This window comes from Arthrobacter sp. TmT3-37 (genome assembly GCF_054510835.1).
On sequence record NZ_JBTNDU010000001.1, the window covers coordinates 228,466 to 284,322 of the forward strand.

Genomic DNA, 55,857 nt, shown 5'->3' on the forward strand with positions numbered 1-55,857 from the left:
ATCCTCCCGCTGATCATCGCCTTCCTCGCACTCCAGCGTTTCTGGAGCAGCGGGCTCGGCGCCGGCAGCGTCAAGTAGCACCACTCCCCGACCAGCACTCCCCGACCAGCACTCCTGGTGCGCCGGCGTCCGCCCCGCACCGCACTGCTCAATCAACCGATAGGAAAGACAATGCGCGCGCATTACGGAAAAGTCACCGCGGCCTTTGCCATGATCTCTGCGCTGGCTCTCTCCGGCTGTTCAGCCGGCGGAGACAGCTCCGAGGCAGGGGCCGAAGCCGTCCCCTGCGAGGCCTCCGAAGGACCCGTCGAACTGAGCTTCACCACCTGGGTCCCGGGCATGGACCAGGTGGCCGAGCTCTGGAACACCGAGAACCCTGACATCCAGGTGAAGGTGCAGACCGGCCCCAACGGCAACTCCGGTACCTACCAGAACTTCTTCAACCAGATCCAGGCGGGCAACGCACCGGACCTCGGCCAGATCGAGTACGACGCCCTGCCCAACTTCCGCGTACAGGACGGTCTCGAGAACATCGCCGAGTGCGAGGGCATCGCCGACGCCCAGGACCAGTTCGTGGACTGGACCTGGGGCCAGGTGACCTTCGGTGAGGAGGGCTCGGTCTACGCGGTCCCGCAGGACAGCGGCCCGATGGCCATGTACTACCGCGCGGACCTCTTCGAGCAGGCCGGCATCGCGGTTCCCACCACGTGGGAGGAGTACGCGGCGGCGGCGGAGCAGATCAAGGCGCAGGGCTCCTACATCACCAACTTCCCGAAGACGGACGTCAACTGGTTCGCGGGCATGGTCTGGCAGAACGGCGGCCAGTGGTTCGCCAACGACGGCGAGAACTGGGACGTCAACCTGACCAGCCCCGAATCGGAGGAAGTGGCCACCTACTGGCAGGATCTGCTGTCCAAGGACCTCGTCTCCACGCTGCCGTCGTTCTCGGACGAATGGAACGCCTCGTTCAACACGGGCCAGCAGTGGACCTGGGTCTCTGCCGTGTGGGGTGCGACCACCCTGTCCGACGGCGCGCCCGACACCTCCGGCAAGTGGGCCGTCGCCCCGATGCCGCAGTGGGAGGACGGCGGAGAGGCCGCCGGCAACTGGGGCGGTTCCTCCACCGCGGTCCTGAAGGGCTCGGACCACCCGGCCGAGGCCGCGAAGTTCGCGCTCTGGCTGAACACCGATCCCGAGGCACTCGCGCTGGCCAACGAGCTCGGCGGCCTCTACCCCGCAGCGAAGTCGGCCACCGACCTCGAGGCCTTCGCAGGCGGCGTCGAGTACTACGGTGGGCAGAAGATCTACGACGTCTTCGCCGACGCTTCCGCGAACGTGAACCCCGACTTCACCTGGGGTCCCACGATGACGCAGACCTACACGGACGTCTCGGACGGATTCGGTGCTGCCATCGGTGGCTCCGGCACCCTGATGGACGCCCTCGAGAACGGACAGCAGAAGACCGTCGACTCGCTGAAATCGCAGTCGATCCCCGTCTCCGAGTAGTACCGGCGCACCTGCCGGAACGTCCCGAAGCGCCGCGTCCCGGAAGGGGCGCGGCGCTTCGCGCGTCGACGGCGTGCTCCTGCGGTTCGCGGATGCTCCCGTCGAGGCCGGGCGGCAGCACCCGGCGTTCCCGGACGTCCACGCCCTCCGTGCTCTTGCAGCCGACGTACGGCAGGACGTGCTCCGCCCCTGGCCGCTCCGCTGCAATAGGCTTGCCCGATGAGCTCCCCGCAGCCTCTCCCCGAAGACCGTGTCCGCGCGGAGGTGCAGGCATCGCGCCTCTCCGGAACGTCCGACGCGGACTGGTCCTCGTTCCTGGCGCGCTTCGATGCCGAGTTCCCGCGCCTGCAGGCCCTGTTCCATCGCATCTACGGTCCGGGAGCGGATGGAGAGCTCCTGCAGGTGGTCCTCGACGCCGCAGCGTCCTGGCAGGACCGGCCCGCGGACCTGAAGGCCCTCGACGCCGCCCGCGCCATGGCGCCGGACTGGTTCGCCTCGAACCGGATGCTCGGCGGGGTCTGCTACGTGGACCTGTACGCGGGGAACCTCGCCGGACTGCGCGACCGGATCCCCTCCCTCCGCGAGCTGGGCCTGACGTACCTGCACCTGATGCCGCTGTTCCTCGCGCCGGCGGAGAACTCCGACGGCGGCTACGCGGTCTCGAGCTACCGCGACGTGGACCCGGCGCTCGGGACCATGGACGACCTCGCGGACCTCGCTCGCGAACTGCGGGAGAACGGCATCGCCCTCGTGGTCGACTTCATCTTCAACCACACCTCCGACGAGCACGACTGGGCGCGCCGAGCCGTCGCCGGAGACCCGGACTACGAGGACTTCTACTGGATCTATCCCGACCGGGGCATGCCCGACGCCTACGAGCGGACGGTCCGCGAGATCTTCCCCGACGACCACCCCGGCTCCTTCGTGCAGCTCGAGGACGGCCGCTGGATCTGGGCAACGTTCCACTCCTTCCAGTGGGACCTCAACTACCGCAACCCCCGGGTCTTCCGGGCCATGGCCGGGGAGATGCTCTTCCTCGCGAACCAGGGCGTGGACATCGTGCGCATGGACGCCGTCGCGTTCATCTGGAAACAGCTCGGCACCACCTGCGAGAGCCTCCCCGAAGCGCATCTGCTCCTGCAGGCCTTCAACGCCGTCTGCCGGCTCGCAGCACCGTCGCTGCTGTTCAAGTCCGAGGCGATCGTCCACCCCGACGAAGTGGTCCAGTACATCGACCCGGGTGAGTGCCAGCTCAGCTACAACCCGCTGCAGATGGCCCTGATCTGGAACTCCCTGGCCACCCGGGAGGTGTCCCTCCTCGCCCAGGCCCTCGAACGCCGGCACGACATCCCCGACGGCACCGCCTGGGTGAACTACGTGCGCAGCCACGACGACATCGGCTGGACCTTCTCCGACGAGGATGCCGCCGAACTGGGCATCAACGGGCACGACCACCGCCGGTTCCTCAACGCCTTCTACGTGAACCGGTTCCCGGGTAGCTTCGCCCGCGGCGTGCCGTTCCAGGACAACCCCCGCACCGGGGACTGCCGCATCTCCGGCACCACCGCGTCCCTCGCCGGGCTCGAAGCGGCCGAGACCGGAGGCACGGAGGACGCCCCCGGTGCCGCCGTCGCGCGGATCCTGCTGGCCCACTCGATCATCCTCAGCACCGGCGGCATCCCGCTGCTCTACCTCGGCGACGAGGTCGGGCAGCTCAACGACTACACCTACCTCTCCGACCCTGCGAAGGCCGGCGACAGCCGCTGGGTCGGCCGGCCGGCCTACCCGGCCGATCGCTACGCCACCCGGCAGGACCCCGCCACGGACGCCGGGGCCGTCCACACCGGCCTCGTCCGCCTCATCGAGGTGCGCAAGCACACCCCCGAGTTCACCGGCGGCCGCCTGGTCCCCTTCCACACCGACAACCCGCATGTCCTGGGCTACCAGCGGCCCGGCCTGCTCGACGGCGAGGACTCCACCGTCCTCGTCCTCGCCAACTTCGCCGACACCCCGCAGGATGTCAGCGCCCGGACCCTCTCCGGCCTGCCGGAGAGGGTCATCGAACTCATCACCGGGCGGCGGGCGCACCTGACAGCGGGTATCACCCTCGAACCGCACGGCGTGCGCTGGTTCAGGGTCCGCGCCGAGGTCTAGGCCCGGGCCCCGTCGGCACCGCCTGCCGGCGCAGGGACACGCCGCCGCCCGACCCGCCTGCTACGCCTCCCGGCGCGAGAACTCCCCCGCAGCCCGGACCTGCTCCGCCGTGGGACGGACACCTGTGTAGAGGACGAACTGCTCCTCGGCCTGCAGTGCGACGACCTCCGCACCCGTGATGACCGGCTTGCCCGCTGCCCGGGCGGCGAGGATCAGCGGCGTCTCCGACGGGGAGGCGACGACGTCGAACACCACCCGTGCCGCCTCGATGGCGGCTGCCGGGAAGGCGAGGGCGTCGGCGTCCGCGCCGGCCATGCCGAGCGGCGTCACGTTGAGGATGAGGTCGGCCGTCGACTCCCCCACCGCCTGCTGCCAGGCGAAGCCGTACAGGTCCGCGAGAGCCCGGCCCGTGCGCTCGTTGCGGGCCACGACGGTCACCCGGGTGAACCCGGAATCACGCAGGGCTGCGACGACGGCCTTGGCCATGCCCCCGGACCCCTGCACGAGGACCGAATGCGACGTCGGCACGGCATGCTCCCGCAGGAGCCGCTCCACCGCGAGGTAGTCGGTGTTGTACGCGGTGAGGACGCCGTCGTCGTTCACGATCGTGTTGACGGAATCGATCGCCTTCGCCGAGGGGTCCAACCTGTCGACGAGCGCGATGACGTCTTCCTTGAACGGCATCGAGATGGCGCAGCCCCGGATCCCGAGACCCCGCAGGCCCGCGATGGCCGCCGGCAGGTCCGGGGTGGTGAAGGCCTTGTAGATGAAGTTCAGGCCCAACTCCTCGTAGAGGTAGTTGTGGAAGCGCGTCCCGATGTTGCTCGGCCGCGCGGCCAGGGAGATGCAGAGGGTCATGTCTTTGTTCAGGATGGGCACGGTGCATATTCTTCCAGCAGCATGCCCGCCCGGGCGAGCGGACCCGCTTCGCGCCGCGCCAAGCACTAGCATAGGGACGAGTCTCTTTCCGCGACGGCGCGTCCCGAGGCACCAATCGATGAGCCCGTACCCGTCAGGAGCCGCTTCCTTGAAGATCGACTTTGCGCAGTCAGCCCAGTCCACGCTCGGCGTCGAGTGGGAACTGGCGCTCGTGGACCGCTACAACGGGGAGCTCGTCCCCGTGGCCAACGAGGTGCTCCGCGGGGTCAGCGCGAACCACCCGGAACTGCAGGACGACGACGAGCACCCCCACATCAAGCAGGAACTGCTGCTCAACACGGTGGAACTCGTCACCGGCATCTGCACCACCGTGGACGAGGCGAAGGAGGACCTGTCCCGCTCGCTCGCCGCCGTCCGGGAGGTCACCGACCCGATGGGCGTGGAACTGTTCTGCGCCGGTTCGCATCCCTTCAGTGCGCCGCGTTCCCAGCAGGTGACGGACAAGGAACGGTACGCGAAGCTGATCGACCGCACGCAGTGGTGGGGCCGGCAGATGGTCATCTACGGCGTGCACGTCCATGTGGGCCTCGACCACCGCGACAAGGCGCTCCCTGTGGTGGACGGCCTGACCAACTACTTCCCGCACTTCCAGGCGCTCTCGGCGTCGTCGCCGTTCTGGGGCGGCGAGGACACGGGCTACGCCTCGCAGCGCGCGCTCATGTTCCAGCAGCTGCCCACGGCGGGCCTGCCCTTCCACTTCGACCACTGGGCGGCGTACGAGTCCTACGTCCAGGACATGTCCACCACGGGAGTGATCGACGCCGTCAGCGAGATCCGGTGGGACATCCGCCCGGTCGGGAACCTCGGGACGGTGGAGATGCGCGTGTGCGACGGCCTGTCCACGCTGCGCGACGTCGGTGCCGTCGCCGCCCTCACCCAGTGCCTCGTCCACGAGTTCTCGCAGACCCTCGACGCGGGCGGCAGCATCCCCACCATGCAGCCCTGGCACATCCAGGAGAACAAGTGGCGGGCCGCCCGCTACGGGCTGGACGCCATCATCATCCTCGACGCCGACGGCAACGAGCAGCTTGTGACGGACCACCTCGCCGACGTGCTCACCCGGTTGGAGCCCATCGCCGCGAGACTCGGCTGCAGCAGCGAGCTGGCCGACGTCGAGGGCATCATGCAGCGCGGAGCCGGGTACCAGCGCCAGCGGCGCATCGCCGAGGAGCACGACGGCGACCTGCGCGCCGTCGTGCTGGACATGGTGCAGCAGCTGCGCGAGTAGCGGGCACCGACACCGGCCACGGCGCCTCCACCGCGACCGGAAGCACCGGCCCACATGTCCGGCTGGACGGCAGCCGTCGCGATCCTCCTCATCCGTGGGGTCGTCTCCTTCCTCGCCGGTTTCGGTCGAGCCCTAGGCGCCCTGGTCATGCTGTCGGTGTTCTACGTATCCCCCCTGGACGACGGCGCGGCAGCGGGTACCGCGGACGCCGCGAAGACCGATGCCTGCAGGGAGGAGTGGCTGGGCAGGCGAGCTGCGCGGCGTCGGGAAAGTGCACCCGACGATCCGGACGCATGGTTGCCCGCTTTCGGATCCCCCAGCGGACGAGGGGCACCGGATGCTGTTCCCGGCGGGTTCTCGAGAAGGCGATCAGCCCGACGGGAAGAGCGTGGGGATGCCGATGGCGCTGACCAGAAACAGCGTGTCGACCAGCCACGATGACCGTCCGGCGTCTGCCACGGCGATTCCTCGTCCGAACGCTCCCGTGAGGAGCACGCTCACCAGGCCGACGAGACCGACTGACACAGCAGTGATCCGGGCGGCCTCGGGACGGTGGCGTCCACGGCTCCATGCGCGACCGAACAGGATCACGATGCCTGTGGAGGCGATGAAGCCCAGGAGCAGGAGGACGGACACCATCAAGGGGGAAGGATCCTCCATGGTGGGTGAATGATGGGAAGCTTGCTTGGTCGGCACGAGGGAAAGCAGGATCTGATGGCTTCAGCAGTGACGTTGATCCGGTCCACCGCGCTGACGGACGCAGCCCAGTATGCCTACGCCGCCACCGCGCCGGCCGATGCGCGACTGATCTTCCTCGCGGGGTCCTGTCCCCTCGACGAAACCGGGGCAACAGTGGGAAAAGGCGATTACGCAGCACAGGCGGAACAGTGCGTTCGAAACATGACGACGGCTCTCCATGCAGCTGGAGCGGTTATCGAAGACGTCATCAGCACCCGCGTGCTCGTGGCATCGACCGATCGGGGTGATCTCGTCGACGCCTGGGAGGTTGTACGCCGAGCGTTCGGTGCCCATGACGTACCGAGCACCCTGTTGGGCGTGACGGTTCTTGGATATGAGGACCAACTCGTGGAGATCGAAGCCGTGGCCGCTGTCCGCACCTGAGGATCCGCGTCAGCGTTCGGCGAAGGATCCTGCTACGGCACAGCCGAACCGGTGGCATCCTGCTCGTCGTCGTCGCCGGCATCGGCCCATCCCGTGCGACGTGAAGACCTACACCCGCGTCATGAGGCGACGAACTCGCCGAGCGCGGTCAGGAGGCGATCGACGTCGTCGTCGTTGTTGTAGGGAGCCAAGCCGACCCGCAGGGCGGCGCTGTCCTCGAGGTCAAGGCGACGGAAGGCTTCGTAGGCGTAGAAGGACCCCGCCGGCGCGAGGATGTTGCGATCCGCGAGGAATCGGTAGGCGTCCGCGGAGGACCGGCCCGGGAACGTCACCAGCAGTGTCGGTGTCCGATCCTGGGCTTTCGAGTGCAGCACGACGGCGTCACCCAGTTCCGCCAGCCCTGCCTCGATGCGGGAGCGCAACGCGAGCTCGTGCTCGTCGACCAGATGAGCGGATGCAAGAAGGCGCGCACGGCGGCCGGTCCCGGTTCCCGGAGCGATCGCTGCCAGGAAGTCCACGGCCGCCGCGGTTCCGGCCATGATCTCGTACGGGAGGGTGCCGAACTCGAACCGCTCCGGAACCGCGTTCGTGGACGGCAGCAGCTTGTCCGGCTGCAGCGACTCCAGCAGCTCCGGGTCGGCCACGAGAACACCGCAGTGGGGTCCGAGGAATTTGTAGGGCGAGCAGGCGAAGAAGTCAGCTCCCAGCGCCTTCACGTCGACCGCCGCATGAGCGGTGTAGTGCACACCGTCCACGTAGACCAGAGCGCCGACCCCGTGCGCGGCATCGGCGATGCGGCGCACCGGCGGTTTCGTGCCGAGCAGGTTCGAAGCGGCGGTGATCGCCACCAGCTTCGTGCGCTCGGTGATCGCGGTCGCGACGGACGCTTGGTCAATCTCCGTGGTGTCCGGCTCGAAATCGATCCAGCGCACGGTGGCGCCGACCGCGTCGGCTGCCTGCACCCAGGGGCGGATATTGGAGTCATGATCCAGCCGTGACACCACGACCTCGTCGCCCGGCTGCCAGGTCTTGGCGAGATGGCGGGAGAAGTCGTAGGTGAGCTGCGTTGCGCTCCGCCCGTAGACGACCCCGCCGGGATGCGCCCCGAGCAGGTCGGCCATCGCCGCGCGGAATCCGCTGACCGCCGATTCGGCGTTCCTCTCCGAGCCCATGCCGACGCCGCGGTTGGACAGCGGCCCGGTGATGGCGTCGGCTATCGCGGCTCCAACGACGGCGGGGGCCTGCGTCCCGCCGGGGCCGTCGAAGTACGCGGTACCGGTGCGTAGGGCGGGGAAGTGCGCGCGGAAGGCCGCGATGTCCAGGGTCATGCCGCTACTTTCTCAGGCGGGGGCCGAAACGGGAAACATCGCGGGCGGTAGTCGACCGACGTCGGCTATACCGCAGAGGGAGAGTTCCCGTTGGCGTCGGAGTGATACGACCGCAGTCCGTGCTTCACGCCGAGCCGGATGATCCAGTACAGGACCAGCCCGAAGATCACCGGCACGATGACCCAGACGACGAGAACGATCAGGAACGAGAATCCATCCAGACGCACAGCTACCCCCATCGGTGAACGATCAGATGCTCGAGCGTAGCGCGCGGGTCCGAGACTTCGGCGACCGCCGGCCGAGCGAGATCAGCTGGAGCGGAGGGCAGCCGCCGCGTTGTTGCCGGCGGAGTCGCTCCCGCGTCAGTCGACCAGACCGCACAGGGCGAGTCCCAGGAGGTCTGGATCTGCGGCGTCGTGGACGCCCGCCTCGAAGGTGACAGTCTGTTCGGAGGGATCGGAGAAGACGATCCTGCCCACGTCGCGCATGATGATGCCCGCGCCGGGATCGGTGGCCAGGTATCTGTGTCCCACCACCGTGACGGTGTATTCGTTGGTGCCGGGTACGCGGGTGTAGGTCTGGACGAAGTGTGCCCCCACTTCGACCGACGTCATGGTGTCCAGATTCGTGAGGACATCGCGTGGTGCCGCCGCCTGCATCCTGAACCGGGTCACGTTGCCTTGCTCGTCGAGCCAGAACAGAGACTTCGTGCTCGAGGTTCCGCTGATTCGGACGTCGAAGTCATCGCCGCAGCTGAACTGGAAGTCGTAGCTGTCGACCGTCACCGGATCGCGTTCGGGTCCGGCTGCGACAACCGAAGAGGCACCCGTCAAGGACAGGCCGAGCACGGCGACGGGCACGAGGAGGCGTGGATTTTTCATGACGGCTGCCTTTCGTGGAAGGGCGGGGCAGCGGAGTCGCCGTCACGTCGTGCCTAAAGGGTGCGCGTGAGTGGACGGGCTGTCAACGGCGGTCCGCTGTCAGCGAGCGGTCACTGGGTTGGACGCTTGAACCTTGCACGGCTGCAGTGTCCTCGTGCTCGACGCCGGCGGTGTCGGGCGCAGGAGGGAGTTGCCAGGCCGGCGAGCTGTGCGACGTTCCACCCAGACGCCTAGCCGTACGCTCACGGCTCCTCACCGACGGCGTCAGAAGCTAGTCCGTCGCTGCATCGTCGTCGTTTTCGGGCTGCTCCCCACCCCAGATCGCCTTCGGGTAGATGCCCTCGGCAACCAGTGAGCTGGGACGACTGTCCAACGAGTGTGGCTCCAGGACCTCACCGAGAATGAGGATGGCGGCTAGTTCGCCAGGGTGGCGGAGGCCCCGGAAGCCACTGTTGTTCAGCGACTCGAGACGGAAGCGCCGGCCGAACCGATGGGGCCCCTGATCCACGACTACAGCGAGCGTCTCGTCGTCCAAAGGGCATACGGCGACGAGGTTCCACTCGTCCCGTGGGAGGGCGGAGATGTGGTCGAAGGATGCCCTGAAGGCTGCGATCCATTCGACCATGGAGTAGTTCATGCGGCCTCCATGGCAGCTGTTCCCGTGCGTGGCCGGATACGGGTCAGGGGTTACGGCGTGAGAACGCTCGTCGCGCGTTGAAGCTGACGATGCCGACCATGAACAGTGAGAAGAACACCTTGATCACCAGGGGTGTGTTGTCGAAGTGGACCCACAGGTAAGTAAGGATGCCTATTGCGACGATGGTGCTGATGATGAATAGCGTCTTCGCGACAGGGGTGTTCGAGGTCATGGCCTATGTCTACCGGGGCGGTGCTGCAACAACAAACGGGTCCTCATGGAAAAGGCGGACCTCCGCAGGCCGCCATCCACCGAGATCTTTCAGCTGCCCGGAAGCCGGTGGACCTGCGTCCGGCTTCGTAGGTGACGGTGGGGATCCCTCTCCGTACACGGGTGAGTTCGATTCGTGAGCAGGACGGTCGAAGTGGGCGATGCCTCCCGTGTCAGGCAGGAGTGATGTGTCGCGAGGGAATCGGGCTCGAGTAGACCACGCTGGTCGTGATGCCACCGAGGGTAGCGAGGCGACCGGTGATGCGTTCGAGGTCGCGCATCGAGCGGGCCAGGACCTTGATGATGAAGCAATCCGCTCCGGTGACGTGGTGTGCTTCGATGATCTCGGGCATCGCGTCGACGAGGTCATGGAACGGCTTGTAGTTGCCGGTGGGGTAGGCCAGTCGCACGAACGCTGTCACCGAGTACCCGAGAGCTTCAGGATCGACGGTGATGGAGTACCCGGTGATGACCCCGCCATCGGTGAGGCGCCGGAGACGATCGCTGGTCGCGCTCGGTGAGAGATTGATGGCCCGAGCGAGTTGCGCGACGCTCGTCCGTCCGTCCTGCTGCAGGTAATGGACTATCGCTTCATCGGTTGCGTCGAGGTCCAACCGTGGGTTCGATGGCATAACGGTGAATGTACCGTGGTTCCACGGCCGTCGGCGCTTCTGCACAATCGATGTGCTGTTCCAGAAGAGCGTCGGACGAGATTCGATAGATGCATGCCTCCTTCTCTTTCCGCCGCTGACTTCTTCGCTGCGAAGCTCGCCTATGAAACCGACCCTGCGGACCTGGCTGCTGAGCGTGCATCTGGCCTCGGCCCGATCGTGATCGATACCCGCTCGGCCGCTTCCTGGAGGCAGGGCCGCATTCCAGGTGCCGTCCACATTCCGAACGCAGAGCTCGAAGCACGCATCACCGACGTCGCCCCCGCCCTGGATGCCGCCATCGTCGTCTACTGCTGGGGACCGGGCTGCAACGGCAGCACCCGCGGCGCGTTGAACCTGGCGTCGCTGGGCTATACGAATGTGCGCGAACTGATCGGCGGGTTCGAGTACTGGTCCCGCGAGGGCTTCGCCACGGTCAGTGATGAGGGGCGCGCACGCCGTTCACCGGACCCCCTGACAGCACCGACCGCACCGCGGCATGACGAGCGCGACACCGCCTGACAGGCGCAGAATCGCAGGTCGACGCCGCAGGAAGCGGGAACGGTCTCGTCTGCGGCAAGCCGCTCGCCCCGGTGGTCCAGGAGCGAGTGTGCCCTGCTGTCACCTGCCCGGTGGACGTCATCTACAGCTTCCGCGACGACGATCCGACCCGGTAGCAGTTTGGTCTTCGGTGCCGATCCGGCTCGTGGGTTGTCGCGGTGGGCGGAACACGGGCTTCGACCCTAGACTCGGGGAAGATGGATCAACGCGCCCATGAGGAGTTGGACAGTGGCAGACAGCAGCAGATTGGATCCGGCGAAGGATTTCCCGGAGGACCTGTCGACCGTGGACAGGGACGACCTGGACATCCTGAACAGCAGGAACCACCGGTCGCGGGACCGCCAGTTCGTCGAACATCATGAGGTGGATGCCGAGACCGAGGGTCAGCACCACGAGCTCCGCGAGGAGCTGGATCGGCGTCAGGCCATCCGGGACGCTCCGGCCGAGGAGACGGGCGAGAGAGCGGTCCGCGAGTCCTGAGCCGATCCGGGATCACGGCTGTGGTCCCGCGGCAAACCGCCTGCGGCAGGGAGGGTCTCCCCGCGGGCCTTTGCTAGCGCGAGCCCTCGGTGAAGCGGTCGTCCGTCGTCGGGTTGTCCGCGGGCGCGTCCTCGAGTCCGACGTTGCCCGCGAGCGTCTCGACGGACGGGTCGCCGTCCGGGACGGCCTGATTCGCGATGAGGTCGACCTCGTCCGCAGCGGTCAGCGGCCCGTCCTGGATCTGGCCGACGTCGGTCGGATCGATCCCCTCGGTGCTGCCAAGATCCTTCAGGTGATGTTCTTCAGTCGGCTGGTCCATGATCCCGAGCGTAGGCCCGCCGCCGGCTCCCCCGCAGCCCCCGTGGAAGCCGCACTCCCGTCTTGCACCTGCCGGGAGTGCGGTGTACCGGGAGGGCGATTCTTCGACCGGCGTCAGCGATCGGTCAGTACGAGGGCGTAGCCGAAGGGTTGCAGCGTGACGCCGTCCACGGCGAGGCCCGTGAGGGCGTCCTCGCCCGCCACCTCGATCTCCGTGGCTTCTACGCCGTGGTTGATGACGGTCAGCAACCGGCCACGGCGGATCGCCTCCACCATCGGCGGCAGTCCGGGCAGCACCGGCTCCACGCCCGCCGCTGCGAACAAGTGCCCGAGCACCTGCCGGGCGCCGTCGTCGTCGGGCACCGTGGCGAGGTAGTAGGCGGCTCCTGCCCCCTCGCGGCGCACTGTCAGTGCCGGCCGGCCGTGCTGGCGGGCCCCGTCGAAGGTCGCCAGGACCTCGGCGTCGACGACGTGGGCCTCCTCCGCGAGGTAGGAGCCCGCGAAGCCGAACCCGCGGCCGGCGATCCGCGCCTGCTGCTGCCCGGGCCCCTGCGAGTCCGGTGCGACGAGCGCGCCGAAGTCCTCGACGACGATCCCGAGCAGGTCGCGCAGCTGCATGCCGAACCCGCCCGGACGGAAGCGGTCACTCTCGTCGACCACGTCGCTGAAGGCCGTGACCAGCAGGTGTCCGCCCTGCTCCACGAAGGCGACGAGGTTGCCGGCGGATTGGTCCGTGAGCAGGTAGAGGTGCGGAGCGATGACGGCGTCGTACGTCGTGAGGTCTGCCGTGGGCGGCAGGATGTCGACCTGCACATGGAGGCGGTGTGCGGTGTCGTACCAGCCCCGCACGAGGGACAGGTAGTCGAGGGAGGTGGGGTGGTCGGGGTTCTCGATGGCCCACCAGTTCTCCCAGTCGAGCAGGATGGCGACGCGCGAGGAACCGTCGTCGGCGGGCAGTCCCGGCAGCCGGTCGAGCTCCTGCCCGAGTGCCACCACCTCCCGCCACGTCCGCGTCTGCGTCCCGGCGTGCGGCAGCATACCGGAGTGGAACTTCTCCGACCCCGCCCGCGACTGGCGCCACTGGAAGAACAGGATGCCGTCGGCTCCACGGGCCACGGCCTGCATGCTCTGGGCCGCGAGCTGCCCCGGCGCCTTCGGCGCGTTCGACGGCCGCCAGTTGACGGCGTTGGACGCCTGCTCCATCAGCAGCCACGGGGTGCCCGGTTTGAGCGACCGCATGAGGTCCCCGTGGAAGGCGCCCTCGCGGAAGCTCTCGGGGTCGTTGGGGTCCGGGTACAGGTCGTCGCTGATGACGTCCAGCTCCGGCGCCCACTGTGCGTAGTTCGCCGGTTTGAAGGCGCCCATGAAATTGGTGGTGACGGGCTGCGTCGCGCCCGCGGCGCGGATGATGTCGCGCTCCATCCGGTAGCACTCGAGGAGCATGTCGGAGGTGAACCTGCGGTAGTCGAGGAGCTGGCCGGGGTTGTGGCTGTAGGGCGCGTGGCGGGGCGGGAAGACCTCGCCGAAGCTGCCGTAGCGCTGGGACCAGAACATGGTGCCCCAGGCCTCGTTCAGAGCGTCCACCGTTACATAGCGCTTCTCCAGCCAGAGGCGGAAGGCATCCCGAGCCGCATCGGAGTAGTCGACATTGAGGTGGCAGCCGTACTCGTTGTTCACGTGCCAGAGCACCACGGCGGGGTGCTGCGCGTAGCGCTCCGCGATCCTCGTCACGAGTGCGGCGGCGAGCTTCCGATAGGCGGGCGACGACGGCGCGTAGTGCTGGCGGCTGCCGTGCCAGTAGGGCGACCCGTGCTCGTCCGCGGCCAGCATCTCCGGGTAGGCGACGGTCGCCCAGGGTGGTGGCGACGCCGTCGCGGTGGCCAGGTCCACGGCGATACCGGCGTCGTGCAGGAGGGTGATGATGCGATCCAGCCAGTCGAAGTCGAACTCGTGCTCGGACGGCTGGATCCGGGCCCACGAGAAGATCCCGAGGCTGACCATCGTCACCCCGGCCTCGCGCATGCGTGCCACGTCATCAGGCCAGATGTCCTCGGGCCACTGTTCGGGGTTGTAATCGCCGCCGTAATGCACGCGAGCTCCAGGGGTAGTCGGGGTGGTCGGAAGGATGGTCAGGACCGGGTGGGGCGGTCCCGCACGGAGGTCGCCAGCGCCGCGAACACCAGGCATCCGATGCCCGGGACCACGAGCGGTGGCAGCTGCCATGCGACGATCGCCGTCAGGCCCACCGCGAAGGCGAGCCAGACGACGCCCGCCGGGTCGCGCCGCACGTCGCGGACCCACTGGATCCCGGCGGTGCGCCATGAGCGTGAGTCCTGCCAGCGGGCCGTCGTCCCGGCAAGGGCTGCCAGCAGGGCGACCAGCAGGACGACGCCCATCGCCAGGACGAACTGCCACCCCGGCAGGATCCGCGCAGCGGCGACGACGATGTCGAGCAGCAGGAGCGCGACGCCCAGCACGACGCCCAGACCCACGAGCCAGCCGGTCCGCAGGGCTGCGGTGAAGTCCGCGGCGAAGTGGCGGAGGGAGGAGTCCTCGGCGCGGAGGAAACGGTGGAGATGGGCCGAACCGGCAGCGAAGGCCGCAGGGATCGTGACGATCCCGAGGCCCGCCACACAGCACAGCACCCCGACCCACAGGACCTCTCCGAACAGGGCGAAACGGGCGGACGCCCCGGGCCAGCGCAGGCCGCTTCCGTCGCGGGTGGCGGCTTCCCGCCCGCGAACGGCCTCGCGCCGGCGCCGGCTCATCCCTTGAGGCCCTGGGTGGCGACGCCGTCGACGAGGAAGCGCTGGAAGATCACGAAGAACAGCATGACCGGCAGCAGTGCGAGCACGGAGATCGCGATGGTCGCGCCGTAGTCGGAGGTGCTCGTCTGGTCGTTGAAGATGCGCAGGGCGAGCGGCAGGGGGTATTTGTCCGGCGAGTTCAGGTAGAGCAGTGGGCCGAGGAAGTCGTTCCAGCTCCAGATGAACGCGAAGATCGACGAGGTGATGATGGCGGGCTTGATGAGCGGCAGGGTGATGGAGAAGAAGATCCTCGCGTGACCGCAGCCGTCGATGCGCGCGGCCTCGTCCAGTTCCCGGGGCAGGTTGCGGATGAACTGGACCATCAGGAAGACGAAGAACGCCTCCGTGGCCAGGAACTTGCCGGCCAGCAGGGGCCAGAAGGTGTCGATCAGTCCGAGGTTCCGGAAGATGATGTACTGCGGGATGATCAGCACGTGGAAGGGCAGGAGCAACGTCCCGATCATGGCGGCGAAGAGGATCTTGCTGCCGCGGAAGTTGATGCGGGAGAAGGCGTACGCGGCCATCGAGGACGAGATGACCGTGCCGATGACAGCACCGACGCCGAGGAGCAGGGAGTTGAGGAAGAACTTCCAGGTCGGGATCCCGGCAATGCCCTGCATCACCTTCACGAAGTTGTCGAAGGTCGGATTCTCGGGGAGGAAGCCCTGGTTGCTGCCGAACTCGGAGTTCGGCTTGAGCGACGCCGAGACCATCCACAGCAGCGGGTACAGCACGATGGCCGTGAGCGCGACGATGCCGATGATCCAGATCGCGGTCGGGATGTGCCGGCGCATCGGACGGCGCCGGGGCGCCCGCATGGTGGGATCGTCGGGGTTCACCGGGACGGGGACGGCAGGGTTGGATTCGATCGTGGTCACTTGGAGTCTCCTGCGTAGTGGACCCAGCTCCTGGAGGTGCGGAACAGGATGAAGGCGAGGACGCCGACGGCGAGCAGCAGGACCCATGCCATCGCCGAGGCGTAGCCCATCTGGTTGTTGGCGAAAGCCCTCGTGTAGAGGTACACGGTGTAGAAGTTCGTGGCGCCGCCCGGGCCGCCTGTGCCGGAACCGATGATGTAGGCCGAGGCGAACACCTGGAAGGCATTGATCATCTCGAGCAGCAGGTTGAAGAAGATGACCGGCGAGAGCATCGGAACGGTCACGCTGAGGAACTTGCGCCAGGCGCGCGCCCCGTCCACCGATGCCGCCTCGTACAGCTCGGCAGGGACCCCCTTGAGCCCGGCCAGGAAGATGACCATCGGGGCGCCGAACTGCCAGATCGCGAGGAGGATCATCATCGGCATGATGAGCGACGGGTTGCCGATCCACCCGCCGAGGTTGATGCCGAAGAGGTTCAGCGTGCCGTCGACGGGGCCGTCGGTGGAGAACATGGCCCGCCAGACGATGGCGATGCTGACGCTCGCTCCGATGAGGCTCGGTGCGTAGAACGCCGAGCGGAAGAAGCCCGTGCCGCGTGCCTTGTAATTCAGGAGCATCGCCACGCCGAGTGCGGCCGCGAGCTTGATGGGCGTTCCCACCAGCACGTAGACCAGGGTGATCCGCACCGAGCTCCAGAACTTCTCGTCCCCGGCCATGCGGGTGAGGTTCTCGAGCCCGGTCCACTCGGGAGCGGTGAAGAGGTTGTAGTCGGTGAACGCGAGGTACAGCGAAGCCACCATGGGGCCGAGGGTGAGGCCGATGAAGCCGAGCAGCCACGGGGAGAGGAAGACGTAGCCCGCCACGGTGTCGCGGTTTCGGGAACGGCGGGGCCGGGGCGTGCCCGTCCGGCGGCGGGCCGCCGGACGGGCACCGGATTCGGCGGTGCGGGCTGTTGCTGGCGCGTGCGCCGAGTCCGTTGTCACGATCTAACTCCTTTGTCTGCCTAGCTACCGAGCGTGACGGAGGCTTCGTCGAAGAACTGCTTCGCGGCGTCCTCCGGGGTCACGGCGCCCAGTCCGATGGACTTGCCGAGGTCCCAGAACGTCTGCTCGATGGCGCCGAAGCCGGCGACCGGTGCCGCCGGAGCGTCGCCCATGCGACCTTCGATGGAATCGAGGTAGTCCTTGACGGCCTTGTCCGGTCCTTCAAGGTTCGCACCCTCGAGCTGCGTCTCCGAGGCGGGGATGCCGAGTGTCGCGCCGAAGATCTCGCCGACCTCCGGGCTGTTGATGAGGAAGTCGACGAATGCCGCCGCTGCCTCGGGGTGCTCGGTCGAGGAGGATGCAGCCTGCATCAGGCCGACCTTGCGGTACAGGTCCTTCTCGTCCGGGCTGTCGGTGGGAGGAGCGACGATGGTGATCTCCTCGGCTCCGGAGTCTCCCAGATAGCCGCCGAGGAAGTTGCTCCAGCTCATCTCGCTGGTGGTCAGGTTGCCACCGAAGCCGGAGACCGGGTTGATCTCCTCGAGCTTGCTCTGCGGAACGGTGACCTTGTCGCGGTTCTCCTGGCCCTCGGTCCAGTGCTCGACGAGCTCCTCCTGCGTGAAGTTGAGCTCGCCGTCCTCGGTGAACAGCTCGCGGCCCTGCTGGCGCAGCTTCAGCTCGAGGTCCTGGATGCGCTGGGTGGTGTCGGTTCCTCCGTACACCGTCCCGCCCGTGGCGTCGGTGACGGACGCCATGTACGTGTTGTAGTCGTCCCAGCTCGTGCCGCCCTCGTAGGGCTCGACGCCGGCGTCGGCGAGCAGTGCCGGGTTCTGGAACACCGACCACGCGCTGTAGCCGGTGGGGATGGCGAAGGTGCCGTCCTCGAGCTTGCCGGTGGACAGCAGGCTCTCGTCGATGGCGTCGGTGGTGATGCCGTTGCCGAAGTAGTCCTCGAGGTTCAGGAGCAGGCCGTTGTCGCCGTACTGACGGAGGTAGGTGTAGTCGAACTGCATGACGTCCGGCAGTCCGCCGCCCGCCGCCTCGGTCTGGCGCTTCTCCCAGTACGACGGGTAGTCGGTGAACGTGTCGTTGATCGTGATGTTCGGGAACTTCTCCTCGAACGCCGCGATGGCCTTGTCGTAGCGGGCGGCGCGGTCGTCGTTGCCCCAGAACGTGTAGTTGAGGGTGATCTCTTCCTCGGTGTTCAGTGCTGCAGGTTCGCCCCCGCCGCCGCCACAACCGGTCAGGGCCAGGCCGGTGGCGGCCAGGGCTGCAACGCCCGTCAGGGTGCGCCGTGAGAATGTGCGGAACATCTTTGTCCTCCTGGAAAACTTCTTCGTCAGCCATCGTTGGACGCCTCTGGGAAAGCGTTATCCCACAGCGTAGATTGAATCGTATCAATGGTCAACAGCCTGATCCGGGCGAGCTTGTCCGCGCTCTATCTTCGCCCATCGAAGCCATGAAAGGATGCACCCCATGCCTCAATTCGACCTGCCCCTGTCCCAGCTACGGAGCTATCTGCCGGATCGCGACGAACCCGCCGACTACGACGCCTTCTGGGACAAGACCCTCGCTGAGCAGCGGACGCACGCCGCCTCCCCTTCCTTCGAGGAGGTGGACGCGGGCTACACCCAGCTGGTCACGGAGGACGTCACGTTCGCCGGTTACGATGGCCAGCCGGTGAAGGGCTGGCTGCTCACCCCGCGTCACCTTCCCGGCCCCCTGCCGACCGTCGTCACGTACATCGGCTACGGTGGCGGGCGCGGCCTGCTCGGCGAATGGACCGGACTGCCCAGTGCGGGGTTCGCGCACTTCGTCATGGACCTCCGGGGCCAGGGCTCGGGCCACCGGCCCGGCGACACCGCGGACGGCGCCCTCAACGGGCCCCACGTCGGCGGCTTCATGACGCTCGGCATCGAGGATCCCGCGACCTACTACTACCGCCGGCTCTTCGTGGACGCCGTCCACGCCGTCGAGGCCGCGCAGGCGCACCCCGCCGTGGATCCGTCCCGCGTGGTGATCTCCGGAGGCAGCCAGGGCGGAGGCATCACCCTCGCCACGGCGGCTCTCGCCCAGCGCGTCATCGACACCCCGCCCATCGGCGCGATCGTCGATGTCCCGTTCCTCGCACACATGCGGCGAGCCACGGAGATCGTCGACACGGTCCCCTACTCGGAGATCGCGAAGTATCTCGGCACGCGCCGGAACGCGGTCGACTCCGTCTTCCGCACGCTCAGCTACTTCGACGGCGTGAACTTCGCGACGCGCAGCACCATCCCGGCGATGTTCTCGGTGGGCCTGCTCGACGACGTGTGCCCGCCGTCGTGCGTGTTCGCCGCGCACAACCACTACGCCGGCCCGAAGCGCATGAAGGTGTACCCGTACAACGGGCACGAGCAGGGCGGCGCCTTCCAGGACGTGGAGCACCTGGCCTTCATCGGGGAGCTCACGGGCTCCTGAGGCCTCTTGGGCCGCGTGCGGACGACGGCGGGGATCGCCCACACTCCCGGCTCTCCCATGGTCGCGGGGAGGGCCGGTCAGGCGCGGTGCAGCCGGGCCGCGCGGTCCTGGAACCAGAGCAGCAGTTCGCGCAGGGCCGCGACGGACTCCTGCGGATCGTCCCCGCCCTCGATGTCTGCGAACGTGCTGCGGAACCCGGGAATGTCCTCCGCAGCCACATCGGAGGCGGGCTCGTACGCCATGGTCCAGTCCGGGAACTGCCGTTCGTCGATGGTCTCCCGGAGGAGGACGCGGACGTCCAGGTGCCGGGGATCCGCGGCGATGATGGACATGCGTTCGCGCAGGACGTCCGCCGGCCCCTCGATGACCTGGAGGAATCGTCCGCTGCGGTACAGCAGCATCCCCGTCAGGTGCGCACGGGCATTGTTCTGCCTGCTCAGGGCCAGCAGTGCGCTGAGCTCGCCGTCGTCGAACAGCTGGGCTGCGGTGCTCGAGTAGACGATCGACAGCAGGTCTCGGGGGTTTCGGCTCACACGGCACAATCTACCCAACGGCCGCCGACCGTGGGGCGGCCCGGGCTCCGGCAGGACCGCGTGCCCGTCCGCACGCGATCCTGCCGAGAGTTCTGCTCGGCGTCGTCAGCCCAGCGTGGTGAGGACCGCCGATCCCGCGTACCCGAGCTGGACCCGGGCCTCGTCGGACACGGTGCCCGGCTTCGTCTGCTCCAGCCGGTCGAGGAACTTCTGCAGGGCCCGCACCGCGTTGCCGGACTGGTCCCTCTCCACGGCGCGCTGGGCCTGGTCGAGCGAGGTCCGTAGCTGCTGCGCGGCCGGACCCGAGACGTCGCCCGCCGCGATGGCCTGCTCGAGCTGTCGCTGCAGGGCGGGAAGCGCACCGGGCAGAAACGCGTCCGGGACGGGGACACCGGTGAAGTCGGTGTCCGAGGCCAGGTAGAAGCCGGTGTAGGCAGGCTGGTTGTAGGCCGTGTTCTGGCGGGCGATCTCCGCGCGGTACTGCGGATCGTGCATCAGGGTGTACAGCTTCCGGTCCGTCACCTCGGTGCTCACGAAGATCCGGATGGCAGAGCTGTCCGCCGTCCGGACCAGCAGTTCCTCGCGCCAGTCGCCGAGGACATCCGCGACGAGCGACGGGTTGCCCTTGGTGCCGTTGTTCGTGCGCGTGCCGGTCGCCGTGAGCAGGCGGCCGCGCTTCGCGTCGTCGATCGTGGCGGACTGGCTGCCGGTGCCGTTGACGAGCTGGGTGGTGCCATCGGCGGCCCAGCGGATGCTCATGTTCGTCCCCGGGCCGTTGCCCGGAAGGAGCTGCCCCGACGCCGAGCGGAGCCCCACGGCCCAGTTCTCGATGCCGCGGACGGCGGGATCGATGTCGCCGATCATGCCGCGGCCGGTGTCCCTGCCCGTGTAGCCGCCGAACAGGACCTCGCCGTTCGATGCATCCCGCATGGCCCAGCCGTAGGGAGCCCCCGTCGCACCCTCGTGCACGGAGAAGATCTCCTGGCCGGGGCGGTCCGGGTCGATGTCGGTGACGTGGATCGCGTCGCCGTGGCCCAGCTTCGCCTCCGTCCCGGGGGCGGAGCTGCCGGCGGGGAGGATGTCGGACGAGCTGTAGAGGAGCGAGCCGTCGTCATCGATGGTGGCGCTGCCGTAGACGATCTCCTGCCTGCCGTCGCCGTCGACGTCCGCGGCGCTCAGCGAGTGGAACCCCTGCCCGGACAGCGCGCCGAATTCCTCGCTGCTGCCCCTGCCGCCGTGCGGCCCGTCGTTGAAGGGGTTGGACATGGGGACGTGGCCCGAATCGACGGCCCAGTCCTGGGCCAGGCGCTCCCCGTCCCAGCTGTAGGACACGATGTTGGCCCGCGTGTAGTAGCCCCGGGCGAAGACGGCCGACGGGTTCTCGCCGTCGAGGTACGCCACGCCGGCGAGGAAACGGTCCACGCGGTTGCCGGGCTCGATGCGGGCCATGGCGTAGTCCCCCCACAGCAGGCCGTCGTCTCCTCGGCCCGGTTCGTAGGGGACGGTCTCGAGTTCGGCACCGGTGGCTCCCTCGAACATGCTGAGGTACTCGGGTCCGTCGACGATGAAGCCCTCGAAGGCACGGAGGTTGTTCCGCGCGCTCCGGGACGGGGCGTAGACGTCGATGAAGTAGTCCGCCATCGCGCGGGCGTCGGCGTCCGACAGCGGGTAGTCGTAGCGCTGCGCGATCCCGAAGGCCTCCTCGAGCGTGGCGGGCCAGTTCCCCGCGGCGACCTCGGGGTGGTCCTGCCAGCCCTTGAACATCCCGACCACGTGCTCGTAGTAGCCTGCGGCATCCAGCCGGTAGTCGTCCGTGTCCGTGTAGCCGGCGACGACGTCGGCCTCGGGCAGTGTCACGTAGCGTTCCGAGGTGACCGCTCCGTCGGGTCCGTAGGTGATGGTCTTCGTCCCGGGCGCCGTCTTGAGCATCAGCTCGGACCGGCCGTCGCCGTCGAAGTCCGACACCAGGAACTGCGTGTAGTGGGCGCCGGAGCGGATGTTGACGCCGAGGTCGACCCGGCTCAGCAGGCGCCCCTCCGCCGTGTAGGTGTCGATGTAGGTGTTGCCCGTGTACCCGATCTGGGAGACGTCCTTGGAGTTCGAGGGATCCCACTTCACGAAGTACTCGTAGGCGCCGTCCCCGTCGACGTCGCCGACGCTCATGTCGTTCGCCGCGTAGGTGTAGGCCTCGCCCGCCGGCGTCACGCCGTCGGCCGGTCTGGTCAGCGGCAGGTCGGTGTACGCCTGCGTCCAGGGTGCCACCTCGGCGCTCAGCTCCACCTCGACCCCGTCGACGACGGCACCCACGCTGTACCGTGCGGCGGCGGCCGCGCCTTCCCCGGTCACGGCAGTATCGAGGTAGTTGGTGCTGTCCGTGACGGTGGCGACGGGTTCGCCGTTCCGGTAGACCGTGTAGTCGGTGCCCGTCAGGCCGTCCGCCGTCGCGCCGGCCACCTCGCCCGCCTTGAGCCGCCAGCTGAGGAACACACCCTGGGGCGTCGCGGCGGCGACCAGCCCCCGGTCCAGGTATTCGAGTTGCACTCCCCCGATCGGAGCGGCGTTGCCGGCTCCCTGGCCCTGCGCCATGGCGGGGACGGCGAGACCGGAGAGGGTGAGGAGGGTGCCCGTGGCGAGGGCGACGCAGGTCGAGACCGCGGTTTTCTTGACCGAACTCATCATTGAATCCTTTAATTGGAAAACGCTTTCCTTAATCAACCTAGGTTTCGGGGCTCCCGGCGTCAAGGTCCGACCACGAAAAAGGGAGCAGCCGGAGCTGCTCCCTTTCCCTGCCGTCGGCCTCGATCAGGCGGAATGGCCCGGCGCGTGCTGCACGATGATCTCGCGCACGGGACCGTACAGCGGGTGCTCCGCTTCGAGGCCCGTGATCGTCGTCGTCGCCTCGCCCGGCTCCTGGGAGGCCAGGATCTCGGCCAGTGCTGCGACCTCGGGATCGTCGGCGGCCGAGAAGGCCAGTGCGGCCTGCATGGCCTCGAGCAACGCGGCCGGGTGGACGCCGGTCTCGGCCAGTTCAGCGGCCGGACCGACGAACCGCTCCTTGCGGCTCAGCTTCCGCAACGGCGCCCTGCCGACGCGCACCACCGTGTCCGGGAGGTGCTGGTTGGTGAAGCGGCGCAGGATCTTCTGCACGTAGGCCTCCTGCTCCGCCGCGTCGAACCCGTGCTTGGAGACGAGCAGCTGCTTCGTCTCGTCGAGCACGGCCCGCACCTTCGCGGCGATCGCCTCGTCCGCCATGGCGTCGGCGATCTTCTCGACGCCGGCCGCGTAGCCGAAGTAGGCGGCCGACGCGTGGCCGGTGTTCACCGTGAACAGTTTCCGCTCGATGTACGGCTCGAGGTCGTCGACGTAGGTCGCGCCGGGGATCTCGGGCGCGTTGCCCTTGAACGGGGTGCGGTCGATGACCCATTCGAAGAAGGTCTCCACGGTGACGTCGAGCCCCTGCCCGGGCGCTTGGTTCGGCACGATCCGGTCCACGGCGGTGTTGGCGAACACCGCGCGTGACGCGAGGTCCAGGGCCGCACCGTCGTACGTCTGCTCGACCTCGCGGCGCAGGATGTCCGTCGCGTTGATGGCGTTCTCACACGCCATCACCTGCAACGGAGCGAGCTCGTCGCTACGCCGGGCGATCGCCCGGGCGATGACCGGGGCGAGGAACTTGAGGACGTTCGGCCCCACCGCGGTGGTGACGATCTCCGCCGTCGCGACCTCCGCGACGACGTCCTCCTCCTGCGACCGCGAGTTGAGGGCACGGTAGTTGTCCACCGTCTTCACCGCCGGCTCCTCGCCGACCTCGTGGACGTCGTAGCTGGGCGTCGAGGCCAGCTGATCGATCAGGGCATCCGCGACGTCTGCGAAGACCACCTCGTACCCGGCTTCGTGGAGCAGGAGCCCCACGAAGCCGCGTCCGATGTTCCCGGCTCCGAAATGTACTGCCTTCACTAAGCATTGACCTTTCCGAAGAGGGCGAGGACCTCGTCCACCGAGGTGGCCTCGTCGAGCTTGGCGACCTGGTCCTTGTCGGAGAAGACACGGGCGATCGCGGAGAGGATGGACAGGTGCTCGTTGTTGACGCCTGCGACGCCCACCACGAACTTCACCTGCTTGCCGTTCCAGTCGATGCCCTCCGGGTAGCGCACGATCGACACGGCCGAGCGCTTGATCAGGTCCTTCGCCGCGTTGGTGCCGTGCGGGATGGCGAGGAAGTTGCCCATGTAGGTCGGGACGGACTTCTCGCGCTCGTGCATCGCTGCGACGTAGCTCGAGTCGACCGCACCGCGCTCGACCAGCAAGCGGCCGGCCTCGTTGATGGCGTCCTCCTGGGTGGTCGCCCTGCCGTTCAGCACGACGCTCTGCTCGGCGAGGACGTCGTTGGCACCGGTGCCTGAGCCGTCGGTGTCCGCGTCGGCCTCCGATGCCGCGGCGGCCGGCATCGGGTTCTTCGGATCGACCCCGCCCTCGGCCGAGGCACTGGCGCGCACCAGTTCGACGATCTCGTCATAGCGCGGGCTGTTCATGAAGTTGTCGACGGAGACGTGCGTCGCGCGCTGCGTCAGGGGCTCGGCGCGGGCGGCGAGGTCCTGGTGCGTCACGACGACGTCGTAGTCGTCCTTCAGGTTGGCGATGGCGAGGTTCGTGACCTTGACGTCCGGGAAGCCGGCCGCCTTGATCTTGTTGCGGAGCACCGAGGCACCCATCGCGGAGGAGCCCATGCCGGCATCGCAGGCGAACACGATGTTGCGGATCGGTCCGTCCGTGGCGGACGTGGAGCGGAAGTTCCCGGCGACGGAGCTCTTCTTGCCCTTCAGGCCCTCCATCTTGGAGGCGGCACCGGCGATGTCGTCGTCCGTCGACTTCGAGGTCTTCAGGATGACCGAGCCGATCAGGAAGGAGACCGCAGCGGCCATCAGGACCGACAGGGTGATGCCGATGAAGCTGTCCTGGGCGGTCGCGGCGTAGACGGCGATGATGCTGCCCGGTGCGGCGGGCGAGCGCAGGCCCGCACCGGTGAGCACGAGGGTGAAGATACCGGCCATGCCGCCGCCGATGACGGCGAGGACCATGAGGGGCTTCATCAGGACGTACGGGAAGTAGATCTCGTGGATGCCGCCGAGGAACTGGATGATGATGGCGCCGGGAGCGGACGACTTGGCCATGCCGCGGCCGAAGACCGCGTAGGCGAGCAGCAGGCCGAGCCCTGGGCCGGGGTTCGCCTCGAGCAGGAACAGGAGCGACTTGCCCGTCTCGGTCGCCTGTTCCGTGGCGAGCGGGGTGAGCACGCCGTAGTTGATGGCGTTGTTCAGGAACAGGATCTTGGCGGGCTCGATCAGGATGCTCGTGAAGGGCAGGAGTCCCGAACTGACGAGGAAGTCCACGCCCCTGCCGGCTGCGTCGCTGAAGAGCGTGACCAGCGGGCCGACGGCGAGCAGACCGAAGACCGCCATGAGTGCGGCGAAGATACCGGCGGCGAAGTTGTTCACCAGCATCTCGAAGCCGGGGCGGATCTTGCCGTCCCAGATGCTGTCGATCTTCTTCATGAGATAGGCGGTCAGCGGGCCCATGATCATGGCGCCGATGAACATCGGGATGCTCGTGCCGACGATCACGCCCATGGTCGCGGCCGCGCCGACGACGCCGCCACGGGTCTCGTAGATCATCTTGCCGCCGGTGTAGCCGATGAGCAGCGGAAGCAGGTAGGTGATCATCGGACCGACGAGGCCGACGTTCGGATCGCCGGCCGCGTTCTCGCCGAAGCCCCCGAGCACGCCCACCGGGAAGTAGCCGGCCTCGATGAACAGTGCCGTGATGAGGCCCCACGCGATGAACGCGCCGATGTTGGGCATGATCATACCGGACAGGAACGTCCCGAATTTCTGGACGCGGACCCGGGCACTGGTGCCGGACCTCGCTTCTAGTTGTGTTGCCACATTCTTTCCTTACCGTTGTCCCCGCAACTCTGCGGAGAGGGATGGGTGATGACCGGGAAGCGTCAGCTTCCCGACCTGCTGGAGATGCGCTGGAGCCATTCGAGGAAGAGCTTCAGTTCGGAGCTGGAGAGCTGGTCGGGGTGCGAGGACTGCAGCGCGGCATTGAGGGCGATCGCCGCCACGACCACGGAGGGTGTCCCCTCCGTGTCGGTGGTGGGGTCGCCCTCGGAATCCGTGGCCACGGCCGAGATCACGGCTTCCCGCGTCATGGCGGAGAGCTCGAGGTTGCGTTTCGCCGCAGGTTCCGCGATCAGCATGAGCGTGACGCCGATGTTGGCGGCGAGCATGCTGCGGGCGGCTTCACGCGGTGAGACGACGAGGCGGGCCGCCGCGGCCGCCCGCGCCAGCACCTCCTCGAGGAACGCCTCCGCACTGGCCACCATGGATGGCCTGCGCTCGGGCCGGATGTTGCCGAACATCACCAGGTAGAGGTGCGGATGGTCGAGGCCGAACTGAACGTGGTTGTCCCAGTGCATCCGGAGGTCCTCGATCGGTTGTCCCGACGTCGGGAGGCCCCTCTCGGCGTCGAGGTACTCCGAGAAACCCTCGGCGACGACGGCGTCGAACAGGCCTTCCTTGTCACCGAAGTGGTGGTACAGGGTCGGAGCGGTCACCCGGGCGGCTTCGGTGATCTGCCGGGTGGAGACGGGCTCGCCGTTGGACTCCGCGAGCAGTGCTGCGGCGGCCCTCAGCAGCCTGTCCTTAGGCGCTGGTTCGCCTACTTTTTTCATGCCTGCTACCGTAGCACCTATAGCACCGTTATATGAACTGCATCACAAATAGTTTTTGCCTCGAGCGGCACAATGGTGCTAGACCGAAACACACCGGCAAGGAGACAAGGACGTTCAATGGAGAATTTCGCAGGGGTCGGAGTCAGCCCCGGACGCGTGATCGGTCCGATCCGCCACATGCCGAAGTCGGTCGGCGAACCTCCAGCCGGTGAACGGCACGACTCCCCGGACGCTCCCGAGGCCGCCGTCGCAGCCCTGAAGGCCGCCTCCAAGGCCGTCCAGGAGGAGTTGAAGCGCAGGGCGGGGATCGCCAAGGGCGATGCCAAGGCCGTGCTGCAGGCGACCTCGCTGATGGCGGCCGATCCCATGCTGCTGAAGTCCGCGACCAAGCTGATCAACAACGGCACGTCACCCGCGCGTGCCGTCTGGGAAGCCGGCGCGTCCGTCGCCGAGATGCTCCACAACCTCGGCGGCTACATGGCCGAACGCACCGCCGACGTCCTCGACGTCCGCTCCCGCATCGTGGCCGAGCTGCGCGGCCTGCCCGCACCGGGCATCCCGTCGTCGGACACGCCCTTCGTCCTCGTCGCCGAGGACCTCGCACCCGCCGATACCGCCACCCTGGATCCGGCCGTCGTCCTCGCCCTCGTCACCTCCGGCGGAGGACCGCAGTCGCACACCGCCATCATCGCCCGCTCCCTCGGCCTGCCCGCCGTCGTCGCCGCCGTGGGCGTCGACAACATCGCCGACGGCACGGACGTCTTCGTGGACGGAGCGGCCGGCACGATCGCACTCGACCCGGGAGCCGAGGAGGAGGCAGCCGCCGAGGCCTACAAGGCAGCCGCGGCCGCGCTCACGGTCTTCGACGGCACCGGCGTCACCGCCGACGGGCACGAGGTCCCCCTGCTCGCCAATGTCGGCGGAGCGAAGGACGCCGTCAAGGCCGCCGAGGCGAAGGCCCAGGGAGTCGGCCTCCTCCGCACCGAGTTCTGCTTCCTCGAGCGGGACACGGAGCCGACGGCGGAGGAGCAGATCGAGGCGTACAAGGGCGTCTTCGACGCCTTCCCGGGCAAGAAGGTGGTGGTCCGCACCCTTGACGCAGGCGCCGACAAGCCCCTGCCCTTCCTCACCGACGCCAGCGAACCGAATCCCGCCCTGGGTGTCCGCGGCTACCGCACCGACCTCACGTCCCCGGGGGTGCTGGAGCGCCAGCTCCAGGCGGTCGCCGACGCAGCATCGCAGGCCAGTGCCGATGTCTGGGTCATGGCGCCGATGATCTCGACGGCCGAGGAGGCCGCGGACTTCGCCAAGTTGTGCAGCAACGCCGGCCTGCAGACCCCGGGCGTCATGGTGGAGGTACCGTCCGCGGCACTGATGGCCGAGGCGATCCTCGGCGAGGTGGCCTTCGCGAGCCTCGGCACCAACGACCTCACGCAGTACACCATGGCGGCGGACCGCCAGCTCGGCTCGCTCGCCGCGCTGAACAACTCCTGGCAGCCCGCCGTCCTGCGCATGGTGCAGCTGACGGTGCAGGGTTCCGCAGCAGAAGGGCATGCGAAGCCCGTCGGCGTGTGCGGTGAGGCCGCGGCCGACCCCGCCCTCGCGGTCGTCCTCGTGGGCCTCGGCGTCTCGACGCTGTCCATGACACCGCGAGCGCTCGCGGGAGTCGGCGCCGTCCTCAACAGCGTCACCCTCGCCGAGGCGCAGCGCATCGCAGGCATCGCCGTCGCCGCCCCGACCGCGGCGGAGGCCCGGGCTCGTGCACGCGCCGAACTGCCCGTCCTGGAGTCCCTGGGGCTGTAGCGGGAACATCCCGCGGCCCGCCCGACCGCGTCCCCTTCGACGGGACGCGGTCGTCAGCCGCTGTGCGACGGTGCCCGGCCTAGGACCGGATCGCTGCCGCTGCTGCGTCGACGAACGCGGAGTCCGACATCCGCCCGTCGGCGACGAGCAGCGACCAACCCCAGTCGAACGCCTGGCCCGGGCCGAGGTGCAGCTCCGAGTGGAAGAAGGGTGCGGCGCACAGCATCGGTGTGCCGGCGCTGCGGACGAACCACGGCGAGGGCCCGCCGGGATTGCCCGGAGCGGGCACCATCAGCACCGATGCGGTCGGCGACCTGAGGCCGAGCCACGAGCGTCTGCTGCCCATGGCGTCCTCCTCGCTCAGGGACCCGATACCGGACCCCGCGCCGGTGGATCCGGGCGCGAGCCCGGGGTCATCCGGGCCGGAGGACGCAGGCACGTGCCCGGGGTCATCCGGCCCGGCGGCAGCGCCCGCGACGATGTCAGCGCCGTCGAACGATGACGCCAGGCGCAGGAAGAATCCCCCGTACCCCGCGTTCGCCCGGCCCGCCGTCGTCGGACTCCCGAAGGCCAGCGCACCCGCGCTGGTGTTGACCCACCGGCTCCGCACCGAGGTGAGCATCCAGTCGGCGCCGGCGTGGACGGTCCGAGCGCCCCATTTCCGGTCCTCGTCCAGGAACGCGCTCCCGTCCGCCGCGCACCACTCGAGCCGCTGCAGGACACCGGGGTCCCCGCCCACGTCGACGCCCCGCTGGGAGCCGTTGTTCGGCAACTGCACGTAGCCCTGACCCTCGCTGTACGTCGGCCCGCCCCAGAGGTTGACCGGGTAGCGCTGGCCTGCGACGGCGACATTGGACACGGCGATGCCGAGGCCCCAGTGCCAGGGGTGGTCGGCCGGCCCGCAATCGCTGACGGTGCCGCCCGTGGGCGTCGACACCGGGTGCAGGAAAGGCCGGGGCGAATGCTCGGCGGGCGCTCCCCCGCCGTCGTGCAGGACGCCGGCGAGCCGGCCGTCCGCCGTCCGGACGGGCGTGGGACCGGTCACGCCGCGGGTCCGTGCGGCCGAGACCCGAGGAGGGCTTCTGGGCGACCCGCCGGTCGGCCTTCGATGACCGGCGCCGTGAGGGCGCCGCGCAAGGCAGGATCTGCGAGGTCGGCCCGCGAGATCCAGCGGCCCTCACGTGCCGAGGCGTACATGGCGCTGACGATCTCCAGTGCGCGGGCCGGGTGTCCCACGACCCCGGGCATGCCGCCTCCGGCCAGCAGTGAGCCGTAGATCTCGGCGAACAGGGCATCGTGCCCGCTCGGGACCTCCTGCTCGGGGAGCGCCCAGGACGCCGCTGTCCGCTCGTCGACATGGGGTGCCGGCGTGATCTTCCAGTGCGCGTGCCCGTGGCCGTAGAGGTGCTCCAGTTCGATCGTCGCGTTCTCGGTATCGATCCGGAGGAGGCTCGACTCCCGCGGCGCGAGGACGGTGGTGACCACGGAGGCGACGGCCCCCGACGCGAAGACGAGGGACGCGTGGGACAGATCCTCGGTCTCGACGTCCCGTCCGAGCCGCCACATCGTGGCCTGCACGGCGGACCACTCGCCCAGCAGGTAGGCCAGCAGGTCCACCTGGTGGCTTCCGTGGCTCAGCGTGGTGCCGCCTCCCTCGGTGGCCCAGGTCCCGCGCCAGGGAACGGCGAAGTACTCCGCCGTCCGGTACCAGTTCGTCTGGCACAGCGCCGAGAGGGTCCGTCCGAACGCACCCGAGTCCAGCAACTCCTTGACGTGCGCGGCGGCTGTCCCCGAGCGCTGCTGGAAGACGACGGCGAGGCCGCGCTGGGCGGCGCGACCGACCTCGACCATGGTGTCGAGTTGGATGAGGCTCAGGGCCGCGGGCTTCTCGACCACCACGTGGGCTCCTGCCCCGAATCCCGCCGCCGTCTGTTCGGCATGTCCGCCGGGGGGCGTGCAGATGTGGAGGACATCGACGCTGACGGCCGCGAGCATGTCCTCGAGCGACGCCGAACGGGCGTCGATGCCGTACGTGTCGGCGAAGGCCGCGAGGTGCTGCTCGGAGGGATCCGCAGCTGCGACCAGTTCCACTCCGGGCAGGAGGCGTAGCGCTCGGGCGTGGAGGTGGGCCACCCCACCGGTTCCCAGGATGGCCGCCCTGAGCGGCCCGGCCGTCGCAACCTCCGGGCCGGGAGCGGACTCTGTGCCGGACTCGGCAGCGGACTCGGCGACTGGACTCGGCAGGGGCACGGAGACCTCCATCATCGGCAGGGTTGCGGTCCTCGGAACACTAACAGAGAAAGCGTTTACCCGGCCGGGCAGGCGCGAGCGGGCATCGTTCGGCGTCGTGCAAGAATGGCCCTTTCCGCAATTCGCAGGGCGTGGCCCGAGGCTACCGCCCACACCATCAGGAGTGCACGCAATGTCTGCACCGGCAAGCAAGAGTCCCGCGACGCTGCACGATGTCGCCAGGGAGGCCGGAGTCTCGCTCGCGACGGCATCGCGGTCCCTGAACGGCAGCGCGCGGAAGGTGAACGAGGCCTACCGGCAGCGCGTGGTCGAAGCGGCCCAGCGACTCGGCTACACCACCAACCTCTTCGCGCAGGCCGTGGCCAAGGGCAGCACCACCACGGTGGCCCTGCTCGTGGCCGACATCGCGGACCCCTACTTCTCCAGCATCGCGGCGGGAGTGATCGATGCGGCGAGCGAGGAGGGGCTCGTGGTGACGATCGCCGTCACGGGCCGCAACGCCCAGCGTGAGCTCGACACGGTGCGGGCCCTGCGTGGGCAGCGTCCCCGCGTCATGATCCTCGCGGGATCCCGGACCACCGGCTCCGCCTTCGAGGAGCACCTGCGGGCCGAGCTCTCCTCCTTCGAGGACACGGGCGGCAAGGTCGCCTTCATCAGCCAGGACGCGGCGCCCTTCGCGACCGTCCTCCTGGACAACCGTGGCGGCGCACGTCACCTCGCCGTCACCCTGGCGGGCCTCGGCTACCGGGACTTCGCCGTCATCGCCGGACCACCCGAGATCAGGACCTCCGAGGAACGCCTGGACGGCTTCACGGCGGGACTGGCGGAGCACGGCATCCCCCTTCCCCCCGAGCGCATCGTCCACGCCGACTTCACGCGCGACGGCGGCTACCGCGGCACCCAGGAACTGCTCGCCGCGGGAGCGCCCGTGGACCTGGTCTTCGCGGCCAACGACGTCATGGCCGTCGGCGTCGTGTCCGCCCTGCGCGACGCGGGGATCGTGCCCGGCGAAGGGATCGGCGTGGCGGGTTACGACGACATCCCGACGGTCCGCGACATCACGCCGGCCCTGACCACCGTGCGCATCCCCCTCGAGGACGTCGGACGGCGTGCCCTCCAGCTCGCGACGGGAACGGCCTATGACGGCGTAGTCGCGGAAAACGGCACAGGTCCGGCCCCCATCCCCACGGAGACGATCATCAGGGGCAGTACGCCGCGTCGTTAGGACGGGGCATCACAGGGGCAGGATCGGCCCGGGTGCGGCCGTCCGGCGGGCTAGCTCCGAGACGTCGTCCAGCGGCAGCTCGGCGACCTCGGCGACGACCTCGATGTCCTCGCCGTGGCTGAGCGCCTCGGTCACGGCTTCCTTCAGGATCAGCTCGGCGCGGTCGAGCTCGAACTCGACATCCTCCTTGTCCGCTGCTGCGACGCGGATCTTCTGCAGATCACCGTTCGTCATGGCGTTGCGCGTACCTCACTTCCTGGCTCGACGGCATCGACTCCGGCGCACCTCCTCCAGGGCGGCCTCCGGACGGCTCGTCCGAGGCGCGGTGTCGGTGGCATCGTCGCGACAATCCTAACCAGACACCTGCCTCCACGAGATGAAAAGCAGGTGACGGATGCCTTGCCACGGGGTGGACCGGCCCCGCACCGAGCCGGCCGGCAGCCCCGGCGTGCAGCACCTACCCGCACGCGGTGTCCGCCGCAACAACCATCTGCATCACGGCGCCCATTCCCCTCCCGCCCGGCTAGGATGGGAGCAGCGGATCGGCGGCAACGTGCGATCGTGGTCTAGCAGAAGGCCCGTGGCGCCGGGATCAGGCCCGGCATGACGTTCGAGGCTACTGATGGACCTATTTCCCCCCTCCAACGAGTTGGGTGCGACGCTCGGTCGCATCCGCGGACTCGTGCTCACGCAGGAGACGGCGCAGCACGCCGTCGACCTCCTCGCACAGGTGGCGCAGGAGACGACACCCAATGCGTCGGGCGCGGGCGTGTCACTCATCCACGAGTCGCAGCGGACCAGCGTGGGCGCGACGGACGCGCTCGTCCGCACTGCCGACGATCTCCAGTACACCCTGTCCGAGGGACCGTGCCTGACGGCGTGGTCCACACGGTCGCCGGTGACGATCGACGACACGAGCACCGACGTGCGGTTCCCGCAGTGGAGCGCGGCGGCGGCCGACGCCGGCGTCCGGTCCTGCTTCAGCGTGCCCCTCCTGAGGGGCCGCGACTCCCTCGGCGCCATGAAGGTCTATTCGACCGTCCCCGCCGCGTTCGACGACGCCGACCGTGCCCGCCTCACGAGCCTGTCGATCGCCGCCTCCGCCCTGCTCGGACACGTGCAGACGTCGGAGACGTCGACCCGGATCAGCAGCGAGTTGCGCGAGTCGCTGCGCTCGCGCGACCTCGTCGGCATCGCGAAGGGGATCCTGATGGAACGCGAGGGCCTTACCGAGTCGGAGGCACTCACGGCACTGACCGCCCGTGCCCGCATCACCGGGGTGCCGTTCCGGCAACTCACCGCGGACATCGTGAACGGTCACGGTGACCACGGATCGGAGGATGCGTCCCGATGACATTCCCCTACTCGGAGGAACAGCGGGCGATGATCACCGCGGCCATCGTCGAATCGGGCTTCTCGACGGGTGAGGTGTGGCTCCACTACTTCTCGCTGAGCGGCGAGGTGGACGAGTACGAGGTGGAGGCCTACCTGGCGGGCCTGATGCCGATGCCCGCCCTCGAATGCGACCTGCTCGCCCTCGCCGTGAACGAGCTCATCGACGAGCTGCCCCCCAGGCGCCGCGCACCGTTCAGCGACGAGCTCGTCCGGGCGCACGCGGGAACCGGGGACGCCCCGTCGCCGTGATCGAGTGTCGGACCCGCGGCATACCCTCGTCGCATGGCAGAACGACCGGGGTGGCACGGCATCCCTCCCAGCGCTGACAGGTTCATCCCACCGCTCCAGCTCGATACTCCTTCCACCGGCATCACGGAGCCCCTGCGATCGCCCACACTGTGGGTGGATCTCGACTACCCCGACGGCTCCATCTGCACCCGGAAGGGTTTCGCCATGGCCTGGACGGACACGGCCGTGCGTGCCCAGTGGATCGAGTACTCACGGGCGCGGGAAGCGTGGGTCGACGCCGCACGGTGCCGGCGTCGGGACCTGAAGCCCTCGGCGGCGCACGCCGCCTGAGCGCACCCGCTCAGGTTCCCGCCCGTCGCCCTCGTAGAGTGGGCGCATGGACAAGCCGGCATGGCACCCCGCGGTGCGCACGGGTGGGCGTGGCTAGGGCCGCCGGCTGGCACGGCCTCCCGCCGACCACGCATCGGTTCATGGCCCCGCTCCAGCTCGAAGCACCCACCGAGGGGATCACCGAGTCCGTCTCCCCCGCGCCGGCCCTCTGGGTGGACCTCGAGTACCCCGACGGCTCCCGGCAGACCGTCCGTGCATTCGCCATGGCGTGGACCGTTTCGGCGGTACGCGCCCAATGGGTCGAATTCTCCATCGCCCGCGAGGCGTGGGTGCGCCCGGACCAGTGCACCCGGCGCGAGATCCCTGGCCGTCCCGGCCCGGGCCGCTGACCCTCCCCCGGCCGCTTATTGTCACCTCCTCCTTCTTCCCCTACACTCTGGGTAAACGCTTTCCAAAACAGCGTCACCGCCGGACCCAAGGAGTATCAATGTCAACGAGGACAATCGGGATCATCATGAACGGCGTCTCCGGACGCATGGGATACCGCCAGCACCTTGTCCGTTCCATCCTCGCCATCCGCGACCAGGGCGGAGTCCTCCTCGCGGACGGCACCCGGGTCCAGGTCGAACCGATCCTCGTGGGCCGCAACGAGGCCAAGCTCGCCGAGCTCGCCGCGAAGCACGGCATCGAGCACTACTCCACCGACCTCGACAGCGTCCTCGCGGATCCCACCTGGGAGATCTACGCCGACTTCCTGGTCACCAAGGCGCGCTCCGCGGCGATCCGGAAGGCGATCGCCGCCGGCAAGGCCATCTACACCGAGAAGCCCACCGCCGAGACCGCCGAGGACGCCCTCGAACTCGCGAACCTGGCCGAGGCCGCCGGCATCAAGAACGGCGTGGTGCACGACAAGCTGTACCTCCCCGGCATGCAGAAACTCAAACGGCTCGTGGACTCCGGCTTCTTCGGCCGCATCCTCTCCGTCCGTGGCGAGTTCGGCTACTGGGTCTTCGAAGGAGGCTGGCAGGACGCGCAGCGCCCCAGCTGGAACTACCGTGCGGAGGACGGCGGCGGGATCGTCGTCGACATGTTCCCGCACTGGAGCTACGTACTGGAGAACCTCTTCGGGAAGGTCGAGTCCGTCTACGCCCGCGCCGTCACCCACATCGACGAGCGCGTCGACGAGCAGGGCCGCCCCTACAGCGCCACGGCCGACGACGCCGCCTACGCGGTGTTCGAGCTCGAGGGCGGCATCGTCGCCCAGCTCAACTCGAGCTGGACCGTACGCGTGAACCGTGACGAGCTCGTGCAGTTCCAGGTGGACGGCACGCACGGATCCGCCGTCGTCGGGCTGTTCGGCTGCAAGATCCAGCCGCGCAACGCCACCCCGAAGCCCGTCTGGAACCCCGATCTCGAGGACACCCACGACTACGACGCCGACTGGATCGACGTGCCCACCAACGAGGTGTTCGAGAACGGCTTCAAGACCCAGTGGGAGGAGTTCCTGCGCCACGTGCTGGAGGACGGCCCGCACCCGTACGACTTCCTGGCCGGCGCACGCGGGATGTACCTCGCGGAGCAGGGGCTGGAGAGCTCGCGCACCGGGCGACGACTCGACCTGCAGGACGTGCGCACCACCGCGTCCTCGCTCGAGGAAGCGATCACGCTGGCATGATCACGCTCGTCGACGCGGTCGGGGCCACCTCCACCGTCGAACTGAATCCCGCGCCGGCGTTCTCGAAGCCCGCGGCGCCCCTGAGCAGCCGCACGGTGTACGCGGCGGCGCACGTGGTGCCCCGGGCCTCGGCGGACAACGTCCCCGGCTCGCCCGCGGACCTCGACTGGGACGCGACCCTCGCCTTCCGGCACCACCTGTGGTCGTGGGGCCTCGGCGTCGCGGACGCCATGGACACCGCGCAGCGCAACATGGGGCTCGACGCCGCGGCGACGCGCGAGCTCATCTCGCGCAGCGCCGCGGAAGCGCGCTCCGTGGACGGTGCCCTCGTGGTCGGCGTGAACACCGACCACGTCGACGACGCCGTGATCGGGCTCGAGGCGGTCATCGACGCCTACAAGGAGCAGCTCCACTTCACCGAGGACGCGGGCGCCTCCGTCGTGCTCATGGCGAGCCGCCACCTCGCACGTGCCGCCCGTACCGCCGAGGACTACGAGAGGGTGTACTCGGAGGTCCTCGCCGCCGCCGGCGCCCCCGTGATCCTGCACTGGCTCGGCAGTGCGTTCGACCCCGAGCTGGGCAGCTACTTCGGCTCGTCGGACACCGATGCGGCGTCGTCGACCCTCCTCAAGATCATCGCGAACTCGCCCGACAAGGTGGCCGGCGTGAAGATGAGCCTGCTGAACGCGGACTCCGAGCGGGCCGTTCGGTCACAGCTCAACGCACCGGCACGCATGTTCACCGGGGACGACTTCAACTACGTCTCCCTCATCGGTGGGGACGCCTCGGGCTACTCCGATGCACTCCTCGGCGCCTTCGCGGCCCTCGGTCCGCACGCCTCGGCAGCGGTCCAGGCGCTCGACGCCGATGACAGTGCGGCGTACGGGCGGATCCTCGGCCCCACCGAAGCCCTGTCACGCCAGATCTTCTCGGCACCCACGTTCTACTACAAGACGGGGGTGGCCTTCCTCAGCTGGCTCAACGGACACCAGGCCGGTTTCGGCATGGTCGGTGGCCTGCAGGCCGCCCGGAGCCTGCCGCACCTGTCGGAGATCGTCCGCCTCGCCAACGAGTGCGGGGCCCTCGAGCAGCCGGAGCTCGCCCGCGAACGCTGGCACGCGCTGCTCGCCGTGGGCGGGGTGGCAGCATGAGCACGCCGAACGGGCGCCTGTCCATCAACCAGGCCACCATCAAGTACGCCCCGCTCGCCGACGCCCTGCAGGTGACCTCCGACGCCGGGATCACCAGTATCGGACTGTGGCGCGACTCCGTGCAGGCCGCATCGCTGCCCGAGGCCGGGCGGCTGCTCGCGGACTCCGGACTGCGCTTCTCCAGCCTCTGCCGCGGCGGGTTCTTCACCGTGCCGGAGGGCCGTGCACGCCGTGCGGCCATGGACGACAACCGGCGGGCGATCGAGGAGACCGCGCACCTCGCGGCCTCGGGTGCCCCCGGGTCCGTGGCGGTCCTCGTCATGGTCGCCGGCGGGATCCCGCAGGGATCGAGGGACATCGCGGGTGCCCGCTCCATGGTGCACGATGCCCTCGCCGAACTGGCCCCCGACGCCGAGGCGGCAGGTGTCACGCTCGCCCTGGAGCCACTCCACCCCATGTACGCCTCGGACCGCGCCGTCATCTCCACCCTCAAGCAGGCCCTCGACCTGGCCGCGCCCTTCTCCCCCGCGACCGTCGGCGTCGTGGTCGACACCTTCCATGTGTGGTGGGATCCCGAACTGTTCCCGCAGATCGAGCGGGCAGGAGCGGAGCGCCGGATCGCGAGCTACCAGGTGTGCGACTGGAAGACGCCCCTCGCGGCGGACGTCCTGCTGTCGCGCCACTACCCCGGGGACGGCGTCATCGATTTCGCCGGCATCACCCGGGCCGTGCAGGCCGCGGGCTACGCAGGCGACATCGAGGTGGAGCTCTTCAACCAGGACATCTGGGACACTCCCCCGGCCGAGGCCGTCGCGCGCACGGTCGAGGGCTTCGAAGCCTCCGTCTCCGCACACCTGGGCCACCTGAGCGGCGACCTACGCCGGTAGCATCGGCCTATGGAATCTACCGAGGTCGTCCGACGGTACTGGTCGTCGGTGTGGAGCAGGGACTGGAACGCGGTGGGCCAGGTGCTCGCGGAGGACGTGGAGGTGTTCTGGCCCGTGACACGCGAGGTCATCCGCGGCCGGGACAACATGGTGGCCGTGAACTCCGAGCATCCGAACGGGTGGAGCATCGACGTCCTCAACGTCTACGACACCGGTGACGTCGTCGTCTCCGAGGTCCAGGTACCGCAGGAGGACGTCGGGATCTTCCGGGTCGTGTCCATCTGGACCGTGGCCGACGGCGTCATCACCTCCGGCCGCGAGTACTGGACGCTGTACGGCGGCGAGGAGGGCAGGGACTGGCGGCGCAAGTACGTGAGCATCGGCGACCTGCCCTCCTGAGGACCGCGAGGACGGTGCAGGCACGCACCGCCGCACGACCGGTACTGGCAATAGTCCCGACCACACCATATGCTAAGCATGCTGATGATTTGGTCAGTGACCGTACCCACCCCAGACAAGGGAGGCATGATGAGCACGAAGGTCGAAGAAACCGTTGTAGTGAATCTTCCAGTGACGACCGTGTACAACCAGTGGACGCAGTTCGAGGAGTTCCCGCACTTCATGGGCGGCATCAAGCAGATCACCCAGCTCAGCGACGACCGTCTCGAGTGGGTCGCGGAGATCGGTGGCATCCGCCGGCAGTGGGAGGCGAGGGTCCTCGAGCAGGTGCCCGACCGTAAGGTCTCCTGGGCTGCCACGGAAGGTGCCACCAATGCCGGCACTGTCTCCTTCGAGGACCTCGGCGGCACCACGCGTGTGAACCTCACACTCGAGTACGAGCCCGAGGGCCTCGTCGAGAAGGTGGGCGACAAGCTCAACGTCGTGGAGAACCAGGCCAAGGCCGACCTGCACAGGTTCAAGGAATTCATCGAGTCGGAGAGCTACGCCACCGGCGCCTGGCGTGGGACGGTCGCCGGGCAGCCCGGGACCCCCACGGTCGATGACGCCGAGCAGTCACGCGGTGACAGCGGAAAGGCCGGCGTATCCGGCAAGGTCGCGGCGGGAGTCGGGGTAGCCGCGGCAGCTGCCGTGGCCGGCGTGGCCGCAGCGGCAGCGAGCAAGGGCAAGGAAGACGAGGAGGAGACCGTCGTGGAGACGGTCCCCGTCTTCGACGCCGCGCCCGTCGTCCCCGAGACCACCCCGGTGGTCGACGACGTGGACGTCATCGACGTCGACCCCGTCCCCGCAGCGGACGGCGTCCCGGGCACCGGAGTCCCCTCCGAGAGCCAGGGCCTCCGGGATGACACACTGGCCGACGGCGACCCGAGGGATCGTCGAGGCACTCTGTAGTCCCAGGACCCACGCAGGGGCCGGATTCCTTCGGGAGTCCGGCCCCTGCCCTGTTCCCGGGCGACCTTCTGGAGCCCGAGGTGGGAACCGGGGAATTACGTGGTTGGCAACGTAGTTGTGTCCTTCACCAACCCACCCCCATCCAGGAGAGCACCATGGACACCCCGACCCCCACCACGAACATTCCGAACACCACGAACACCACGACCGACGCGGACCTCCTTCCCGCCGACCCGGCAGGCCGGCAGGGCCGGGCAGAAGCCACCATGAGGGCCCTCGTCCTCGACGGCTTCGGCACGGAGGACGGTTTCGTACCGAGGGATGCCCCCCTCCCCGTCCCGGGAACAGGCCAGGTCCGCATCCGCGTCCGCGCCATCGGCATCAACCCCCTCGAGACCAAGATCCGGAAGGGGTGGATGGCCGAGGTGATGCCGACGACCTTCCCCGCCATCCTCGGGAACGAACTCGCCGGCGTCGTCGACGCCGTGGGCGACGGCGTGCAGGGGATCGCCGTCGGGGACCGCGTCGCAGGATTCGCGGCGACCGGCTCCTATGCCGAATACGCGCTGAGCCGGGCCGACACCGTCGCCCGGGTGCCCGACGGTCTCAGCTTCGAGCATGCCGTCACCATCCCCACGGGTGCCGAGACCACCCGGCGCGCACTCGCTCCGCTGCGGATCACCAGGGGCGAGACCGTGGTCGTGAACGGCGCGGCGGGCGGCGTGGGAAGCATGGCGGTCCAACTGCTCGTCGCGGCGGGCGTCACCGTGATCGGGACGGCGGGCGAGGCGAACCACGAGTACCTCCGCACCCTCGGTGCCATCCCGGTCGGCTACGGCGACGGCGTGGGCGAGCGGATCCGTGCCGTGGCGGAGCAGGGCGTGGATGCGGTCTTCGACGTCGCAGGGCAGGGATTCATCCCCGTCGCGATCGACCTGATGGGCGGCACGGAGCGCATCATCACCATCTCGGACTTCACCGCTCCGGCCCTCGGTGTGGCGGTCGCCGCCGGTCATCCGACGACCCTGACGGCGGACGGTTTCGCCGATGTGCTCGAGCTCGCCGCGCAGGGGAAGATCGCGACGCCGATAGCCGGCCTGTTCCCCTTCGACGACCTCGCCGGGGCGCATCGCCTGAACGAGACCGGCCACCTGCGCGGGAAGATCGTGGTTCAGGGCGTCTGAGGCGCCTCCCGGCCCGCCCGGTCCATCCCGTCGAGGATCTTCCGGGCGAGCCGGGTGAACTCGTCCTGTTCCTCGTCGGTCAGCCCGGCCGCAACGGTCCCCTGAAGGCGGGACCATGCCTCCGTGACCGGCCCGCGCAGGGCACGTCCGGCGTCGGTGAGGAACACGAGCGTCACCCGCCCGTCCGTCGTCGACCGGCTCCGCGTGATGAGGCCCGCGGCCTCGAGCCGCCGGACCGACTTCGCCACGGTGGAATGATCGAGCCGCTGCGGGGCGCCGAGGGACTTCTGCGACAGGCCGTCCTGATCCCACAACTGCATGAGCAGCAGCTCCTGCCCGGGGAAGAGCCCCAGTTCCCCCAGGAGGGAGGCGGCCAGCGACCGCTGCCCATGTCCGATCGCCAGGATCGCGGCACTCAGCGGATAGTCCCGCACGATCGGGGAACCCGCCTGGTTCCCCGCCGATGGCTCTGTCGGCCTGTTCATCCCGCGGTCGTCACTCCTCGTGCACCGGCTCCCCGGTGACGCGGTGGTCGGCGTGGTTCATCCCCTCGAGGATGAGCCGGGTGAGGTGCCCGTCGATGATGCTGTAGACCACGTTCCGGGCCTCCCTGCGCGTGGCCACGAGGCCGGAGAGCCGAAGTTTGGCGAGGTGCTGGCTGACCGCGGTGCGGTTCGCACCGGTCGCCGCGACCAGGGTGCCGACGTCGGCCGGTCCCTGCGTGAGCAGCCAGAGGAGATGGAACCGCGTCGGGTCCGCCAGCATGCGGAAGGTGCCGGCGCCCGCCTCGAGCCGCTGCGAGTCCGGTGCCACCGGATGGACGAGGCTGGGAGCACCGCCGTCGTTGCCATGCCTGTGGTCCGGCCGTGCCGCTGTGCTGTCGCTGATGCCGGCCTCCCCTCGTCGATGTCCGCCGTGCCCCCTACGCTACCGGGCGGCGCGCGCTTCGGGACCTGCCGCTACAGGCGAGGTCGCGGCAGCGGGCCACGACACCAGGGCGGCGACGGTCCCGCCGGCGGCCAGCACGGCGAGGCAGAGAGCGGCCGCCGGCTGTCCCGCCGCTGCGCCGATCCAGCCCGCGATCGGATAGGTCAGCATGAAGCAGGCGTGGCTGAGCGAGAACTGCGCCGTGAAGAGAGATCCCCTCGTGGCATCGGTGGCGACACGCCGCAGCAGCCTCGAGGAGGGCGTGCTGATCATGGAGGTCCCGACGCCCAGGACCGCCCAGAGCGCCAGGAAGACCCACCACGGCGAGCCGGAGCCCGCCACGACCGCGGCAGCCAGGACACCGGCGGGCAGGATGGCCGCGCCGATCAGCATGAACGTACGGTCGGAGATGCCCTCGAGGACCCGAGGGGCCGCGAACGCCACGAGCATGGAGCCCGCCCCGTAGACGGCCAGGGCCAGGGCGACGTCGGTGTTGGTGCCCGCGAACAGGTCCCGTGCGTACACCACGGTGTTCACCAGGACCAGGGCCGTGGCCGCGGCGACGACGAGGTTCAGCGCCAGCAGGCCGCGCAGGCTCGGCTCCCGCAGGAAGATCCGCGTGCCCAGCGTGGTGCGGTGCAGCAGCGAGCCCTGACCGGCGACCGCCGGGATCGCCGGCAGGCGCGTGACGAGGACCATGAGCGCGGAGGCCAGGAACCCGAGCATCGTCCCGAGGAACAGGTCCGAGTACGAGAGCACGGACAGCAGTGCCGCAGCGAGCAGCGGGCTGACGAGGGATTCGACGTCGTACGCGAGCCGCGACAGCGAGAGCGCCCTGGTGTAGTCCTTCTCGGCCGGCAGGACCAGCGGGATCAGGGCCTGGAACGCCGGCGTGAAGGTCGCAGAGGCCGACTGGAGGAGAAAGACCAGGACGTAGACCTGCCAGATCTGGTCGAGGAAGGGAAGGCTGAGGGCGACCATGGCACGCACCCCGTCCGCGGCGACGAGGACCACCTTGCGGGGCAGGCGTTCGACCACCGCGGCCATGACGGGAGCCACGACGACGTACGCAATCATCTTGATGGTGAGGGCCGTGCCGAGCACTGCGCCCGCCCGTTCTCCGGCCAGGTCGAAGGCCAGCAGTCCGAGCGCCACGGTGAGCAGCCCGGTGCCGAGGAGCGCCACCACCTGGGCGGTGAACAGATTCCGGTATGAGGTGGAACGCAGGACGGAGAGCATGATGAGAGGCCGTTTCGTCGGGGACGGAGACTCCACTATACGTGCAGACATACGCACACGATGACTCTTTGTCGTCCGGTGTTCCGACCGGTCGCGGGCCGGACCTGCCGCCCTCAGGCTCCGGGGAGGACGATACTCGTGACGGGGAGCGAGGGATCGGTCCCGAAGGCGATCCCGCTCGGCGCCCCGCCGGCCATCACGATCTGCGCACCGAGGGCCGCGACCATCGCACCGTTGTCGGTGCAGAGCGACGGCGCCGGGACGGTGAGCGTGATGCCCGCAGCCGTGCACCGCTCCCGCGTCAGGTCCCGGAGCCGCCGGTTCGCTGCGACTCCACCGCCCAGCAGGAGGTTCGTGATGCCGTGCTCCCGGCACGCGAGGACGGCCTTCGAGGTGATGATGTCCACCACGGCCTCCTGGAAGGACGCGGCGATGTCGGCGACGGGGACGTCCAGCCCTGCTGCCTCGTACTGCTCCACGGCGCGGGCGACCGCCGTCTTGAGCCCGCTGAAGGACCAGTCGTAGCGGTGCGGGCCGGGTTCCTCGGCCGTTCCCATGTACTTGGGTTGCGAGAGCCCGCGGGGGAAGCGGATGGCTTTCGGGTCGCCCTCCGCCGCCAGCCGGTCGATGGCGGGTCCGCCCGGATACCCGAGGCCCAGGATGCGCGCGGTCTTGTCGTACGCCTCGCCAGCGGCGTCGTCGATGGTCGAGCCCAGCAGCTCGACGTCGTTCGCGATGTGTCCCACGCGGAGGATCTCCGTGTGGCCACCGGACACGAGCAGCGCTCCGAGGTTCGGCGGCAGCCCGTCGGCGAAGGTGCCGCCGAGCATGCCGACGCCGACGTGCGCCACCAGGTGGTTGATCGCGTAGAGCGGCTTGCCGGTCGCGACGGCGAGCGCCTTCGCTGCGGACACACCCACCATCAGCGCGCCCGAGAGTCCCGGGCCGGCCGTGACCGCGATGGCATCGAGCTCGTCGAGGGTGACGCCGGCGTCGTCGAGCGCGGACCGCAGTGTCGGCACGAAGGCCTCGAGGTGCGCCCGCGAGGCGATCTCGGGGATGACGCCGCCGAAGCGCACGTGCTCGTCCATGGAGGAGGACACGGTGTTGGTCAGGAGGCGGGTGCCGCGGACGATCCCGACACCGGTCTCGTCGCAGGACGACTCGATGCCGAGGATCAGCGGTTCTGCGGTCGTCACGGTGTCTCCCCGTCCTCGGTGGCCAGTGCGAGCCTCATGACCCAGGCGTCGACGCCGTCGCGGTAGTACCTCTTCCGCGTGTGGATCCGCGCGAAACCGAAGCGCGTGTACAGCTGCTGCGCACGCGGGTTGTCCGCCCGCACCTCGAGCATCACGTTGTCGGCGCCCCGCCGCCGGGCTTCGTCGAGCAGCTCGGTGAGCAGGGCCCGGCCGATGCCCTGGCCCTCGAAGCGGGGCAGCACGCCGATGGTCTGGATGTCGGCCGTCGTGGCGAGGACCATGAGGCCCGCGTATCCCACGGCCTCGCCGTCCACCTCCGCCACGATGTAGCGCCGTGTGTCCGGTTGGAAGAACTCGGAGTAGAACATCTCGATGGGCCAGGCGTCGGCCGGGAAGAGCTCTTCCTCCAGCCCGCCGATCGTCTCGATGTCCTCGAACGTCAGGTCCCGCATTGTGTACCTCACGCCGTCGCCCGCTTCCGCGGCCCGGGCACCCGTGCGTCGGACTCCCGCAGATAGAGCGGAGAGGTGTCCCGGAGGTCCTGTCCGGCGAGGAGGCGCAGGCGGGCCACGCGACCGAGCGCGGCCGCGTCCGGGTCGGACGACGCGAAGGCCGGGACGCCGTCGACGTCGTCCGGGTAGAGCCCCGCTGCCCGGCCCACGAGCGGCAGCCCCTCGGGCAGGTCGGCGGCGGCACCGACGTGGGGGCCGTCGAGGAGTTCGGGCAGGCTCCCGCCGTCCGTCGGCATGCCGTACTCGGCCCAGTAGACCTCGCCGCGCCGCGCGTCCGTCCCGACGAGGAATCTCCTCCCGGCCGGGAGGACTCCGCCCGCTGCGGCGTCGAGGGCCAGGGCGTCGAGGCTCATGACGCCGTGGAGGGGTACGTCCCAGACGAAGCCGAGCGTGCGGGCCGTGACGAGCCCCGCCCGCAGCCCGGTGAACGGGCCCGGCCCCACGCCCGCGACGACGGCGTCGAGTTCCGTGCCCGCGACGCCGGCATCGTCGAGGATGCGCTGCACCGCGGGAGCGAGGACCTCGGCGTGCGACCGGGTGTCGGAGCTGCCGAACCGGCCGACGACGACGTCGTCCCGCAGGAGCGCGACCGTGGCCGCGGCGGAGGTGTCGATGGCGAGGAGAAGCACCGGTCCAGCCTAGTCGAGCGGGAGTCCGGGCTGCTGTCCGGTCCACCGTGGCCCCACGCCGGTGAGGGTGACGGTGCGCACCTCGTCCACGCCGTCGTCGTCGAACACGGTGACCCATTCCCCGTCTGCTGCCGTGGGCCCGGTTCCGCCGAGCGGCCGTGCGATGTCCACCCGGAGCCAGCTGTCGCTCAGGTGCTCCACGCGGCCGGCCCCCCACTCGATGACCGTGACGTTGGCGGCCATGGTGGCCTCGAGGTCCAGGTCGTCGACCGCCGCCGCACTCTCGAGCCGGTACGCGTCCACGTGGATGAGGCCCGGGCCGTCGCCCCTCGAGGAGTGCTGGCGGACGAGCACGAAGGTCGGCGAGATGATGCGGTCCTCGACCGCGAGGCCCCGCCCGAGCCCCTGCGTGAAGGTCGTCTTGCCGGCGCCGAGCTCACCCGAGAGGACCAGCAGGTCACCCGGTCGGAGCTGCGGCGCGAGGGCCGCGGCGAGTGCCTGCAGTTCGGTGGCCGAGCCGACGTCGTAGGACGCCGTCCAGTCAGGCGTCGGCGTCATCGCCCGCGCTCCCCTTCCCCGGGTCCAGGTAGATCCGCTCCACGCGGTCGCTGATCCGGGTCACCACCTCGTAGTTGATGGTCTGTGCGGCAGCGGCCCAGTCCTCGACGGCCGGGGAACCGGCTCCGCCGAACAGCACGGCGCGCTTGCCCAGCGGACCGTCCGGTGCGTCGGCGATGCCCGTGGTGCCGAAGTCGATGACGAGCTGGTCCATCGCGATCCGGCCGACCACCGGGTACATCCGGCCGCCGACGAGCACCGGGGCGCCGGTGGCGATGCGTGGAACACCGTCCCCGTAACCGACGGGGATCAGCCCGAGCGTGGTGGGTTTCTGCGTGCGGTAGGCGTAGCCGTAGGACACGCCCTGCCCGGCGGGCACTTCCTTGCAGTTCGAGACGGTGGTGCTGAAGGTCATGACGGGCCGCAGTCCGAGGTCTGCGGAGTCCTGGTCGGAGAAGGGCGAGAGCCCGTAGATGCCGAGGCCCACGCGCACCAGGTCGAAGTGGCAGTCGGGCCGGGAGAACGTCGCCGGTGTGTTCGCCAGGTGCCGCACCTCCACATCGATCCCCGCGTTCTCCGCGGCGGCGACGGCCTCCCGGAACGCCTGGACCTGCAGGTCCGTCTCCGGTCGGGCGGGCTCGTCCGCCACGGCGAGGTGGGAGAAGATCCCGACAACGCGGATCAGCCCTTCCTCCTGGTGTGCCACCGCCCTGCTGAGCAGGGCGTCCCACTTCTCCGGCGGACATCCGTTGCGGCCCAGGCCCGTGTCGATCTTCAGGTGCACGATGGCGGGGCGCTCGAGTTCACGCGCCGCGGCGACCACCCGCTCGAGCTCCCAGCCCGAGATCCCGAGGTCGAGCCCGTGTTCGACGCCTGCGGTGAAGTCGGTCCCTGCGGTGTGCAGCCAGGTCAGGATCGGCGCCTCGATGCCGGCCCTGCGCAGTGCGACGCCCTCGCTGATGTGGGCTACACCGAGCCATGCGGCACCGGCCTCGAGCGCGGCGCGCGCCACCGGCACCGCACCGTGGCCGTAGGCGTTCGCCTTCACGACGGCCATGACCCGTGCGGGGTGGGCGACGTCGCGCAGGTGCCGGATGTTGTGCCGCAGGGCATCGAGGTCGATCTCTGCAACGCGCTCGGTGGAAGTCACTCACCCCATTCTGCCAGCTCGGTGGGAGCCGCCGCCGTCGGAACCTCCTGCCGCCATCCTCCAGCAGGTTCGGAGCCCGACCGGCGGCATCCGGGTTGCAGCCGGGCACGGCGGGAGGAAGGATCGAAGGCATGGTCGAACCCCCGTCAGGCACCCGCGGCTGCGTGCTCCCCGACGGTGACGGAGGCTCCTGCGGTCGTGCCGCGGGCGACGGACCGTTCCCCGTCTGCCCGACGCATGCGGCGCTGGTCGCGGAGTGGGTCGGCGCCGAGTACGGCACCACGGACCTGCTGCCGGGCGCCTGCGCGGCCTGCGGCTCGCGGCTCGGCGTGCGGTACGCGTCGGGGTGGGCGTGCGCCGCCTGCGAGTGGCGGGTCGGCGACGCCCTCGATGACGGGCTGCCGCCGCCGCGCGTCGACGTCGTCTACTACATCCGGTACCGGGACCGTATCAAGATCGGCACAACGGCGAACCCGCGGCAGCGGCTGGCCCGGATCTGGCACGACGAGGTCCTCGCCTTCGAGCGCGGCGACCGCCTGGTGGAGCACCGACGGCACGAGCAGTTCGCTGCCTGGCGCCTCGGCCGGTCCGAGTGGTTCGCGGGCGCTCCGGAGATCGAGGAGCACGTCGGCCGGCTCGCCGCCGGCGTCACTGATCCCTGGGCGCGGTACGCCCGCTGGCTCGGCGAGGCAGCCGCCCTCCGAGGGTGACGCCCCGCCGGCGATCGTCCCGACCCTGCCGTCCGCCTCGTCCCGTGCGGGCGGCTCAGCCGATCCCGTCCGAGCAGGGCTCGGGCGGCCGTGTCGGCGGCGACGCGTCGGAGTGCCGCGCGATCGTCGCCGTCGCCCGGCGCAACGCCTCGGACGGGACGTCGGACACCAGGTCCTCGAGGAAGGCGTACCGGCGCAACCACTGCTTCCGTATTCCGTCGCGCCCTTCGCTGACGCGGTGCCACCAGTCCGCGATATCGCCCCACCCCGGCGCGGCCAGGGATCCTCCCACGTGCTGCACCGACAGCGACGCGCAGAGATTGGCGAAGCTGAGGCGGTCCGCGAGGGAGAAGCCCGCGAGGTCGGCCATCACGAAGGCCGCTCCGAAGCAATCGCCCGCACCGGTCGGATCGTAGGCCGACACCGGCAGTGCCGGCACCCACTCCTCCTCACCCGTGACCGAGTCGATGGCGATGGCGCCCTGCTGGCCCACCGTGACGACGGCGACCGGCACGCGGTCCGCCAGCGAGTACAGGGCGGTCCAGGGGTCGTCCGTGCGCGTGTACGCCATCGCCTCGACCGCGTTCGGCATGAACGCGTAGAAGTGCTCGAGCGACTCGAGCGTCTCCGCCGCCCACTCCCCCGCGGGATCCCAGCCGACGTCGCCGAACAGCTTCGTCCCCTGGGCCGCGGCCGCCCGCGCCCACTGCTCCACCTCGGGCTCGACGCCCACGATGGCGGCGCGGCACGACGGCGGCGTCCCGATCAGCTCCGATGCACGCAGTGGTGCGGGGTGACCGTGCGTCACCATGGAACGGTCCTGGTGCACGGAGAGGGACACGGTCACCGGCGAGTGCCACTGCCCGAAGACGCGCGACCTCGACAGGTCCACGTGTTCCTGGTCCTGCAGCACGTCCCAGTTGAACTGGCCGTAGCCGTCGTCGCCGAAGGCCGCGGCGAGCGTGGTGTGGAGCCCGAGCCTGCTCGCGGCGATGGCCTGGTTCGCGATGCCCCCGGGCCCGGATCCCATGCCGTCGGTCCAGACCTCCGTGCCCGGTGAGGGCAGCTGGTCGAGCCCGGTGAAGATGATGTCGAAGAACACCTGCCCGGCGAGCAGGAGATCGAACTCGGGACTGTCCGGCGCGCGTGTGGCCGCCAGCGGATCGAAGCGGTGCTGATGGGCCATGTACGGCAGAATACTTCCACGGCGCCGGTCGCGGGGCGGCAGGCGCCATCGAACACCGTGCACGGCACCGCCGCCGGGCACGCACCGCAGCGGACCACCCACCACGGAAGCGGGTCGAGCCTTGCCCAGTACTGACGGAACCGGCGCACGCCTGGTCATCGTGGGCGGCGGCGGCTTCCGGGTGCCGCTGGTCTACCGCGCACTTCTCGAGGGACCGTTCGCCGGGCTCGTGTCCGACGTCGTCCTGCTCGACGCGCTACCGGAGCGCGCGCACGCCGTCGCCCGGGTGCTCGGTGCGCTGCCGAAGCCCGCCGGCCGCCCGGCGCCGTCGGTGCGCGTGGAGTCCCGTCTCGAGGACGCGCTGCCAGGGGCGGACATCGTGTTCGCCGCGGTGCGGAGCGGCGGAGCGGAGGGCCGCATCCTCGACGAGCGCGTGGCCCTGGCCGCCGGCCTGCTGGGACAGGAGACCGTCGGAGCAGGCGGGATCTCCTACGCCCTGCGGTCCATCCCGGACATGATGCGTGTCGCCACCCTGATGCGCGACCATGCCCCCGACGCCTGGCTGATCAACTTCACGAACCCCGCGGGGATGGTCACCGAGGCGGTCTCGGCAGTCCTGGGCTCGCGGGTCGTCGGGATCTGCGATTCGGCGTCGGGCCTCGTGACGCGGGCCGCCCGGGCGGCCGGCGTGGACCTGCACGGCTCGCTCGCGGGCGTCGACTACGTCGGCCTGAACCATCTCGGCTGGCTCCGCGGCCTGGCCGCGGACGGGACCGACCGCCTTCCCGCACTCCTGGCCGATCCCGCGCGGCTCGCCGGCTTCGAGGAGGGACGCCTGTTCGGCCCGGACCTCCTGAGGACCCTCGGTGCCCTGCCCAACGAGTACCTGTTCTACTACTACTTCCACCGGGAGGCCCTGCGGTCCATCCGGAGTGCTGACAGGACGCGGGGGGAGATCCTCCGCGACCAGCAGCAGGACCTGTACCCGCGCCTGCTCGCCGCGGCGGAACCACTCGCCGTGTGGGAGGACGCCCGGCGGGAACGGGAGTCCGGCTACCTCGCCGAGGCGCGCGGCGAGGACGAACAGCGCGACGAGGCGGACCTCGCCGGCGGCGGGTACGAGCGCGTGGCCCTCGAGGTCATGCGCGCCCTGCTCACGGACCGCCGCGCGGAGCTCATCCTGAACGTCCGCAACGCGTCGACCTTCCCCGGGCTGCCTCCGGACGCCGTCGTGGAGGTCCCGTCCGTCGTCGACGGCTCGGGCGCCCGTCCACTGGCCGCCGCGCCGCTGACGCTGCACCAGCTCGGCCTCATGGCGGGCGTCAAGGCCGTGGAGCAGGACACCGTCCGGGCCGCGGTGCACGGGGACCGCGACTCGGCCCTTCGTGCACTCGCGGGCCATCCGCTGGTCGACTCGTTCCATTCCGCCGGGAGGGTCCTTGCAGGCTACGAGGAGGCGTTCCCCGCGCTGGGAGCGTCCTGGTCCGGCTGATGCCGACCGTCGGCGTGCATGCGGCGCCGCACCTCGTCCGCTCCCAGGAGCAGCAGGCCGGTGTCCGTCGTGGCCGCGATTCAGGAGAAGCCCGCCGCGCCGAGGATCGCCGCGCGTTCGGGCGTGCCCGCGTAGGCACCCGCCCGGATCCCCGCGACCCTGCAGGCGCCGATGATCCTCTCCAGCGGAGCGCGCTCCCCCGTGGACGCGAGGAGGTCGTCGACCTCCAGCCCGAGGGCGAGCGACAGATCGAACGGACCGACGAAGATCATGTCCACCCCGGGGACCGCGGCGATCCCCTCCACCGCCTCCAGGGCGCGGGCGGTCTCGATCATCACCGAACACAGCGGGACGGCGTGCCGTCCGCCGTCGGAGCCCGGCTGGTGGACCGGCCGGGCGCCGTGGAGCGGCCCCCAGCTCCTGGCCCCGAGGGGAGGGTAGTGGCTGGCGGCCACAGCCGCTTCGGCGTCGGCCACGGTGTCCACGAGGGGCACGACGACGCCGTCCGCGCCCGGCCGATGAGCGCGGCGTCACTGGCTGCGACCCGCACGAGCATCGGGGCGTCGCCCGCCGACCGCCGACCGAGGGTGTCCCGCAGCCCACGATCGTCGAAATGACCGTGCTGCGCGTCGAGGCCCACCCAGCCGAGGCCGGCCGCCGCCAGTGCGTTCGCGAGTCGGGGCTCGCCGAGGGTGGCCCACACGCCGAGCACCGGGTCGCGGCCAGGCATTCCGTCAGTCATCCCCCATTGTCACCCTCGACCGGGCTCGACGGCGCCGGGGTGGCACGCGGACCCGCGCTTCGGGGACGCGCCGGGGCGTCCCCGAAGCGCGTGCGTCCCCGGCCGGCGGGCGCCCCGCTTCCGCCCGCCGGCCCGATGACCGGGTCAGGCGTCCAGTGCCCGTGCCCAGAGGTTGATGTCCGAATCGACGGCGAACTCGTCGATCGCGTGCAGCTCCTCCGAGGTGAAGTCGAGGTTCTGCACGGCTGCCAGGCTGTCCTCCAGCTGGCGGACACTGGAGGCGCCGATGAGCGCCGACGTGATGGGTGAACCCTTGACCTGCGGACGCAGGATCCAGGCGATGGCCATCTGGGCGAGGCTCTGGCCGCGGCCCTCGGCGATCGCGTTCAGCCCCCGCACCCGGCGGAGGTTGTCCTCCGACAGGTGGTCCTCGGAGAGCGACTTCTGGGCGGCGGCGCGCGAGTCGGCGGGCACCCCGTCGAGGTAGCGGCTCGTCAGCAGGCCCTGCGCCAGCGGCGAGAAGGCGATCGATCCGGCGCCCGTGGCCTCGAGTGCCTCCGGCAGGTTCGGTTCCCCGTTCTCCACCCACCGGTTCAGCATCGAGTACGAGGGCTGGTGGATCAGCAGCGGCGTGCCGAGATCCGCCAGGATCGCGGCGGCCTGCAGGGTCCGCTCGGGCGAGTAGGACGAGATCCCGGCGTAGAGCGCCCGTCCGGAGCGCACCGCGGTGTCCAGCGCGCCCATCGTCTCCTCGAGCGGCGTCTCGGGGTCGGGGCGGTGGCTGTAGAAGATGTCCACGTAGTCCAGCCCCATGCGCTCGAGGGACTGGTCGAGGCTCGCCAGCAGGTACTTCCGGGAGCCGAAGTTGCCGTACGGGCCCGGCCACATGTCGTACCCGGCCTTGCTGGAGATCACGAGTTCGTCGCGGAACGGACGGAAGTCGTCCTTCAGGTGGCGGCCGAAGTTCGTCTCCGCGCTGCCGTAGGGCGGGCCGTAGTTGTTGGCGAGGTCGAAGTGGGTCACGCCGAGGTCGAACGCCCGGCGGAGGATGGCCCGCTGCGTGTCGAAGGGCTTGTCATCACCGAAGTTGTGCCACAGGCCCAGGGAGACGGCGGGAAGCTGCAGTCCGCTCCGTCCCACTCGGCGGTACGGCATCTTCTCATAACGGTCATCAGCGGGGTGGTAGGTCATCCCCTCATCCTAGGCGAGCGGACGCTGCTTCCCCCGGGGAGGCACGGTGGGGGCCAACGGGACCCGGAGCGGACCCGGAGGCGGCTCGGCCGATGAGCCCGGCCCCTTCCCCGCCGGGCGGATGGCGCGCACCGATTTGTTCCGCCCGCTGGCCTTGGCGGCGTAGAGCGCCTGGTCGGCCGCGGCGATCGCCGCGTCGAGATCGTAGTCCGCCGCTTCGACGGCGGCGACGCCGTAGCTCACGGTCGGCATCTCGAACCCGCCCGGCGTCGAGTGTCCCCGCAGGGCCATGCTCACGTCCCGCGTGATGTCCTCGCTCCTGGACACCGAGGCTCCGGGCAGCAGGAAGATGAACTCCTCGCCCCCGTACCGGCCCACGAGATCGGTGGAGCGGACCGTCTCGGCGCAGGCCGCGGCGAAGGCCCTGAGGACGGTGTCCCCCGCGGCATGGCCGTGGGTGTCGTTGACGCTCTTGAAGAAGTCGAGGTCAGCGAGGATCAGCGTCCCGGGCCGGTCCGTCCGGGCGAGCCGATCCGTCTGCACGGATGCGAGGTCGAGGAACCCCGAGCGGTTGAGCAGCCCCGTCAGCGCGTCCCGGTCGGCACGCGTGCGCAGGTCCGTGGCGATCTGCTCGGCACTCAGCGCCGCTGCGCTGAAGGACACGACGACGAGCAGCAGCATGGTGATCAGGGTGGTGATGCCCGAGCCGAAGTAGGTGGTGAAGGCGTACCCGTCCTGGCCGCCGGCCACGAAGGCGATGCACCGGCCCAGGTAGAGGAGCGCCAGGAAGCCGGAGGCGACCGCCAGCGGAGCCTGCACCCTGCTGTAGCTGCTGGGCAGCCGCCACAGCTCCCACGAGGCGAGTCCGATGGTCAGCGACATCATGCCGAGGAACACCGGACCACCGGACCACGTATTGGTGGCGGGGTTGTCGACCGCCGAGGCGAGCAGCGTCAGGAGCGGTGCCGCCGACAGCTGGAGCCAGGCCGGTTTGCTGGTCCGCAGGGTCCGGGCGCCCGCCCATACACTGACCGTCCCCAGGACCAGCAGCGTGTTGGACAGCGGGTTGGCCCACACCTGGTGCCCGGTACCGTCGAGCAGGTAGCCGGAGGATCCGATGAAGAAGAAGGCGATGGCGGCGCACCACCATGCGCTGTAGGCGGACCGGGTCTGGCGGAAGGCGACGGTGTAGAACAGCACGAAGAGGGTGATGGCGATGGCCCCGAAAGCCACCCGCAGTGTCGTGATGTCCAGGGTCATGGTGTTCCTGCCGCCTCGTGCCTTCCGGATCCCCGCACCCACGTGGGCGGGATCCGCCTCCCCTCGGGGAAGATCTCCCGCCCAGTATGCCGGAGTCCACCGACCGTTCGTCCCGCCGGGCGCCCCTCCTGTCGTAACCCTTGCAGAGTCCGCGGGCTACGCTGCGGCGAGGCTGAGGACGAGCGCTGCATGGGGCGGCAGCTGCACGGTGTCGGCCAGCAGCCCGACGCCGTCGACCGTGGACAGCAGGACCTCGGCGTCGGCCCCGCGCACCGGGACGGTCGCCATCGTGTCGGCCAGGTTCAGCACGACGGCGGTGCTGCCGCGGTGCAGGACGATCCAGCGGCTGTCCTCGTCGAACTCCACCGAGATGCTGCCGAAGTCGGGATCGCGCAGTTCGGGGCGCGAACGGCGCAGGCGGATGAGCTCACGATAGGTGGCGAGCAGTTCGGCGTGGTGACCCTGCTCCGCCTCGGCCCACTGAAGCTTCGCGGAGGCGAACGTCGCGGGATCCTGGGGGTTGGGCACGTCCTCAGGGCGCCAGCCCATGCGCTCGAACTCCTTGAGCCGCCCCTCGGCCGTGGCCCTGCCGAGTTCCGGTTCGGGGTGGGAGGTGAAGAAGGGCCAGGGCGTGGACGCCCCGTACTCCTCGCCCATGAAGAGCATCGGGGTGAACGGACCGAGGATGTTGAGCACGGCGGCCTGCGCGAGCTGTGCCGGGTTCAGGGAGGCGCTGATGCGGTCTCCGGCCGCCCTGTTGCCGATCTGGTCGTGGTTCTGGGTCGCGACGACCAGCTGGAGCGGCGAGACGCGGGACGGGTCGATCTCCCGGCCGTGGTGGCGTTCGCGGAACGACGAGTAGGTCCCGTTGTGGAAGAACCCCTTCTCGAGGACCTTCGCGAGTGCCCCGACCGAGTCGAAGTCGAGGTAGTACCCCTCGGTCTCCCCCGTGAGGTTGACGTGCACCGCGTGGTGGAAGTCGTCGCTCCACTGGCCGGCCAGTCCGTACCCGCCGACGTCGCGGCCCTGGATGAGGCGCGGGTTGTTGAGGTCCGATTCCGCGATGAGGAACAGCGGCTTGCCGAGTTCCGCCGCGCACTCGTCGGTGCGCGTGCTGAACTCCTCGAGGATGTGCACGGCGCGCTCGTCGTGCAGGGCGTGCACGGCGTCGAGGCGGAGGCCGTCCACATGGTAGTCCCGGAACCACATGAGCAGGTTCTCGACCACGTACTCGCGGACCTCGTCCGACTGCGGTCCGTCGAGGTTCAGTGCGTCGCCCCACGTGTTGGAGAGGCCCTCCGTGAGGTAGGGGCCGAAGAGCCCGAGGTAGTTCCCGCTCGGGCCGAGGTGGTTGTGGACGACGTCCTGGATGACGCCGAGGCCCTTCCGGTGCGCGGCGTCCACGAAGCGCTGGTAGGCGGCCGGACCGCCGTAGGTCTCCTGGACCGCGTACCAGAGGACCCCGTCGTAGCCCCAGTTGTGGGTCCCGTTGAAGGCGTTGACGGGCAGGAGCTCCACGTACTGCACGCCGAGGTCCACGAGGTGGTCCAGCTTGCCGATCGCCGCGTCGAGCGTCCCTTCGGGGGTGAAGGTGCCGAGGTGCATCTCGTAGATGACGCCGCCGTTGAGGCCCGGCGACTGCCACGACTCGTCCTGCCAGTCGTGGGCGCCCGGGTCGAAGGTGCGGGAGAGCTGGTGGACGCCCTCGGGCTGGCGGCGCGAGCGCGGGTCGGGGACGGGGGTGTCGGAGCCGTCGACGAGGTACCCGTAGGAGACGTCGGACGACGACGGCGGGGCGTCCGACGGATGCCACCAGTCGCCCTCGCCACGGGTCATCGGGTACTCGGTGCCGTCGGCCACGAGCGTGAGGGACTCGGCGCGGGGCGCCCAGACGTCGAACGGTGATCTCATGATGCGTCCTCCTGGACCAGTAGCGCTGCGGGGAAGGTGGTGAAGAGATCGGCCGCGCGGACGGTGCCGCCCGCAACGGTGGCGCCGGTGAGCGCGCACGTGTAGGTGCCGGACGGGAGGTCCAGCGTGGTGTCCCCCCACCCGCCGCGCTGCTCGAGTCCGTAGGGCAGTCGCGTGATCAGGGTGACGGCACCCCCGCGGTCGAAGCCGAAGACGTGGTCCGCGGCCTCACCGGAGGACGGGATGGCGGTGTAGCCGGTGAACAGCTCGGAACGGTCCCGGCGGAGCTTCAGGGCGCGGGTCACCACGAGCAGCTTCGCTGCGGCGTCGGCACCGACCTGGGGCAGGGCGCCGAAGGCGAGGTCGGTGAGCACCTGACGGCGCGCGTCGTAGTCCACCTCCCGGCGGTTGTCGGGATCCACGAGCGAGGTGTCCCAGAACTCCGTGCCCTGGTAGACGTCGGGCACCCCCGGCATGGTCAGTTGGAGCAGCTTCAGGCCGATCGAGTTCGACCAGCCCGCCTGCTGGATCCGCGCGACGAGGCCCTCGATGACGGCGTTGACCGAGGCGTCGTCGAACGCCGCGTCGACGGCGGCATGCATGCCGCGCTCGAACTCCTCGTTCGGCGCCGTCCAGTGCGTACTCAGGTCGGCCTCGCGCGAGGCCTTCTCGGCGTAGGCGTGGGCGCGCTCGCGGCTCAGCGGCCATGCCCCGATCAGGGACTGCCAGAGCAGCGGCGCGAACGTCGGGTCGCCGATGGGCGCGAGGTCCTCGAGCCCCGACAGCACGTCGGTCCAGACCTCGGGCAGCTCGGACAGGACGGAGATCCGGGAGCGGGTGTCCTCGCTGCGCTTGGTGTCGTGCGTGCTGAGGGTGGTCATGGCCAGCGGGCTGTCCGTCTCCCGTTCGAGCAGCCGTCGGTGGAGTTCCAGCGGGTCGAGCGAGAAGATGGCCGGATCCGCGCCGACCTCGTTGAGGGAGACGAGCCGCGAGTACCGGTAGAACGCGGTGTCCTCGACGCCCTTCGCCATGACCATGCCGGAGGTCTGCTGGAAGCGGCGGGCCAGTTCCGTCAGCTTCCCTGGACCGCCGTCGAGGAACGGATCGAGCAGCGGGTGGAGCGCGGTGATGGTGTCCGCGAGGTCCGGCCGGCGCACCTGCGCGTCCCGCACCGCCTCGGCGAG

58 protein-coding genes (2 of these 58 cut by a window edge) are annotated in these 55,857 nt (G+C 69.6%); 22 read left to right on the forward strand and 36 right to left on the reverse strand.

Annotation, left to right across the window (positions count from 1 at the left end):
- From ACX80U_RS00970 to ACX80U_RS00980, 3 genes are all read left to right on the forward strand, one after another.
- Positions 1–78 carry the end of a carbohydrate ABC transporter permease gene (locus tag ACX80U_RS00970; protein WP_133082590.1) on the forward strand. The gene continues 756 nt to the left of window position 1, outside the view, so only the last 78 of its 834 coding nucleotides appear in the window; the start codon falls outside the window, past its left edge; it ends in the stop codon at positions 76–78.
- Between the two features lie 93 nt (positions 79–171).
- Positions 172–1,506 (forward strand): ABC transporter substrate-binding protein, encoded by a 1,335-nt coding sequence (locus tag ACX80U_RS00975; protein ID WP_133082499.1) that lies wholly within the window; start codon positions 172–174, stop codon positions 1,504–1,506.
- Between the two features lie 219 nt (positions 1,507–1,725).
- Positions 1,726–3,660, forward strand: coding sequence for an alpha-amylase family glycosyl hydrolase (locus tag ACX80U_RS00980; protein WP_459267120.1), 1,935 nt, complete (start codon positions 1,726–1,728; stop codon positions 3,658–3,660).
- 60 nt (positions 3,661–3,720) lie between these two features.
- On the opposite strand, the gene ACX80U_RS00985 is transcribed toward ACX80U_RS00980, so the two are convergent.
- Positions 3,721–4,539 carry a shikimate 5-dehydrogenase gene (locus ACX80U_RS00985; protein WP_459267121.1) on the reverse strand — a complete coding sequence of 273 codons (819 nt, stop codon included), beginning with the start codon at positions 4,537–4,539 and terminating at the stop codon, positions 3,721–3,723.
- A gap of 148 nt (positions 4,540–4,687) precedes the next feature.
- Between ACX80U_RS00985 and ACX80U_RS00990 the strand changes: the two genes are divergently transcribed.
- Complete coding sequence (locus ACX80U_RS00990) at positions 4,688–5,827, forward strand: glutamate--cysteine ligase (protein WP_459267122.1); 1,140 nt, start codon at positions 4,688–4,690, stop codon at positions 5,825–5,827.
- A gap of 369 nt (positions 5,828–6,196) precedes the next feature.
- Here ACX80U_RS00990 and ACX80U_RS00995 read toward each other — a convergent pair whose 3' ends face one another.
- Entirely contained in the window at positions 6,197–6,487 is a 291-nt protein-coding gene (locus ACX80U_RS00995) for a hypothetical protein (protein WP_459267123.1), read from the reverse strand.
- Positions 6,488–6,541: 54 nt separating this feature from the next.
- Here ACX80U_RS00995 and ACX80U_RS01000 point away from each other — a divergent pair, with 54 nt between their 5' ends.
- Positions 6,542–6,949 carry a RidA family protein gene (locus tag ACX80U_RS01000; RefSeq protein ID WP_208738979.1) on the forward strand — a complete coding sequence of 136 codons (408 nt, stop codon included), beginning with the start codon at positions 6,542–6,544 and terminating at the stop codon, positions 6,947–6,949.
- A gap of 119 nt (positions 6,950–7,068) precedes the next feature.
- Here the strand turns inward: ACX80U_RS01000 and ACX80U_RS01005 are convergent, their stop codons facing one another.
- The 6 genes from ACX80U_RS01005 to ACX80U_RS01030 form a co-directional block, all read right to left on the reverse strand.
- Positions 7,069–8,277 carry a cysteine desulfurase-like protein gene (locus ACX80U_RS01005; protein WP_459267124.1) on the reverse strand — a complete coding sequence of 403 codons (1,209 nt, stop codon included), beginning with the start codon at positions 8,275–8,277 and terminating at the stop codon, positions 7,069–7,071.
- A 65-nt stretch (positions 8,278–8,342) separates the two neighbouring features.
- The gene (locus ACX80U_RS01010; protein WP_459267125.1) at positions 8,343–8,504 is read right to left on the reverse strand and encodes a hypothetical protein; all 162 of its coding nucleotides are present in this window, start codon (positions 8,502–8,504) and stop codon (positions 8,343–8,345) included.
- A gap of 135 nt (positions 8,505–8,639) precedes the next feature.
- A complete protein-coding gene (locus tag ACX80U_RS01015) occupies positions 8,640–9,158 on the reverse strand; it encodes a hypothetical protein (protein ID WP_459267126.1) in 519 nt (172 codons plus the stop codon).
- A 271-nt stretch (positions 9,159–9,429) separates the two neighbouring features.
- Positions 9,430–9,795 carry a hypothetical protein gene (locus tag ACX80U_RS01020; RefSeq protein ID WP_459267127.1) on the reverse strand — a complete coding sequence of 122 codons (366 nt, stop codon included), beginning with the start codon at positions 9,793–9,795 and terminating at the stop codon, positions 9,430–9,432.
- 43 nt (positions 9,796–9,838) lie between these two features.
- On the reverse strand, positions 9,839–10,027 hold the full coding sequence (locus tag ACX80U_RS01025) for a hypothetical protein (RefSeq protein WP_459267128.1): 189 nt from the start codon (positions 10,025–10,027) through the stop codon (positions 9,839–9,841).
- Positions 10,028–10,238: 211 nt separating this feature from the next.
- Positions 10,239–10,697, reverse strand: coding sequence for an Lrp/AsnC family transcriptional regulator (locus tag ACX80U_RS01030; protein WP_459267129.1), 459 nt, complete (start codon positions 10,695–10,697; stop codon positions 10,239–10,241).
- Between the two features lie 93 nt (positions 10,698–10,790).
- Between ACX80U_RS01030 and ACX80U_RS01035 the strand changes: the two genes are divergently transcribed.
- Together ACX80U_RS01035 and ACX80U_RS01040 are read left to right on the forward strand one after the other, a co-directional pair.
- Positions 10,791–11,237, forward strand: a complete 447-nt coding sequence (locus ACX80U_RS01035; protein WP_459267130.1) for a rhodanese-like domain-containing protein — start codon at positions 10,791–10,793, stop codon at positions 11,235–11,237.
- 267 nt (positions 11,238–11,504) lie between these two features.
- A complete protein-coding gene (locus tag ACX80U_RS01040; protein WP_459267131.1) occupies positions 11,505–11,756 on the forward strand; it encodes a hypothetical protein in 252 nt (83 codons plus the stop codon).
- Positions 11,757–11,829: 73 nt separating this feature from the next.
- Here ACX80U_RS01040 and ACX80U_RS01045 read toward each other — a convergent pair whose 3' ends face one another.
- The 6 genes from ACX80U_RS01045 to ACX80U_RS01070 form a co-directional block, all read right to left on the reverse strand.
- Positions 11,830–12,075, reverse strand: a complete 246-nt coding sequence (locus ACX80U_RS01045; protein WP_459267132.1) for a hypothetical protein — start codon at positions 12,073–12,075, stop codon at positions 11,830–11,832.
- Positions 12,076–12,188: 113 nt separating this feature from the next.
- A complete protein-coding gene (locus tag ACX80U_RS01050; RefSeq protein ID WP_244185829.1) occupies positions 12,189–14,165 on the reverse strand; it encodes a beta-galactosidase in 1,977 nt (658 codons plus the stop codon).
- A 38-nt stretch (positions 14,166–14,203) separates the two neighbouring features.
- A complete protein-coding gene (locus ACX80U_RS01055; protein ID WP_208738986.1) occupies positions 14,204–14,842 on the reverse strand; it encodes a hypothetical protein in 639 nt (212 codons plus the stop codon).
- Complete coding sequence (locus tag ACX80U_RS01060; protein WP_208741757.1) at positions 14,839–15,699, reverse strand: carbohydrate ABC transporter permease; 861 nt, start codon at positions 15,697–15,699, stop codon at positions 14,839–14,841. The genes ACX80U_RS01055 and ACX80U_RS01060 overlap by 4 nt, the downstream gene beginning before the upstream one ends.
- A 56-nt stretch (positions 15,700–15,755) precedes the next feature.
- Entirely contained in the window at positions 15,756–16,742 is a 987-nt protein-coding gene (locus ACX80U_RS01065; RefSeq protein ID WP_459267133.1) for a carbohydrate ABC transporter permease, read from the reverse strand.
- A gap of 20 nt (positions 16,743–16,762) precedes the next feature.
- Positions 16,763–18,055 carry an ABC transporter substrate-binding protein gene (locus ACX80U_RS01070; protein ID WP_133082483.1) on the reverse strand — a complete coding sequence of 431 codons (1,293 nt, stop codon included), beginning with the start codon at positions 18,053–18,055 and terminating at the stop codon, positions 16,763–16,765.
- A 163-nt stretch (positions 18,056–18,218) separates the two neighbouring features.
- Between ACX80U_RS01070 and ACX80U_RS01075 the strand changes: the two genes are divergently transcribed.
- Positions 18,219–19,202 carry an acetylxylan esterase gene (locus ACX80U_RS01075; RefSeq protein ID WP_208739355.1) on the forward strand — a complete coding sequence of 328 codons (984 nt, stop codon included), beginning with the start codon at positions 18,219–18,221 and terminating at the stop codon, positions 19,200–19,202.
- Between the two features lie 77 nt (positions 19,203–19,279).
- On the opposite strand, the gene ACX80U_RS01080 is transcribed toward ACX80U_RS01075, so the two are convergent.
- The 5 genes from ACX80U_RS01080 to ACX80U_RS01100 form a co-directional block, all read right to left on the reverse strand.
- Positions 19,280–19,735, reverse strand: coding sequence for a BLUF domain-containing protein (locus ACX80U_RS01080; RefSeq protein ID WP_244185916.1), 456 nt, complete (start codon positions 19,733–19,735; stop codon positions 19,280–19,282).
- A gap of 105 nt (positions 19,736–19,840) precedes the next feature.
- Entirely contained in the window at positions 19,841–22,411 is a 2,571-nt protein-coding gene (locus ACX80U_RS01085; protein WP_244185917.1) for a rhamnogalacturonan lyase, read from the reverse strand.
- 126 nt (positions 22,412–22,537) lie between these two features.
- Complete coding sequence (locus ACX80U_RS01090) at positions 22,538–23,692, reverse strand: mannitol-1-phosphate 5-dehydrogenase (protein ID WP_208739357.1); 1,155 nt, start codon at positions 23,690–23,692, stop codon at positions 22,538–22,540.
- A complete protein-coding gene (locus ACX80U_RS01095) occupies positions 23,692–25,677 on the reverse strand; it encodes a PTS mannitol transporter subunit IICBA (RefSeq protein WP_459267134.1) in 1,986 nt (661 codons plus the stop codon). The genes ACX80U_RS01090 and ACX80U_RS01095 overlap by 1 nt, the downstream gene beginning before the upstream one ends.
- A gap of 62 nt (positions 25,678–25,739) precedes the next feature.
- The gene (locus ACX80U_RS01100) at positions 25,740–26,468 is read right to left on the reverse strand and encodes a TetR/AcrR family transcriptional regulator (protein WP_133082478.1); all 729 of its coding nucleotides are present in this window, start codon (positions 26,466–26,468) and stop codon (positions 25,740–25,742) included.
- 117 nt (positions 26,469–26,585) lie between these two features.
- Between ACX80U_RS01100 and ptsP the strand changes: the two genes are divergently transcribed.
- Positions 26,586–28,271, forward strand: coding sequence for a phosphoenolpyruvate--protein phosphotransferase (gene ptsP / locus ACX80U_RS01105; RefSeq protein ID WP_459267135.1), 1,686 nt, complete (start codon positions 26,586–26,588; stop codon positions 28,269–28,271).
- A 79-nt stretch (positions 28,272–28,350) separates the two neighbouring features.
- On the opposite strand, the gene ACX80U_RS01110 is transcribed toward ptsP, so the two are convergent.
- The gene (locus ACX80U_RS01110) at positions 28,351–29,316 is read right to left on the reverse strand and encodes a DUF6807 family protein (RefSeq protein ID WP_208739360.1); all 966 of its coding nucleotides are present in this window, start codon (positions 29,314–29,316) and stop codon (positions 28,351–28,353) included.
- Positions 29,313–30,521 (reverse strand): Gfo/Idh/MocA family protein, encoded by a 1,209-nt coding sequence (locus ACX80U_RS01115; protein ID WP_244185919.1) that lies wholly within the window; start codon positions 30,519–30,521, stop codon positions 29,313–29,315. Before ACX80U_RS01115 ends, ACX80U_RS01110 begins: the two co-directional genes overlap by 4 nt.
- 172 nt (positions 30,522–30,693) lie before the next feature.
- Between ACX80U_RS01115 and ACX80U_RS01120 the strand changes: the two genes are divergently transcribed.
- Positions 30,694–31,746: a LacI family DNA-binding transcriptional regulator gene (locus ACX80U_RS01120; protein ID WP_459267136.1), complete on the forward strand. Its 1,053-nt coding sequence runs from the start codon at positions 30,694–30,696 to the stop codon at positions 31,744–31,746.
- 9 nt (positions 31,747–31,755) lie between these two features.
- On the opposite strand, the gene ACX80U_RS01125 is transcribed toward ACX80U_RS01120, so the two are convergent.
- Positions 31,756–31,980, reverse strand: coding sequence for a hypothetical protein (locus tag ACX80U_RS01125; RefSeq protein WP_208739235.1), 225 nt, complete (start codon positions 31,978–31,980; stop codon positions 31,756–31,758).
- A gap of 388 nt (positions 31,981–32,368) precedes the next feature.
- Between ACX80U_RS01125 and ACX80U_RS01130 the strand changes: the two genes are divergently transcribed.
- The 10 genes from ACX80U_RS01130 to ACX80U_RS01175 all read left to right on the forward strand — a co-directional run bounded on the left by ACX80U_RS01130 (position 32,369) and on the right by ACX80U_RS01175 (position 39,967).
- Positions 32,369–33,100 (forward strand): GAF and ANTAR domain-containing protein, encoded by a 732-nt coding sequence (locus ACX80U_RS01130; protein WP_208739236.1) that lies wholly within the window; start codon positions 32,369–32,371, stop codon positions 33,098–33,100.
- The gene (locus ACX80U_RS01135) at positions 33,097–33,390 is read left to right on the forward strand and encodes a hypothetical protein (protein ID WP_459267137.1); all 294 of its coding nucleotides are present in this window, start codon (positions 33,097–33,099) and stop codon (positions 33,388–33,390) included. Before ACX80U_RS01130 ends, ACX80U_RS01135 begins: the two co-directional genes overlap by 4 nt.
- Before the next feature lie 33 nt (positions 33,391–33,423).
- Positions 33,424–33,720 carry a hypothetical protein gene (locus ACX80U_RS01140; RefSeq protein WP_459267138.1) on the forward strand — a complete coding sequence of 99 codons (297 nt, stop codon included), beginning with the start codon at positions 33,424–33,426 and terminating at the stop codon, positions 33,718–33,720.
- Between the two features lie 140 nt (positions 33,721–33,860).
- The gene (locus tag ACX80U_RS01145; RefSeq protein ID WP_459267139.1) at positions 33,861–34,109 is read left to right on the forward strand and encodes a hypothetical protein; all 249 of its coding nucleotides are present in this window, start codon (positions 33,861–33,863) and stop codon (positions 34,107–34,109) included.
- 98 nt (positions 34,110–34,207) lie between these two features.
- Positions 34,208–35,395: a Gfo/Idh/MocA family protein gene (locus ACX80U_RS01150; RefSeq protein WP_133082468.1), complete on the forward strand. Its 1,188-nt coding sequence runs from the start codon at positions 34,208–34,210 to the stop codon at positions 35,393–35,395.
- Positions 35,392–36,546, forward strand: a complete 1,155-nt coding sequence (locus tag ACX80U_RS01155; RefSeq protein WP_459267140.1) for a dihydrodipicolinate synthase family protein — start codon at positions 35,392–35,394, stop codon at positions 36,544–36,546. Before ACX80U_RS01150 ends, ACX80U_RS01155 begins: the two co-directional genes overlap by 4 nt.
- The gene (locus ACX80U_RS01160; protein WP_459267141.1) at positions 36,543–37,433 is read left to right on the forward strand and encodes a sugar phosphate isomerase/epimerase family protein; all 891 of its coding nucleotides are present in this window, start codon (positions 36,543–36,545) and stop codon (positions 37,431–37,433) included. The genes ACX80U_RS01155 and ACX80U_RS01160 overlap by 4 nt, the downstream gene beginning before the upstream one ends.
- Before the next feature lie 9 nt (positions 37,434–37,442).
- Positions 37,443–37,832 carry a nuclear transport factor 2 family protein gene (locus ACX80U_RS01165; RefSeq protein ID WP_208739242.1) on the forward strand — a complete coding sequence of 130 codons (390 nt, stop codon included), beginning with the start codon at positions 37,443–37,445 and terminating at the stop codon, positions 37,830–37,832.
- 129 nt (positions 37,833–37,961) lie between these two features.
- Positions 37,962–38,783 carry an SRPBCC family protein gene (locus ACX80U_RS01170; RefSeq protein ID WP_459267142.1) on the forward strand — a complete coding sequence of 274 codons (822 nt, stop codon included), beginning with the start codon at positions 37,962–37,964 and terminating at the stop codon, positions 38,781–38,783.
- A 155-nt stretch (positions 38,784–38,938) separates the two neighbouring features.
- The gene (locus ACX80U_RS01175) at positions 38,939–39,967 is read left to right on the forward strand and encodes an NADP-dependent oxidoreductase (protein WP_459267143.1); all 1,029 of its coding nucleotides are present in this window, start codon (positions 38,939–38,941) and stop codon (positions 39,965–39,967) included.
- Here the strand turns inward: ACX80U_RS01175 and ACX80U_RS01180 are convergent.
- From ACX80U_RS01180 to alr, 8 genes are all read right to left on the reverse strand, one after another.
- The gene (locus ACX80U_RS01180) at positions 39,955–40,452 is read right to left on the reverse strand and encodes a MarR family winged helix-turn-helix transcriptional regulator (RefSeq protein ID WP_459267144.1); all 498 of its coding nucleotides are present in this window, start codon (positions 40,450–40,452) and stop codon (positions 39,955–39,957) included. The genes ACX80U_RS01175 and ACX80U_RS01180 overlap by 13 nt on opposite strands.
- 10 nt (positions 40,453–40,462) lie before the next feature.
- Positions 40,463–40,780, reverse strand: coding sequence for an ArsR/SmtB family transcription factor (locus ACX80U_RS01185; protein ID WP_459267145.1), 318 nt, complete (start codon positions 40,778–40,780; stop codon positions 40,463–40,465).
- Between the two features lie 114 nt (positions 40,781–40,894).
- Positions 40,895–42,133 carry an MFS transporter gene (locus ACX80U_RS01190; protein WP_459267146.1) on the reverse strand — a complete coding sequence of 413 codons (1,239 nt, stop codon included), beginning with the start codon at positions 42,131–42,133 and terminating at the stop codon, positions 40,895–40,897.
- A 113-nt stretch (positions 42,134–42,246) separates the two neighbouring features.
- Positions 42,247–43,332, reverse strand: a complete 1,086-nt coding sequence (gene tsaD, locus ACX80U_RS01195; protein ID WP_133082462.1) for a tRNA (adenosine(37)-N6)-threonylcarbamoyltransferase complex transferase subunit TsaD — start codon at positions 43,330–43,332, stop codon at positions 42,247–42,249.
- A complete protein-coding gene (gene rimI / locus ACX80U_RS01200) occupies positions 43,329–43,784 on the reverse strand; it encodes a ribosomal protein S18-alanine N-acetyltransferase (protein WP_208739943.1) in 456 nt (151 codons plus the stop codon). The genes tsaD and rimI overlap by 4 nt, the downstream gene beginning before the upstream one ends.
- An 8-nt stretch (positions 43,785–43,792) precedes the next feature.
- Positions 43,793–44,473: a tRNA (adenosine(37)-N6)-threonylcarbamoyltransferase complex dimerization subunit type 1 TsaB gene (tsaB, locus tag ACX80U_RS01205; protein WP_208739944.1), complete on the reverse strand. Its 681-nt coding sequence runs from the start codon at positions 44,471–44,473 to the stop codon at positions 43,793–43,795.
- 9 nt (positions 44,474–44,482) lie between these two features.
- Positions 44,483–45,031, reverse strand: coding sequence for a tRNA (adenosine(37)-N6)-threonylcarbamoyltransferase complex ATPase subunit type 1 TsaE (gene tsaE, locus ACX80U_RS01210; RefSeq protein ID WP_208739945.1), 549 nt, complete (start codon positions 45,029–45,031; stop codon positions 44,483–44,485).
- A complete protein-coding gene (gene alr, locus ACX80U_RS01215) occupies positions 45,015–46,181 on the reverse strand; it encodes an alanine racemase (RefSeq protein WP_208739946.1) in 1,167 nt (388 codons plus the stop codon). Before alr ends, tsaE begins: the two co-directional genes overlap by 17 nt.
- A 131-nt stretch (positions 46,182–46,312) precedes the next feature.
- Here alr and ACX80U_RS01220 point away from each other — a divergent pair, with 131 nt between their 5' ends.
- Entirely contained in the window at positions 46,313–46,891 is a 579-nt protein-coding gene (locus ACX80U_RS01220) for a GIY-YIG nuclease family protein (protein ID WP_459267147.1), read from the forward strand.
- Between the two features lie 55 nt (positions 46,892–46,946).
- Here the strand turns inward: ACX80U_RS01220 and ACX80U_RS01225 are convergent, their stop codons facing one another.
- Positions 46,947–48,077: a carbohydrate kinase family protein gene (locus tag ACX80U_RS01225; protein WP_208738997.1), complete on the reverse strand. Its 1,131-nt coding sequence runs from the start codon at positions 48,075–48,077 to the stop codon at positions 46,947–46,949.
- A 121-nt stretch (positions 48,078–48,198) separates the two neighbouring features.
- On the opposite strand from ACX80U_RS01225, the gene ACX80U_RS01230 reads away from it, so the two are divergent.
- On the forward strand, positions 48,199–49,569 hold the full coding sequence (locus tag ACX80U_RS01230; protein WP_244185834.1) for a 6-phospho-beta-glucosidase: 1,371 nt from the start codon (positions 48,199–48,201) through the stop codon (positions 49,567–49,569).
- Between the two features lie 80 nt (positions 49,570–49,649).
- Here the strand turns inward: ACX80U_RS01230 and ACX80U_RS01235 are convergent, their stop codons facing one another.
- The 5 genes from ACX80U_RS01235 to treY all read right to left on the reverse strand — a co-directional run.
- On the reverse strand, positions 49,650–50,063 hold the full coding sequence (locus ACX80U_RS01235; protein WP_208738999.1) for an aldolase/citrate lyase family protein: 414 nt from the start codon (positions 50,061–50,063) through the stop codon (positions 49,650–49,652).
- A gap of 392 nt (positions 50,064–50,455) precedes the next feature.
- Positions 50,456–51,502: an L-glyceraldehyde 3-phosphate reductase gene (mgrA, locus tag ACX80U_RS01240; protein WP_133082453.1), complete on the reverse strand. Its 1,047-nt coding sequence runs from the start codon at positions 51,500–51,502 to the stop codon at positions 50,456–50,458.
- A gap of 9 nt (positions 51,503–51,511) precedes the next feature.
- Positions 51,512–52,762 (reverse strand): GGDEF domain-containing protein, encoded by a 1,251-nt coding sequence (locus ACX80U_RS01245; protein ID WP_459267148.1) that lies wholly within the window; start codon positions 52,760–52,762, stop codon positions 51,512–51,514.
- 156 nt (positions 52,763–52,918) lie between these two features.
- Positions 52,919–54,673 carry a malto-oligosyltrehalose trehalohydrolase gene (gene treZ / locus ACX80U_RS01250; RefSeq protein ID WP_459267149.1) on the reverse strand — a complete coding sequence of 585 codons (1,755 nt, stop codon included), beginning with the start codon at positions 54,671–54,673 and terminating at the stop codon, positions 52,919–52,921.
- Positions 54,670–55,857: the 3' portion of a malto-oligosyltrehalose synthase gene (gene treY / locus ACX80U_RS01255; RefSeq protein ID WP_208739002.1), read on the reverse strand. The gene runs 1,128 nt beyond the window's last position; 1,188 of the gene's 2,316 nt are visible here — the last part of the coding sequence; its start codon lies beyond the right edge, outside the window; the stop codon is at positions 54,670–54,672. The genes treZ and treY overlap by 4 nt, the downstream gene beginning before the upstream one ends.

Coding starts and splice junctions, on each gene's coding strand:
- ACX80U_RS00975 (WP_133082499.1), top strand. CDS start 172: ATGCGCGCGCATTACGGAAAAGTCACCGCGGCCTTTGCCATGATCTCT.
- ACX80U_RS00980 (WP_459267120.1), top strand. CDS start 1,726: ATGAGCTCCCCGCAGCCTCTCCCCGAAGACCGTGTCCGCGCGGAGGTG.
- ACX80U_RS00995 (WP_459267123.1), bottom strand. CDS start 6,487: ATGGAGGATCCTTCCCCCTTGATGGTGTCCGTCCTCCTGCTCCTGGGC.
- ACX80U_RS01000 (WP_208738979.1), top strand. CDS start 6,542: ATGGCTTCAGCAGTGACGTTGATCCGGTCCACCGCGCTGACGGACGCA.
- ACX80U_RS01005 (WP_459267124.1), bottom strand. CDS start 8,277: ATGACCCTGGACATCGCGGCCTTCCGCGCGCACTTCCCCGCCCTACGC.
- ACX80U_RS01015 (WP_459267126.1), bottom strand. CDS start 9,158: ATGAAAAATCCACGCCTCCTCGTGCCCGTCGCCGTGCTCGGCCTGTCC.
- ACX80U_RS01020 (WP_459267127.1), bottom strand. CDS start 9,795: ATGAACTACTCCATGGTCGAATGGATCGCAGCCTTCAGGGCATCCTTC.
- ACX80U_RS01025 (WP_459267128.1), bottom strand. CDS start 10,027: ATGACCTCGAACACCCCTGTCGCGAAGACGCTATTCATCATCAGCACC.
- ACX80U_RS01030 (WP_459267129.1), bottom strand. CDS start 10,697: ATGCCATCGAACCCACGGTTGGACCTCGACGCAACCGATGAAGCGATA.
- ACX80U_RS01035 (WP_459267130.1), top strand. CDS start 10,791: ATGCCTCCTTCTCTTTCCGCCGCTGACTTCTTCGCTGCGAAGCTCGCC.
- ACX80U_RS01045 (WP_459267132.1), bottom strand. CDS start 12,075: ATGGACCAGCCGACTGAAGAACATCACCTGAAGGATCTTGGCAGCACC.
- ACX80U_RS01055 (WP_208738986.1), bottom strand. CDS start 14,842: ATGAGCCGGCGCCGGCGCGAGGCCGTTCGCGGGCGGGAAGCCGCCACC.
- ACX80U_RS01060 (WP_208741757.1), bottom strand. CDS start 15,699: ATGCGGGCGCCCCGGCGCCGTCCGATGCGCCGGCACATCCCGACCGCG.
- ACX80U_RS01070 (WP_133082483.1), bottom strand. CDS start 18,055: ATGTTCCGCACATTCTCACGGCGCACCCTGACGGGCGTTGCAGCCCTG.
- ACX80U_RS01075 (WP_208739355.1), top strand. CDS start 18,219: ATGCCTCAATTCGACCTGCCCCTGTCCCAGCTACGGAGCTATCTGCCG.
- ACX80U_RS01085 (WP_244185917.1), bottom strand. CDS start 22,411: ATGAGTTCGGTCAAGAAAACCGCGGTCTCGACCTGCGTCGCCCTCGCC.
- ACX80U_RS01100 (WP_133082478.1), bottom strand. CDS start 26,468: ATGAAAAAAGTAGGCGAACCAGCGCCTAAGGACAGGCTGCTGAGGGCC.
- ptsP (WP_459267135.1), top strand. CDS start 26,586: ATGGAGAATTTCGCAGGGGTCGGAGTCAGCCCCGGACGCGTGATCGGT.
- ACX80U_RS01120 (WP_459267136.1), top strand. CDS start 30,694: ATGTCTGCACCGGCAAGCAAGAGTCCCGCGACGCTGCACGATGTCGCC.
- ACX80U_RS01125 (WP_208739235.1), bottom strand. CDS start 31,980: ATGACGAACGGTGATCTGCAGAAGATCCGCGTCGCAGCAGCGGACAAG.
- ACX80U_RS01130 (WP_208739236.1), top strand. CDS start 32,369: ATGGACCTATTTCCCCCCTCCAACGAGTTGGGTGCGACGCTCGGTCGC.
- ACX80U_RS01135 (WP_459267137.1), top strand. CDS start 33,097: ATGACATTCCCCTACTCGGAGGAACAGCGGGCGATGATCACCGCGGCC.
- ACX80U_RS01140 (WP_459267138.1), top strand. CDS start 33,424: ATGGCAGAACGACCGGGGTGGCACGGCATCCCTCCCAGCGCTGACAGG.
- ACX80U_RS01145 (WP_459267139.1), top strand. CDS start 33,861: ATGGCCCCGCTCCAGCTCGAAGCACCCACCGAGGGGATCACCGAGTCC.
- ACX80U_RS01150 (WP_133082468.1), top strand. CDS start 34,208: ATGTCAACGAGGACAATCGGGATCATCATGAACGGCGTCTCCGGACGC.
- ACX80U_RS01155 (WP_459267140.1), top strand. CDS start 35,392: ATGATCACGCTCGTCGACGCGGTCGGGGCCACCTCCACCGTCGAACTG.
- ACX80U_RS01160 (WP_459267141.1), top strand. CDS start 36,543: ATGAGCACGCCGAACGGGCGCCTGTCCATCAACCAGGCCACCATCAAG.
- ACX80U_RS01165 (WP_208739242.1), top strand. CDS start 37,443: ATGGAATCTACCGAGGTCGTCCGACGGTACTGGTCGTCGGTGTGGAGC.
- ACX80U_RS01170 (WP_459267142.1), top strand. CDS start 37,962: ATGAGCACGAAGGTCGAAGAAACCGTTGTAGTGAATCTTCCAGTGACG.
- ACX80U_RS01175 (WP_459267143.1), top strand. CDS start 38,939: ATGGACACCCCGACCCCCACCACGAACATTCCGAACACCACGAACACC.
- ACX80U_RS01180 (WP_459267144.1), bottom strand. CDS start 40,452: ATGAACAGGCCGACAGAGCCATCGGCGGGGAACCAGGCGGGTTCCCCG.
- ACX80U_RS01190 (WP_459267146.1), bottom strand. CDS start 42,133: ATGCTCTCCGTCCTGCGTTCCACCTCATACCGGAATCTGTTCACCGCC.
- rimI (WP_208739943.1), bottom strand. CDS start 43,784: ATGCGGGACCTGACGTTCGAGGACATCGAGACGATCGGCGGGCTGGAG.
- tsaE (WP_208739945.1), bottom strand. CDS start 45,031: ATGACGCCGACGCCTGACTGGACGGCGTCCTACGACGTCGGCTCGGCC.
- ACX80U_RS01220 (WP_459267147.1), top strand. CDS start 46,313: ATGGTCGAACCCCCGTCAGGCACCCGCGGCTGCGTGCTCCCCGACGGT.
- ACX80U_RS01225 (WP_208738997.1), bottom strand. CDS start 48,077: ATGGCCCATCAGCACCGCTTCGATCCGCTGGCGGCCACACGCGCGCCG.
- mgrA (WP_133082453.1), bottom strand. CDS start 51,502: ATGACCTACCACCCCGCTGATGACCGTTATGAGAAGATGCCGTACCGC.
- ACX80U_RS01245 (WP_459267148.1), bottom strand. CDS start 52,762: ATGACCCTGGACATCACGACACTGCGGGTGGCTTTCGGGGCCATCGCC.
- treZ (WP_459267149.1), bottom strand. CDS start 54,673: ATGAGATCACCGTTCGACGTCTGGGCGCCCCGCGCCGAGTCCCTCACG.